At 69.9% G+C, this 44,605-nt stretch carries 45 protein-coding genes and 1 pseudogene (1 of these 46 running past the window's edge); 29 read left to right on the forward strand and 17 right to left on the reverse strand.

Annotated elements, in window-relative coordinates; genetic code table 11:
* The 3 genes from OC490_RS39170 to OC490_RS39180 all read left to right on the forward strand — a co-directional run.
* On the forward strand, positions 1–63 hold the 3' end of the coding sequence (locus OC490_RS39170) for an FUSC family protein (RefSeq protein WP_262062809.1). It extends 1,626 nt beyond the left edge of the window; only the last 63 of its 1,689 coding nucleotides appear in the window; its start codon lies beyond the left edge, outside the window; the stop codon is at positions 61–63.
* Entirely contained in the window at positions 60–647 is a 588-nt protein-coding gene (locus tag OC490_RS39175) for a MarR family winged helix-turn-helix transcriptional regulator (RefSeq protein ID WP_262062810.1), read from the forward strand. Before OC490_RS39170 ends, OC490_RS39175 begins: the two co-directional genes overlap by 4 nt.
* A 118-nt stretch (positions 648–765) precedes the next feature.
* On the forward strand, positions 766–3,351 hold the full coding sequence (locus OC490_RS39180) for a cellulosome protein (protein ID WP_262062811.1): 2,586 nt from the start codon (positions 766–768) through the stop codon (positions 3,349–3,351).
* A 30-nt stretch (positions 3,352–3,381) separates the two neighbouring features.
* On the opposite strand, the gene OC490_RS39185 is transcribed toward OC490_RS39180, so the two are convergent.
* Together OC490_RS39185 and OC490_RS39190 are read right to left on the reverse strand one after the other, a co-directional pair.
* The gene (locus tag OC490_RS39185) at positions 3,382–4,146 is read right to left on the reverse strand and encodes a VOC family protein (RefSeq protein ID WP_262062812.1); all 765 of its coding nucleotides are present in this window, start codon (positions 4,144–4,146) and stop codon (positions 3,382–3,384) included.
* Between the two features lie 96 nt (positions 4,147–4,242).
* A complete protein-coding gene (locus tag OC490_RS39190) occupies positions 4,243–4,635 on the reverse strand; it encodes a VOC family protein (RefSeq protein WP_262062813.1) in 393 nt (130 codons plus the stop codon).
* A 77-nt stretch (positions 4,636–4,712) separates the two neighbouring features.
* Between OC490_RS39190 and OC490_RS39195 the strand changes: the two genes are divergently transcribed.
* Positions 4,713–5,252: a GNAT family N-acetyltransferase gene (locus OC490_RS39195; RefSeq protein WP_262062814.1), complete on the forward strand. Its 540-nt coding sequence runs from the start codon at positions 4,713–4,715 to the stop codon at positions 5,250–5,252.
* A 3-nt stretch (positions 5,253–5,255) separates the two neighbouring features.
* On the opposite strand, the gene OC490_RS39200 is transcribed toward OC490_RS39195, so the two are convergent.
* Complete coding sequence (locus OC490_RS39200; RefSeq protein WP_262062815.1) at positions 5,256–5,939, reverse strand: glycerophosphodiester phosphodiesterase; 684 nt, start codon at positions 5,937–5,939, stop codon at positions 5,256–5,258.
* 402 nt (positions 5,940–6,341) lie between these two features.
* On the opposite strand from OC490_RS39200, the gene OC490_RS39205 reads away from it, so the two are divergent.
* The 5 genes from OC490_RS39205 (at position 6,342) to OC490_RS39225 (ending at position 10,951) form a co-directional block, all read left to right on the forward strand.
* Positions 6,342–7,739, forward strand: coding sequence for a DUF6421 family protein (locus OC490_RS39205; protein ID WP_262062816.1), 1,398 nt, complete (start codon positions 6,342–6,344; stop codon positions 7,737–7,739).
* A 38-nt stretch (positions 7,740–7,777) separates the two neighbouring features.
* Complete coding sequence (locus OC490_RS39210; RefSeq protein ID WP_262062858.1) at positions 7,778–8,524, forward strand: SDR family NAD(P)-dependent oxidoreductase; 747 nt, start codon at positions 7,778–7,780, stop codon at positions 8,522–8,524.
* The gene (locus OC490_RS39215) at positions 8,521–9,591 is read left to right on the forward strand and encodes a threonine aldolase family protein (protein WP_262062817.1); all 1,071 of its coding nucleotides are present in this window, start codon (positions 8,521–8,523) and stop codon (positions 9,589–9,591) included. Before OC490_RS39210 ends, OC490_RS39215 begins: the two co-directional genes overlap by 4 nt.
* An 86-nt stretch (positions 9,592–9,677) precedes the next feature.
* On the forward strand, positions 9,678–10,250 hold the full coding sequence (locus tag OC490_RS39220; protein ID WP_262062818.1) for a transglutaminase domain-containing protein: 573 nt from the start codon (positions 9,678–9,680) through the stop codon (positions 10,248–10,250).
* 8 nt (positions 10,251–10,258) lie between these two features.
* Positions 10,259–10,951 (forward strand): B3/4 domain-containing protein, encoded by a 693-nt coding sequence (locus tag OC490_RS39225; RefSeq protein ID WP_262062819.1) that lies wholly within the window; start codon positions 10,259–10,261, stop codon positions 10,949–10,951.
* A 4-nt stretch (positions 10,952–10,955) separates the two neighbouring features.
* Here the strand turns inward: OC490_RS39225 and OC490_RS39230 are convergent, their stop codons facing one another.
* A complete protein-coding gene (locus OC490_RS39230; RefSeq protein WP_262062820.1) occupies positions 10,956–11,684 on the reverse strand; it encodes a lysophospholipid acyltransferase family protein in 729 nt (242 codons plus the stop codon).
* A gap of 186 nt (positions 11,685–11,870) precedes the next feature.
* Entirely contained in the window at positions 11,871–12,287 is a 417-nt protein-coding gene (locus OC490_RS39235; protein ID WP_200711505.1) for a DUF4395 domain-containing protein, read from the reverse strand.
* Between the two features lie 75 nt (positions 12,288–12,362).
* On the opposite strand from OC490_RS39235, the gene OC490_RS39240 reads away from it, so the two are divergent.
* The 4 genes from OC490_RS39240 to OC490_RS39255 all read left to right on the forward strand — a co-directional run bounded on the left by OC490_RS39240 (position 12,363) and on the right by OC490_RS39255 (position 15,598).
* Positions 12,363–12,776: a TlpA family protein disulfide reductase gene (locus OC490_RS39240; RefSeq protein ID WP_262062821.1), complete on the forward strand. Its 414-nt coding sequence runs from the start codon at positions 12,363–12,365 to the stop codon at positions 12,774–12,776.
* A gap of 208 nt (positions 12,777–12,984) precedes the next feature.
* Positions 12,985–13,494 carry a flavin reductase family protein gene (locus OC490_RS39245; RefSeq protein WP_262062822.1) on the forward strand — a complete coding sequence of 170 codons (510 nt, stop codon included), beginning with the start codon at positions 12,985–12,987 and terminating at the stop codon, positions 13,492–13,494.
* A 244-nt stretch (positions 13,495–13,738) separates the two neighbouring features.
* Positions 13,739–14,527, forward strand: coding sequence for an electron transfer flavoprotein subunit beta/FixA family protein (locus OC490_RS39250; RefSeq protein ID WP_262062823.1), 789 nt, complete (start codon positions 13,739–13,741; stop codon positions 14,525–14,527).
* 108 nt (positions 14,528–14,635) lie between these two features.
* Positions 14,636–15,598 carry an electron transfer flavoprotein subunit alpha/FixB family protein gene (locus tag OC490_RS39255; RefSeq protein ID WP_262062824.1) on the forward strand — a complete coding sequence of 321 codons (963 nt, stop codon included), beginning with the start codon at positions 14,636–14,638 and terminating at the stop codon, positions 15,596–15,598.
* A 68-nt stretch (positions 15,599–15,666) separates the two neighbouring features.
* Here OC490_RS39255 and OC490_RS39260 read toward each other — a convergent pair whose 3' ends face one another.
* On the reverse strand, positions 15,667–16,560 hold the full coding sequence (locus tag OC490_RS39260; RefSeq protein ID WP_262062825.1) for an endonuclease/exonuclease/phosphatase family protein: 894 nt from the start codon (positions 16,558–16,560) through the stop codon (positions 15,667–15,669).
* A 184-nt stretch (positions 16,561–16,744) separates the two neighbouring features.
* On the opposite strand from OC490_RS39260, the gene OC490_RS39265 reads away from it, so the two are divergent.
* Complete coding sequence (locus OC490_RS39265) at positions 16,745–18,049, forward strand: HpcH/HpaI aldolase/citrate lyase family protein (protein ID WP_262062826.1); 1,305 nt, start codon at positions 16,745–16,747, stop codon at positions 18,047–18,049.
* Positions 18,050–18,120: 71 nt separating this feature from the next.
* A complete protein-coding gene (locus tag OC490_RS39270) occupies positions 18,121–20,013 on the forward strand; it encodes a protein kinase domain-containing protein (protein WP_410099232.1) in 1,893 nt (630 codons plus the stop codon).
* Here OC490_RS39270 and OC490_RS39275 read toward each other — a convergent pair.
* Positions 19,959–20,738 (reverse strand): hypothetical protein, encoded by a 780-nt coding sequence (locus tag OC490_RS39275; protein WP_262062828.1) that lies wholly within the window; start codon positions 20,736–20,738, stop codon positions 19,959–19,961. The genes OC490_RS39270 and OC490_RS39275 overlap by 55 nt on opposite strands.
* A gap of 8 nt (positions 20,739–20,746) precedes the next feature.
* Positions 20,747–21,784, reverse strand: a complete 1,038-nt coding sequence (locus OC490_RS39280; protein ID WP_262062829.1) for a LacI family DNA-binding transcriptional regulator — start codon at positions 21,782–21,784, stop codon at positions 20,747–20,749.
* A gap of 205 nt (positions 21,785–21,989) precedes the next feature.
* On the opposite strand from OC490_RS39280, the gene OC490_RS39285 reads away from it, so the two are divergent.
* A complete protein-coding gene (locus tag OC490_RS39285) occupies positions 21,990–22,946 on the forward strand; it encodes an ROK family protein (RefSeq protein WP_262062830.1) in 957 nt (318 codons plus the stop codon).
* A 45-nt stretch (positions 22,947–22,991) separates the two neighbouring features.
* On the opposite strand, the gene OC490_RS39290 is transcribed toward OC490_RS39285, so the two are convergent.
* Positions 22,992–25,013 (reverse strand): NPCBM/NEW2 domain-containing protein, encoded by a 2,022-nt coding sequence (locus OC490_RS39290; protein ID WP_262062831.1) that lies wholly within the window; start codon positions 25,011–25,013, stop codon positions 22,992–22,994.
* Between the two features lie 188 nt (positions 25,014–25,201).
* On the opposite strand from OC490_RS39290, the gene OC490_RS39295 reads away from it, so the two are divergent.
* The 8 genes from OC490_RS39295 (at position 25,202) to OC490_RS39330 (ending at position 33,852) form a co-directional block, all read left to right on the forward strand.
* Positions 25,202–26,173, forward strand: coding sequence for a TIGR01777 family oxidoreductase (locus OC490_RS39295; protein WP_262062832.1), 972 nt, complete (start codon positions 25,202–25,204; stop codon positions 26,171–26,173).
* A gap of 30 nt (positions 26,174–26,203) precedes the next feature.
* A complete protein-coding gene (locus tag OC490_RS39300) occupies positions 26,204–26,398 on the forward strand; it encodes a hypothetical protein (protein ID WP_262062833.1) in 195 nt (64 codons plus the stop codon).
* 143 nt (positions 26,399–26,541) lie between these two features.
* On the forward strand, positions 26,542–27,582 hold the full coding sequence (locus OC490_RS39305) for an NUDIX hydrolase (RefSeq protein ID WP_262062834.1): 1,041 nt from the start codon (positions 26,542–26,544) through the stop codon (positions 27,580–27,582).
* 250 nt (positions 27,583–27,832) lie between these two features.
* Positions 27,833–29,650 (forward strand): ABC transporter family substrate-binding protein, encoded by a 1,818-nt coding sequence (locus OC490_RS39310; RefSeq protein ID WP_262062835.1) that lies wholly within the window; start codon positions 27,833–27,835, stop codon positions 29,648–29,650.
* A gap of 120 nt (positions 29,651–29,770) precedes the next feature.
* Positions 29,771–30,757: an ABC transporter permease gene (locus OC490_RS39315; RefSeq protein ID WP_262062836.1), complete on the forward strand. Its 987-nt coding sequence runs from the start codon at positions 29,771–29,773 to the stop codon at positions 30,755–30,757.
* Positions 30,750–31,670 (forward strand): ABC transporter permease, encoded by a 921-nt coding sequence (locus tag OC490_RS39320; protein ID WP_262062837.1) that lies wholly within the window; start codon positions 30,750–30,752, stop codon positions 31,668–31,670. Before OC490_RS39315 ends, OC490_RS39320 begins: the two co-directional genes overlap by 8 nt.
* A gap of 17 nt (positions 31,671–31,687) precedes the next feature.
* The gene (locus OC490_RS39325) at positions 31,688–32,785 is read left to right on the forward strand and encodes an ABC transporter ATP-binding protein (RefSeq protein ID WP_410099236.1); all 1,098 of its coding nucleotides are present in this window, start codon (positions 31,688–31,690) and stop codon (positions 32,783–32,785) included.
* Positions 32,782–33,852 (forward strand): ABC transporter ATP-binding protein, encoded by a 1,071-nt coding sequence (locus tag OC490_RS39330; protein ID WP_262062839.1) that lies wholly within the window; start codon positions 32,782–32,784, stop codon positions 33,850–33,852. The genes OC490_RS39325 and OC490_RS39330 overlap by 4 nt, the downstream gene beginning before the upstream one ends.
* Here the strand turns inward: OC490_RS39330 and OC490_RS39335 are convergent.
* From OC490_RS39335 to OC490_RS39345, 3 genes are read right to left on the reverse strand one after another with little or no spacing between them, the layout of a single operon-like run.
* Positions 33,825–34,877, reverse strand: coding sequence for a protein kinase family protein (locus tag OC490_RS39335; protein ID WP_262062840.1), 1,053 nt, complete (start codon positions 34,875–34,877; stop codon positions 33,825–33,827). The two genes, OC490_RS39330 and OC490_RS39335, sit on opposite strands and share 28 nt — an antisense overlap.
* Before the next feature lie 14 nt (positions 34,878–34,891).
* Entirely contained in the window at positions 34,892–35,194 is a 303-nt protein-coding gene (locus OC490_RS39340; RefSeq protein ID WP_262062841.1) for a DUF1905 domain-containing protein, read from the reverse strand.
* A 38-nt stretch (positions 35,195–35,232) separates the two neighbouring features.
* Positions 35,233–36,588, reverse strand: coding sequence for a dipeptidase (locus OC490_RS39345; protein ID WP_262062842.1), 1,356 nt, complete (start codon positions 36,586–36,588; stop codon positions 35,233–35,235).
* Between the two features lie 132 nt (positions 36,589–36,720).
* Between OC490_RS39345 and OC490_RS39350 the strand changes: the two genes are divergently transcribed.
* Positions 36,721–37,989, forward strand: a complete 1,269-nt coding sequence (locus OC490_RS39350; RefSeq protein ID WP_262062843.1) for a geranylgeranyl reductase family protein — start codon at positions 36,721–36,723, stop codon at positions 37,987–37,989.
* Here OC490_RS39350 and OC490_RS39355 read toward each other — a convergent pair.
* Positions 37,979–38,428 (reverse strand): nitroreductase family deazaflavin-dependent oxidoreductase, encoded by a 450-nt coding sequence (locus OC490_RS39355; protein WP_262062844.1) that lies wholly within the window; start codon positions 38,426–38,428, stop codon positions 37,979–37,981. The two genes, OC490_RS39350 and OC490_RS39355, sit on opposite strands and share 11 nt — an antisense overlap.
* A 167-nt stretch (positions 38,429–38,595) precedes the next feature.
* Here OC490_RS39355 and OC490_RS39360 point away from each other — a divergent pair, with 167 nt between their 5' ends.
* The 3 genes from OC490_RS39360 to OC490_RS39370 all read left to right on the forward strand — a co-directional run bounded on the left by OC490_RS39360 (position 38,596) and on the right by OC490_RS39370 (position 41,362).
* Positions 38,596–39,288 carry a TetR/AcrR family transcriptional regulator gene (locus OC490_RS39360; protein WP_262062845.1) on the forward strand — a complete coding sequence of 231 codons (693 nt, stop codon included), beginning with the start codon at positions 38,596–38,598 and terminating at the stop codon, positions 39,286–39,288.
* A gap of 191 nt (positions 39,289–39,479) precedes the next feature.
* Positions 39,480–40,700 (forward strand): sensor histidine kinase, encoded by a 1,221-nt coding sequence (locus OC490_RS39365; RefSeq protein WP_262062846.1) that lies wholly within the window; start codon positions 39,480–39,482, stop codon positions 40,698–40,700.
* The gene (locus OC490_RS39370; protein ID WP_262062847.1) at positions 40,697–41,362 is read left to right on the forward strand and encodes a response regulator; all 666 of its coding nucleotides are present in this window, start codon (positions 40,697–40,699) and stop codon (positions 41,360–41,362) included. Before OC490_RS39365 ends, OC490_RS39370 begins: the two co-directional genes overlap by 4 nt.
* Here the strand turns inward: OC490_RS39370 and OC490_RS39375 are convergent.
* Together OC490_RS39375 and OC490_RS39380 are read right to left on the reverse strand one after the other, a co-directional pair.
* Positions 41,323–41,604, reverse strand: a complete 282-nt coding sequence (locus OC490_RS39375) for a DUF6332 family protein (protein ID WP_262062848.1) — start codon at positions 41,602–41,604, stop codon at positions 41,323–41,325. The genes OC490_RS39370 and OC490_RS39375 overlap by 40 nt on opposite strands.
* Positions 41,605–41,683: 79 nt before the next feature.
* Positions 41,684–43,174, reverse strand: a complete 1,491-nt coding sequence (locus OC490_RS39380; protein ID WP_262062849.1) for an MFS transporter — start codon at positions 43,172–43,174, stop codon at positions 41,684–41,686.
* Between the two features lie 87 nt (positions 43,175–43,261).
* Between OC490_RS39380 and OC490_RS39385 the strand changes: the two genes are divergently transcribed.
* The gene (locus OC490_RS39385) at positions 43,262–43,639 is read left to right on the forward strand and encodes a MarR family winged helix-turn-helix transcriptional regulator (RefSeq protein WP_262062850.1); all 378 of its coding nucleotides are present in this window, start codon (positions 43,262–43,264) and stop codon (positions 43,637–43,639) included.
* A 7-nt stretch (positions 43,640–43,646) separates the two neighbouring features.
* Here OC490_RS39385 and OC490_RS39390 read toward each other — a convergent pair whose 3' ends face one another.
* Together OC490_RS39390 and OC490_RS39395 are read right to left on the reverse strand one after the other, a co-directional pair.
* The gene (locus OC490_RS39390) at positions 43,647–44,387 is read right to left on the reverse strand and encodes a maleylpyruvate isomerase family mycothiol-dependent enzyme (protein WP_262062851.1); all 741 of its coding nucleotides are present in this window, start codon (positions 44,385–44,387) and stop codon (positions 43,647–43,649) included.
* Between the two features lie 84 nt (positions 44,388–44,471).
* Positions 44,472–44,605, reverse strand: a pseudogene (locus OC490_RS39395) (esterase); the annotation flags it as partial.

Genomic DNA, 44,605 nt, shown 5'->3' on the forward strand with positions numbered 1-44,605 from the left:
CCGCACTCCTGGCCGACCGCGGATCGGCGCACGGGCAGGAAGACGGAGGGCGTACGGGGATGACGTCAATGAACGGACGGCCGGCGGACGGAAACGGTGCCTCTCCGGATACGGCCCGGCACGACCACTCGCCGAGCGCGCCCCGCCACGACACCGTCGCCGCCGTAGTCGGGCAGTGGCAGGCCGTGCACCCCGATCTCGACACCGGACCGATGGAGATCATCGGCCGTATCAACCGGTGTGCCGCCCTGCTCCAGCAGGCCGAGGACGCGCCGCTGCGCCGGGCCGGGCTCAGCCGTCCTGAGTTCGACCTGCTCGGCGCGCTCCGCCGCACCGGGCACGAACTGACGCCGAGCGACCTGACCCGGGAGACCTTCTCCTCGGGTGCCGCCGTCACCAAGCGCCTCAAGCAGCTCACCGAACGCGGACTGGTCGAGCGCCGCGGCGACACCCGCGACCGCCGCGTCGCCCACGTCCGCCTCACGGACGCCGGCCGCGACCTCGTCGACGCGATCCTGCCCGAGCAGCTCGCCTACGAGACCACCGTGCTCGCCGGTCTCGACACCCCCGGACAGGGCGAACTCGCCACCCTGCTCGGTGAGTTGCTGGCCCAGCTGGAAGGCCGGCTGGGAGTGCTGCGCGTCTGAGCCGCCGTATGCGAGCGGTGACGGACCGTTGACGTGGGCCGGGTGATCTCCCTACGTTCGACCAGGTCGGTTCGGGACACCGGCTGTCGTACGACATGTCGAACAAGGGATTGATGCCGTGGCAGCCGAAGCCTCCGCCGCCCCCACCTCCGGGAAGCTCACCATCGACCTCGGCACCGACACGGGCCCCTTCCACGGAGGCGCGAGCGGCACGCTCTACGGCCTCTACGGCGACGGTGTCCCCAGCCGCAACGTCGTCGAGGGCATGTACGTCCGCACGGTCTCCACCAAGGCCCAGGACGGCACCCAGCACCCGGGCGCCGACGCCCTGGAGATGCTGCGCCCCTTCGTCGAGGCGGGTGGCAAGGACGTCTACGTCTACCTGACCGACATCTACCGCGGCTTCCCCTACGAATGGCCCGGCGCCACCGGCCCCGAGCGCCTCGCCGACTTCACGGCGCGCGTCCGCAGGCACGTCGAACAGGTACTGGCGCTCGGCGCGTACGGGTCCCATGTCGTGTACGTCCCGTTCAACGAACCCGAGGGCAACATGTTCGGCACGGGGGAGTGGAGCTACGACGGGACCTCCTGGCACACCGACCCACGCGCCTACTTCACCGCGTGGCGTGACATCTACCGCCTGATCAAGGACCTCGACCCCGACGCCCGCATCGCCGGCCCCAACACCTGCGAGCTGTACGACGAGGTCAAGGGCTTCCTGCAGTTCGCCGAGGCCGAGGGCGTACTGCCCGACATCGTCACCTGGCACGAACTGTCCTCGCCGGACGAGATCCGCACGAACGTCGCCAAGTACCGGGCTCTGGAACGGGAGTTGGGCATCGGCCCACTCCCCGTCAACATCAACGAGTACGCCCACAACTACCACTTGTCCGTCCCGGGGCAGATGATCCAGTGGATCGCCGCGATCGAGGAGTCCAAGGTCGACGCCGACATGGCGTACTGGAACATCGACGGCAACCTCAACGACTCGGCGGTCGAGGCCAACAAGGGCAACGGACAGTGGTGGCTGTTCAACGCCTACGGCCAGTTCACGGGCAACACCGTCCGGGTCACCGCACCCCACCCGAACGTGCAGTACACACTCCAGGGCGTCGCATCACTCGACCGGGACAAGCGGCAGGCGCGGGTGCTCTTCGGCGGCGCGGGCGGTTCGGCGGACGTCGTGTTCGAGCACGTCGACCCCGAGGTCTTCGGTACGACCGTTCACGCGCGGCTCCTGGAGATCCCCTGGACGGGACAAGTCGGCGCCTCCGCACCGCCGTTGCGGCTCGCCGACCGTGAACTCCCCGTCATGAACGGCAAAGTGACGCTCCGTCTGACGGACCTGGAGGAGATGTCGGCGTACCAGGTGATCCTGTCCCCGGGCGGCGAGGGGGCCGTAGCGCTGGCGCCCTCGGTCGGCTGGAGCCGGACGTATCAGGCCGAGGACGCGACCTACCTCGGTGGCGGCCGGTCCCTGAACGGGCCCGAGGGGTCCCCGTCCGACGTCGACAAGTTCGCCACGTCGACCGGCTACCACGTGGGCGGCCTCCGCACCGGCTCCGACGGCGTGCTCGCCTTCTCCGTCGAAGTCCCGCAGGACGGGACGTACGACGTGAGCGTCTTCGCCAACTCGTACAACCTGGCCGACGCGGTGCGCGAGCAGGGACCCACCAATGTCTTCCTCCGCGTCGACGGCCGCCAACCGCGCGAACTCCGGCTGCCGCTCGGCTACAAGTGGGCGGTGTGGGGCCACACCGACACTCGCGTCGAACTGACCGCCGGTGCGCACACGATCACCCTCGCCGCCAAGGACGCCGACCTCGGTGTCACGCGGGGCGACGCGGTCGTCGACAAGCTCGACCTCACCCTCCGCGACGACCAGGAGGCCGGGTTCGCGTTGTACGACGCCGAGTTCGCCGTTCTGGAGGGTGGTGCTCGTGTCGACTACACGATCCGAGGTGCCTCCGGCCCCGGTGTCGCCGTACTGCCGCGGGGTGGCACCGCGACCTTCTGGGTGCACGCGGCGGACTACGGGGAGGCGACGGTGACGGTCGACCGGATCGGGCCCGGGGAGGGCGAGTTGACGATCAACGGTGAGAACGTGGGGATTGTCGAACGATCCTCCGTGCCCCTCTTCCTCGCATCGGGCATCAACAAGATCACCATCACCGCCGCTTCCGACGACCTCGTCCTCGACCGCCTCCGGACAGCGCCGTCACGCGGCCTCCTGCCCACCTCGACCTACCCGGCCGAGGAGGGCATCACGACCGGCAGTGCCCGGGTCACCGGTGCCCACACGTTCGCCACCGGCGGCAAGGCGGTCGACGGCATCGGCGCCGGACCCGGGAACGCCCTCACCCTCACCGTGACGGCGGAGCGGGCCGGCCGGCACGCGCTCACGATCCGCTACTCCAACGGCGAGCAGGCGCCCGCCACCCACTACAACCCGGACCCGGTCTGCCGCCACGCGGACATCGGGGTCAACGGGGCCGCCCCACAGCGCGTCCTGTTCCCCACGACCTTCCACTTCAACAACTTCCACGACCTGACCGTCCCCGTCACCCTCGACGAGGGCGCCAACACCCTCACCTTCACCGCCGACGAACTCCCGGACCACGACGGCCGGTCGAGGAACCAGTACGGTCAGCGCTCCGCGTACGCCCCCGTGATCGACCAGGTGACGGTGACACCGCTGGCTTGACCGCGTGCGGCGGGCGGGCGAACGACGGGCTCAGCCCTCCGCGCCCGCCCCGTGCACCCCGAACACCGCCCCCTGCGGATCCCGCAGCACCGCGATCCGCCGTACGTCGGCGATGGAATGCGGCTCCATGAGGACCGTGCCGCCCGCCGCGGTCGTCGCGGCGGCGGTCGCGTGGACGTCGGCCACCGCGAAGTACGGCAGCCAGTGCGGAGGCACCTCAAGCGGGAACTTGTCGTCCATCGCCATCATGCCGCCGAAGTCGGCGCCGTCGATGCCCCACTGCGGGTAGTGCGCCGAGGGCCGGACGGTCCAGCCGAACACGTTCGTGTAGAAGGCCTCGGCCCGCTCGGGCGCCCGCGTCAGCAGCTCCACCCAGCCCAGCGCGCCGGGCGAGTTGAACAGCCCGGCGCCGGGGAAGGCCCGCGCCTGCCACATCTGGAACGCGGCCCCGCCCGGGTCCAGGGCGACCGCGAAGCGCCCGATGTCGAACACGTCGGCCGGCTCCGTCAACAGCGTCCCGCCCGCCGTACGCACCCGCTCCGCGGCCCTGTCGGCGTCCGCCACCGCGAACGACACGTTCCACGCCACCGGCTGCGACTCCTGGAACAGGGGCGCCAGACCGGCGACCGCCGCGTCCCCGATGTGCGCGACCGTGTAGCCGCCCGCCTCCTGCCGGGGATCGGTCTCCGGACGCCAGCCGAACACGTCCGCGTAGAACCGCTTGGCCGCATCGAGATCACTGGTCCCGAGCTCGACCCAGCAGGGCCCGCCGGTCACCGGCCTGTCGAGCTTCATGGCGTTCCTTCCGCAGGAAGTACCCCTCCCAGCACGCTAAGCCCGGGCCGCGACCCCGGCCAACCGGCACGGAAGGGCACCCTGCCCGCCGTAGGCCTAGATCCCCGGCCGGTACCGCAGCGGATGATCCGCCGGCACCTCCACCAGCACGATCCGCGTCCCGTCCGGATCCGCCACCCACATCTCCACCAGCCCCCAGGGCTCCTTCACCGGCGGCCGTACGATCTCGACCCCCTTCGCCCGCGACTCCTCGTACGCGGCCCCCGCGTCCGCGACCTGCAGCCACAGCTGTACGGCGGGCGAGGGCGGGGTGTCGGAGCGTCCGGAGACCTCCAGGAACCCGCCGCCGAGGAAGTAGACGGTCCCGCGCTCCACCCCCGTGCCGAACTCCCGGTAGACGGGCAGCCCCAACTGCTCGCCGTAGAAGGCGCGGGAGCGGTCGGGATCGGTCGGGCGCAGCAGGATACGGCTGCTCAGTACGTGCACCATGCGGCCGGAGCCTAGTCTTCGTGGCCGCGTTACTCTCGTCTCTGCCCGAGCCGCGCCCCTGATCGGAGTTGTGCACCATGGACACCGCCGCCACCGGACTGACCTTCCGCGACGCCACCGACGCCGATGTGGACGCCCTCGTCGTGCTGATCGAGTCGGCCTACCGGGGTGACGACAGCCGGGCCGGGTGGACCACCGAGGCGGACATCCTCGAAGGGCAGCGGACCGACCCCGAAGGCGTGCTCGCGGTCGTCAAGTCGCCCGACAGCCGACTGCTGGTGGTCGAACGGGACGGTCAGGTCGTCGCCTGCTGCCAGCTCGAACACCGCGGCGACCACGCCTACTTCGGGATGTTCGCGGTCAGCCCGCAGCTCCAGGGCGGCGGGCTCGGCAAGGTCATCATCGCGGAGGCGGAGCGCACGGCCAGGGAGACCTGGGGAGTGGGGGAGATGCACATGACCGTGATCTCCGTACGGAACGACCTCATCGCCTGGTACGAGCGCCGCGGCTATCGCCGTACGGGCCGGATGACCCCGTTCCCGTACGGCGACGAGCGGTTCGGCATTCCGCAGCGCGACGACCTGCAGTTCGAGCTGCTGGTCAAGCCGTTGGTGTGAGGCTCACGCCGTGAAGCGGCCCGTGCGTTTGATCTCCGGGTAGTCGGTGGTCGCGCCGTCCAGGCCCAGGGCGCGTACGAGCCGCAGCTGGTCCTGGGTGTTCACCACCCAGCCGATGATCTTCAGGTCCGCCTTGCGGGCCGCCTCGACGACCTCCAGGGTCAGCCTGCGGATGTTGAGGCAGACCGTTTCGGCACCGGCCTCGGTGGCGCGCTCCACCACGTCGGGGCCGAAGCGGCTCGCGATCAGCGCGGTGCGCACGCCGGGCACCAGGCGGGCGATCTCGGTGATCGCCTCGTCGTGGAACGAGGACACCTCGACCCGTCCGACCAGGTCCCGTCGGTGCATGACCTCGGCCAGCGCCCGTGCCGCCGCCAGGTCCTTGATCTCTGCCTGGAGCGGTGACCGGACGGCGTCCAGCACCTCGTCGAAGGTGGGTACGTGCTCGCCGCGGCCCGCGTCCAGGGTGCGCAGCTCGTCGAGGGTCCGTTCGGCGATCGGACCGGTCCCGTCGGTCGTACGGTCCACGTCGGCGTCGTGCATGACGACGAGGGCGCCGTCCCTGCTCAGATGCAGATCGAGTTCGATGACATCGAGGCCGGCCTGCTCGGCGGCGACGAAGGAACGGAGAGTGTTCTCGGGTTCGAGACCCATGACTCCGCGGTGACCGATGGTGAGGAAGTTCAAGGTTCGACTCGCTTCCGTCGACGGCGGCTCGGCACGCGCGCGCGGCGCGGCCGGACATCGGCGTCCACGCGGCAGAGCCGCAGCCTAACGGCCGGGCCCGGCGATGGACCCGCACGTACACGGACGAACGGGGAGACAGGAGCGGCCGACCTGCGCGGCACCGGCAGGGACGGTCATCCCGGGGTGGGCGAGTCCCGGGGTGATTGACGGGTGGCCGGTTTCGACGCCCCGCTCCCTGGGTAGCCGCGCGATGTCTCTTCGGCGGCCTTCACGGTTTCCGGCAGGAAAAAGTTCGGTCACGAGCAGGGGTCGGCAGGATAATTTCCCGAAGATCCCCTTGCTGGGAGAAACCACATATGTATACGGTTTCCATACGCTGGGTTCTCCCGTGGAGGAAGTGACATGACGGAAATTCTTGTGCAGGTGGGTTCGGAGGAGCAGGTTCCTCCCGTGACCAGGGTGGTGGAGCATCCGGCATGGCCCGTGCTCAAGGATGCCGTGGAGCGGATCCGGCCATGGCAGGCCAAGGACGGGTCGATCGACTTCACGGCCGAGGGTGCCCCGGACCGCGCGGAGGTCGAGTACGCCGTACGCCGGGTGACGGGTGCCGTCGAGGAGCTCTCGTGGCTGCTCCCGCACGATGCCGCCTATCATGGCGCGCTGGTCAGGGACCTTGAACTGTGGGCCGAAGAGGGCTTCCACGTGCCCGACTTCCTCGACTCGCTGCTGGCCTTCCAGCCCGCCGCGAACCGCCGGGACGGACTCCAGCACCTGGTCGTCTTCCCGATGTACACGCAGAACGGCAACCCGGACCGCAACCTCGAAGCGGTCGTCCTGCGCATGGTCTGGCCCGACTGGCTGGCCGAGCTGGAGGCGACCCGCTACGACAACCCGCTGTTCTGCGGCATCACCTTCGAGGACTTCACGTCCGGCTACGACACCAACTCGGCCGTGCTCTTCCCGGAGACCATCGCCGTACGCCAGGCGCCGGAACGATTCTCCTGGGGCGGCATCTTCTGCGACCGCGAGGCCGCCCGCTTCCGCCGGGTCACCGACGCCGCCGTAGAGATCCTCGGCATGCGACTGCCCGAGGACATCGCCACGATGGTCGACGACCAGAAGCGCTGCGAGGAGGCCTTCGTCCTGTGGGACATGGTCCACGACCGCACCCACAGCCACGGCGACCTGCCCTTCGACCCGTTCATGATCAAGCAGCGCCAGCCCTTCTGGATGTACGGCCTGGAGGAGCTGCGCTGCGACCTCACCGCCTTCAAGGAGGCCGTGAAGCTGGAGGCCGACGGCGTCCCGCAGGCCCGTGACGTGCAGTACGCGGTCCTCTGCGACCGCATGTTCCGCTTCCCCGTCACCGGTGAGCGCGTGCGCAACTACGACGGACTCGGCGGCCAGCTCCTCTTCGCCTACCTCCACAAGCACGACGTCGTCCGCTGGACCGACAACAAGCTGCACATCGACTGGCAGCGCGCCCCAGAGGTCACCAACCAGCTGTGCGCCGAGATCGAGGACCTCTACCGCGCGGGCATCGACCGCCCCAAGCTCGTCCACTGGTTCAAGGCCTACGAGCTGGTCGCCACCTACCTCGCCCCGCACCCCGGCTCCAAGTGGGCCAAGGGTCCCGACGCCCTGGACCTGAGCCAGCCGCCGCGGAAACTCGTGGATGACGTGCTTCCGGACGAGTTTCCGCTGAGCATGTTCTATGAGGCCCTCTCCAAGAAGCTCAAGAACGTGATCGCCTCGACCCGGGGCATCACGGCGGAGAGTGCCGAGCGGATCGCCGCGTGAGCGACCGTACGACCGAAGTGGCTCAGGAGGCGAGGACCATGGGGAACGGGGCGCTCAACGGCGCGGTGATCGCGGTGGCCGGAGCGGGCGGGCCGGCCGGCCACGCCGTGCTGCTGCGGCTGGCGGAGGCGGGCGCGACCGTCGTCGGCTCGGACGCGCATCCCGAACGCCTGGCGGAGGCCGTGGACGCGGCCCGCTACGCGCACGGTGGCGCCACCGTCGTTGGAGACACCGTCGACCTGCTCGACCCGCAGGCCACCCGCGACTGGGCCGCGCACATCGAGAAGGACTTCGGCCGCGTCGACGGCCTCGTCCACCTCGTCGGCGGCTGGCGCGGCAGCGCCACCTTCGCCGAGACCGACCTCGCCGACTGGGACCTGCTGGAGAAGCTGCTCATCCGCACCGTGCAGCACACCTCCCTGGCCTTCTACGACGGCCTGGAGCGCAGCGACCGCGGCCGGTACCTGCTGATCAGCGCGGCCGGCGCCAGCAAGCCGACCGCGGGCAACGCCGCGTACTCCGCGTCGAAGGCCGCCGCCGAGGCCTGGACCCTCGCGATGGCCGACGGCTACCGCAAGGCGGGGGGCGCGGACGGGCCCACCTCCGCCGCCGCCATCATGGTGGTGAAGGCGCTGGTGCACGACGCGATGCGCGCCGAACGCCCCAACGCGAAGTTCGCGGGCTTCACCGACGTCAAGGACCTCGCCGAGGCCATCGCCGGCGTCTGGGACAAGCCCGCCGCCGAAGTGAACGGAAACCGTCTGTGGCTGACCGAGAAGCCGTGAACCCTCCGAAGACCGACGCACGGCGCCACCACGACCCGGAGATCCGCGGCTTCGCCAGCGACAACTACGCCGGCGCCCACCCCGAGGTACTTGCCGCCCTCGCCCTCGCCAACGGCGGCCACCAGGTCGCCTACGGAGAGGACGACTACACCGAACACCTCCAGGGCATCATCCGCAGCCACTTCGGCGCTACGGCCGAGGCCTTCCCGGTCTTCAACGGCACCGGCGCCAACGTCGTCGCGCTCCAGGCGGTCACCGACCGCTGGGGCGCGGTGATCTGCGCCGAGAGCGCCCACATCAACGTCGACGAGGGTGGCGCCCCCGAACGCATGGGCGGGCTGAAACTGCTCACGGTGCCCACCCCCGACGGCAAGCTCACGCCCGAGCTGATCGACCGCCAGGCGTACGGCTGGGACGACGAGCACCGTGCGATGCCGCAGGTCGTCTCGATCACCCAGAGCACCGAACTCGGCACCCTCTACACGCCCGACGAGATCCGCGCGATCTGCGACCACGCCCACGCGCGCGGCATGAAGGTCCACCTCGACGGCTCCCGGATAGCCAACGCGGCGGCCTCGTTGGACGTCCCCATGCGGACGTTCACCAACGCGGTCGGCGTCGACATCCTCTCCCTGGGCGGGACGAAGAACGGCGCGATCTTCGGCGAGGCGGTCGTGGTGATCAACCAGGACGCCGTCAGCCACATGAAGCACCTGCGCAAGCTGTCCATGCAGCTCGCCTCCAAGATGCGCTTCGTCTCTGTGCAGTTGGAGGCGCTGCTGGCCAAGGACCTGTGGCTGCGCAACGCCCGCCACGCCAACGAGATGGCCCAGCGCCTCGCCGAGGGCGTGCGCGCGGTGCACGGTGTGGAGATCCTCTACCCGGTGCAGGCCAACGGTGTCTTCGCCCGCCTCCCGCACGACGTGAGCGAGCGTCTTCAGGAGCGTTTCCGGTTCTACTTCTGGGACGAGGCCGCCGGCGACGTCCGCTGGATGTGCGGCTTCGACACGACCGAGGACGACGTGGACGCGTTCGTGGCGGCGCTCAAGGAGGAGATGGCGCGGTAGCCGACCCCCTCGCATTGCTGCATAGGTATGCGGTCATCTGAAAAGTCATTGACTCTCGGGTGATCGCTTTCCTATGCTCTCCAGTCATGGAGCTGATCCAGAACACCCCCGATCTGTCCGCCTACTTGGCCGCTGACGAGGTCGTCGACCACGACCACCCCCTCGTCCGGGAGACGGCCGCGCGTCTCGCCAAGGGTGCTGCGGACTCGTATGGCTATGCACGGCTGGCCTTCGAGTTCGTGCGGGACAGGATTCCCCACTCGCAGGACTCCGGTGATCCGCGGGTCACCTGGCGGGCGTCCGACGTCCTGGAGCAGGGCACCGGCATCTGCTACGCCAAGGCGCATGCGCTGGCCGCGCTGTTGCGGGCCGAGGACATCCCTACGGCGCTGTGCTACCAGAAGTTCGACGTGGTGCACGGGCTGGTCGCCGTGCGGTTCAACGGGGCCTGGCACCGGCAGGATCCGCGCGGCAACAAGCCGGGCGTGGACGCGCAGTTCTCCCTCGACGGCGAGCGGCTGGCCTTCGTACCCGATCCGGAGTTCAATGAGCTGGACTATCCGGTCCTGTATGCTGAACCGCATCCGGTCGTCCTGAGCGCCCTGAAGGCCGCCCCCGACCGGCCGCACCTGTGGCAGACGCTCCCGACCGCACTCTGAGGCACCTCATGACGCTCACCCTGACCGTGACCGACGAAGTCCGCACCCTCGCACCCGGTTTCACGCATGTCGCGATCGAGGCGCACGGACTGGTCAACGGGCCCAGCACCGAAGCGAGTTCGGCGCTCCTCGACGACGCGGCCCGCCGACTGGCCGTACGGCTGGACGGTCGTGCCCCGCACGAGGACCCGCACATGCTGGCCTGGCGCGAGGTGTACACGGCGTTCGGGTCGAAGCCCTCGCGCACCCGCAACTCGGCCGAGGCGCTGGCCAAGAGGGCGCTCACGGACGCCGGACTGCCCCGGATCAATGTGCTGGTCGACCTCTACAACGCCATCAGCGTCGTGTACCTGATCCCCGTGGGCGGTGAGGACATCGACCGCATCCAGGGCGGCATGACCCTCCAACGGGCCACCGGGGACGAGGAGTTCGTGACCGTCGCGGGCGGCGAGGAGGTCGTCGAACACCCCGACGCGGGCGAGGTGGTGTGGCGGGACGCGGCCGGTGTCACCTGCCGCCGCTGGAACTGGCGACAGGGACCGCGCACCAGGCTCACGGAGCAGTCGACGTCCGCAGTCTTCCTGTTGGAGAGTCTGGCGCCGATGCCCGTCGCCGAGGTGGAACGCGCGGGTGCCGAACTCGCCGAACTGCTGGAGAAGTTCAGCCCCGGGGCGCAGATCACCGTCCACGCCCCGGTGTGACGATTCAGCGAGCCTCGGACGCCTTGACCTCTTCGGCGGTGGGTGCCGTGCCGCCGAGATGGGCCGGCATCCACCAGGTGTCGTCCGGGCCCTTGGGGCGGACCGGATAGGCGCGCTGGGCGGCCTCAAGGAGCTCCTGGACGCGCTCGCGCAGCCGACGGGTGATCGCGCCCGCGTACTGGTCCTGGGGGGCCTCCACCGGCTCGCCGACCCGGATGGTGATCGGGGTGTGGCTGCGCTTGAAGTTCTTCGGGTGGCCCTTGGTCCACAGCCGCTGGGTGCCCCACAGCGCCATCGGGATCAGCGGGACGCCGGCCTCCTGGGCCATGCGCGCGGCACCGGACTTGAAGCTCTTCAGGGTGAAGGACTGCGAGATCGTCGCCTCGGGGAAGACGCCGACGATCTCGCCGGACCGCAGCGACTCCAGCGCGTGCTGGTAGGCGGTCTCGCCCTGCTTGCGGTCCACCGGGATGTGCTTCATGCCGCGCATCAGCGGACCGGAGATCTTGTGCCGGAACACCGACTCCTTCGCCATGAAGCGCACCAGGCGCTTCTGCGGCAGGGCGGCCAGGCCGTCGAAGATGAAGTCCAGATAGCTGATGTGGTTGCTGACCAGCACGGCGCCGCCCGAGCGCGGAATGTTCTCCGTTCCCTTGCAGTCGATCTTGAGGTCCCAGGCCTTGAACAACGTTTGGGCGAGACCGACGACGGGACGGTAGACAAACTCAGCCATGGACGGGGTGGACCCTTCTCTCTGCCTGGAAGGGGTTCTCCGGGCGGGAAAGTTACGCAGCCGTAGGTTTACGGCATTGCGCAGATCGTGCCCCAAGAACGAACGACTGGCCAGTCCTCGTGCCGTAGAACGGCGAGATCCTCGTCACGTCCATCACTTGATCCACCTCGGACTTTTAAATTGCCTTTACTCTGCGCGAACCGTCACCCGGCGTACGAGCAGGTACATCTCGCATCCCAAGCAGTACCCGAACGCGGCATTGAGGAACGCGGCGGCGAGCGCGGCGCCGGTTGCCGCGAGCCCCAGCCAGGTGGGCCCCAGGCCGAAACCGACCAGACCAACCCCGGCGAAGACCAGCCCGACCGCCTGCGCGAACCGCGGCGGCTCCGGTGACTCGAACTCGGTCGGCGGCCCGATCCGGGGCCGTACGGCCTTCCGGAACAGCCAGCCGTACGGCGAACGGCCCACGCCGCCCGCCGCGCCCAGCGCGAACGCCAGGGTCTGCCAGGCCAGCAGCCAGAAGCTGCCGGTGACCAGCACGACCGCCAGCACCGCGGTCGTCAGGGCCGCCCCGAAGCGCGGTCCTCGTACGTCGATGTCCATGAATCAAGGATTCCGCAACGGAAAGGATTCTGAGTGCCGGGAATCTTTGCAGTCTCGTGAACGCTGGAAGGGTCGATGACCGGACTTGTGGTGTGCGTGGTGGTGCTCGCGGCGGCGAGCGCCTACGGAGTGCTTCATCGGCGGCGGAGCGGGAGGGTACGGGTGCGCGGGCGCGACGGCGGAAAACGGCTCGGCGCCGCCGAGTTGGGCGGCGACCTCGGGGAGAAGGCCACCCTGGTGCAGTTCTCCAGCGCCTTCTGCGCGCCCTGCCGGGCCACGCGCCGGGTGCTGGGCGAGGTGGCCGGCATGGTCCCCGGCGTGAGTCACATCGAGATCGACGCCGAGGACCATCTGGACCTCGTACGGGAACTCGACATCCTGAAGACCCCCACCGTGCTGGTGCTCGACGCGGACGGGCGGGTCGTGCGGCGCGCCACCGGCCTCCCCCGCAAGGCGGATGTCATCGCGGCCCTGGGGGAGGCGGTTTGACGATTCGGGCGGAAGCGGTGAGCCATCTCCCATATGCCGGAACGTACTTGACTGCGCACACCACCTATCGTCAGCCTGACCGTATGCCTTCGGAACTCCTTCTTTTCGGGCGGGTGCACGTCGACCTCGCACGCACCGCCAGCGCGTGCTGTCCGGGCTGTTGAGCAGCCACGGTCCCGCTCGTCGCCTCCCCAAGAAGGACAGCCCCATGACGGCCACGCCCGATCTCGGCACCTCTCAGCTCGCCTCTCCCGACCTGCTGCGTTCCGTCTTCCGGCAGCACGCGGCCGGTGTGGCGGTGATCACCGCGCGCGGTGAGACCGGTCCGGTCGGCTTCACCGCCACCTCCCTCAGTTCCGTCTCGGCCCAGCCCCCGATGCTGTCCTTCGGGATCAGCACCGGCGCGTCCAGCTGGCCGGCGATATCCGGGGTCGACCATGTCGGCGTGCACATACTCGGCGAGCACCAGGAGCGGTTGGCCGCCACCTTCGCCCGCAGCGGCGCCGACCGGTTCGGGGCGCCCACCGTCTGGCACGAGGCGCCCGAGGGTGTCCCGGTCCTCGACGGCGTGCTCGCCTGGCTGGTGTGCAGGGTCGTCGCGCGCGTACCCGCCGGGGACCACCGCATAGTGATCGCCGAGGTCGCCCTCGGTGAGCACGCCGACTCCGGCCGACCGCTCCTCTACCACCAGGGGCGCTTCAACGGACTGCGTGACTGAGACCACTCCCGGTGGGTGACGGGCCACCCTGCGGAAGCGTCGAGTTCCGATTACGCTGCGTTGCACAGGTCACAGTTCAAAGCGCTTGCTTAGCGGGCATCTGCTGAGGGAGCGTAGTGCTGCGTACTGGCGAGTAATATTTCGCTCGGAGCACCGGCCGCCCGCACCGGGAACGGCCGTTCAAGGCGCCTATGCTGCCTGGAAGTAGGCAGCCGAAAAATGACGATGCAGTAGGAGAGCCGGCGTGAGCTTGAGGATCGTTGTCACTGTGAAGTACGTGCCCGACGCCACTGGCGACCGGCACTTCGCCGATGACCTGACCGTCGACCGGGACGACGTGGACGGTCTGCTCTCCGAGCTCGACGAGTACGCGGTCGAGCAGGCGCTGCAGATCTCCGAGAACTCGGACGACGACGTGGAGATCACCGTCCTGACCGTGGGCCCGGAGGACGCCAAGGACGCCCTGCGCAAGGCGCTGTCCATGGGTGCCGACAAGGCGATCCACGTCGAGGACGACGATCTGCACGGCACCGACGTCATCGGCACCTCCCTGGTGCTGGCCAAGGCGATCGAGAAGGCCGGCTTCGACCTGGTCGTCTCCGGCATGGCCTCCACCGACGGCACCGCCGGTGTGATCCCCGCCCTGCTGGCCGAGCGCCTGGGCGTCCCCCAGGTCACGCTGCTCTCCGAGGTCTCCGTCGCGGACGGCGTCGTCAAGGGCCGCCGTGACGGCGACACCGCCTCCGAGCAGCTGGAGGCCTCCCTGCCGGCCGTTGTGTCCGTCACCGACCAGTCGGGCGAGGCGCGTTACCCCTCCTTCAAGGGCATCATGGCCGCCAAGAAGAAGCCTGTTCAGGCCTGGGACCTCTCCGACCTGGAGATCGACACCGACGAGGTCGGCCTCGAAGGCGCCTGGACCGCCGTCGACTCCGCGGCCCAGCGCCCCGCGCGCACCGCCGGCACGATCGTCAAGGACGAGGGCGAGGGCGGCAAGCAGCTCGCCGAGTTCCTCGCGGGCCAGAAGTTCATCTGAGCGGCACCGGGGGAGTGCAGGCACGCCCCCACGCCGCTCGCCCCAGGGCTCAAGACCCGACTCGCTTACCGCCCCTCAGACTTCGCACGCACGCAGGAGACCATTCCCATGGCTGAAGTTCTCGTCTACGTCGACCACGTGGACGGTGCCGTCCGCAAGCCCACCCTGGAGCTGCTGACGCTGGCCCGCCGTATCGGCGAGCCCGTCGCGGTCGCCCTCGGCCCCGGTGCCGAGAACACCGCCGCCGCGCTCGCCGAGCACGGCGCGGTGAAGGTGCTCACGCACGACGCCGCCGAGTACGCCGACTACCTCGTCGTACCGAAGGTGGACGCCCTCCAGGCCGCCTACGACGCCGTCTCCCCGGCCGCCGTCCTGGTGCCGTCCTCCGCCGAGGGCAAGGAGATCGCCGCCCGCCTGGCCGTGCGCATCGGCTCCGGCATCATCACCGACGCCACCGACCTGGAGGCCGGTGCCGAGGGCCCGGTCGCCACGCAGTCGGTGTTCGCCGCCTCCTTCACCACCAAGACCCGTGTCTCCAAGGGCACCCCGGTCATCACCGTGAAGCCCAACTCGGCTGCCGTGGAGGCCGCTCCGGCCGCCGGCGCCGTCGAGGCCCTCGCGGTCACCTTCTCGGACAAGGCCACCGGCACCAAGGTCACCGCGCGCACCCCGCGCGAGTCGACCGGCCGCCCGGAGCTGACCGAGGCCGCGATCGTCGTCTCCGGCGGTCGTGGTGTGAACGGCTCGGAGAACTTCGCGATCATCGAGGCCCTCGCCGACTCCCTCGGCGCGGCCGTCGGCGCCTCGCGTGCCGCCGTCGACGCCGGCTGGTACCCGCACTCCAACCAGGTCGGCCAGACCGGCAAGAGCGTGTCCCCGCAGCTCTACATCGCCAACGGCATCTCCGGCGCGATCCAGCACCGTGCGGGCATGCAGACCTCGAAGACGATCGTGGCCGTCAACAAGGACGCCGAGGCCCCGATCTTCGACCTCGTCGACTACGGCGTGGTCGGCGACCTCTTCGACGTCGTCCCGCAGCTCACCGAGGAGATCAACACCCGCAAGGGCTGATCTCCGGAAGCGTCACGTGGCCCCTGCGACCCGCGCGGTCGTGGGGGCCTCGGCGCATCCCGGGCCGCTCATCCCAGGCTGATCGTGGACTGCACGGGCAGATGGTCGCTCGGGAACTGGCTGTTCTCGGAGAACGTGTCGATGGCCGTACGGCGCACGGCGACTCCCTGGGTGACCAGGATCCAGTCGATGCGGTTCCCGCTCGGGACGAGCGCGCGATAGCCGTGGAAGGTGCCGTACAGCGGCCCGCGCCCGGCCGCCGCGTCCCAGGTGTCCCTGAGACCGGCGCCCAGCATCGTGTCGTAGACCGAGGTGGTGTAGGCGGCGGTGTTGAAGTCGCCGGTGACCACGATCGGCAGGGAGCGGTCGAGACGGGCGAGGCGTTGGGCGATGAGCGTGGCGGCACGCTCGCGTGCGTACTGACTCGCGTTGTCCAGATGGGTGTTGAGGACGTAGAACTGCCGTCCGCCGTCCCCGAGGTCGCGGAAGCGGATCCAGGTGGCGATGCGTGGGTGGTCGCCGCCCCAGGTGTTCGAGCCGATCACCGAGGGCGTGTCGGAGAGCCAGAACTGGTCGTACTCGACGGGGGCGAGTCGGCGGGTGTCGTAGAAGATCGCCGTCTCCTCGTCGAAGCTGCCGCCCTTACGGCCGCCGCCGATCCAGTCGTAGTGCGGTGCGAGGTCGTGCTTGATGTCCTGGAGCTGCGCGTAGAGGCCTTCCTGGGTGCCGATGATGTCGGGGGCCGCGCGGAGCAGCAGGTCGCGCATCACCGGGCGGCGGACCTTCCAGCTGTTGGGCTCCTCGCTGCTCGCGTAGCGCAGGTTGAAGGTCATCACGTCCAGCAGGCGGGTCTCCTTCCGGGCGGTTCCGGAGCGCGTGGTTCCGATGAGTGGCAGGGCGACGGCGGCCGCCACCAGTGTGGTGAGCCCGGCGCGCCGCGTCACCGTCCTGACAGTCGACATGTGCATCCCCTCCCCTTGGGAGTCAGGATGAAGGGGCGGAGAGCCGGGCGGAAGAGGGCCTCGGGGCGGGAGTGAACGGTGTGGGTTCACGCCGTGGACAGGGTGTTGACCGGCGGGAAGATCCACGGATAACTTCGTTCTACGGATTGTTGATTCCGTACAGCGGAAAACTGGAGGCTGTGGAATGGGTCAGGGCGAGCAGGAGAAGGTGGCGACGAGCCTCGCGGGCGCGGTCGGCGAGGAGATCAGCGCCTCCCTGGCACCGGTCGACGCCGAACTGGAGCGCCGCTACCCCGGCGACCCCGGCACCCGCCAACCCGTCCACACGGTCTACGTCCCCGGTGACGTCTTCGCCGCCGACACGATCCGCACCTGGGGCGACCGCGCCCTCGCCGCCCTCGACGAGCACGCCCCCGACGCCGCCTCCTTCGCCGCCGTCCTCGGCCTCTCCGACGAGCTCGCCGAACCCGTCCACGCGCGCGTGCGGGCCAAGTTGGAGCACGAGCCCGTCGAGGACCTGCGTGTCGACTTCGAGGACGGCTACGGCCCCCGCCCCGACGCCGAGGAGGACGAGGCCGCCGCCCGCGCGGCCCGGCTCATCGCCGAGGCGTACCAGAAGGGCACGGCGGCGCCCTACATGGGCATCCGGATGAAGTGCATGGAAGCGCCGGTGCGCGACCGGGGCATCCGCACCCTCGACATCTTCCTGACCGGACTGATGGCGGCCGACGGACTGCCCGAGGGGCTGGTCCTGACCCTGCCCAAGGTCACCTACGCCGAACAGGTCACCGCGATGGTGCGCCTCCTGGACGCCTTCGAGAAGGCGCACGGTCTCGCCGCCGGCCGGATCGGCTTCGAGATCCAGATCGAGACCAGCCAGTCCATCCTGGCCACCGACGGGACCGCCACGGTGGCCCGCATGATCCAGGCCGCCGAGGGCCGCGCCACCGGCCTGCACTACGGCACCTTCGACTACAGCGCCTGCCTCGGCATCTCCGCCGCCTACCAGGCCAGCGACCACCCCGCCGCCGACCACGCGAAGGCCGTCATGCAGGTCGCGGCGGCCGGCACGGGAGTACGCGTCTCGGACGGCTCCACCAATGTGCTCCCGGTCGGTCCGACGGCCAAGGTCCACGACGCCTGGCGACTGCACTACGGCCTCACCCGGCGGGCGCTGTCCCGCGCGTACTACCAGGGCTGGGACATGCACCCCGGCCACATCCCCACCCGCTACGCGGCCGTCTTCGCCTTCTACCGCGAGGGCTTCCAACAGGCCGCCGCCCGCCTCGCCCGCTACGCCAACCGGGCCGGCGGCGACGTCATGGACGAGCCTGCGACCGCCAAGGCCCTCAGCGGCTATCTGCTGCGGGGCCTGGACTGCGGCGCGCTCGACATCGCCGAGGTGGCCGACGCGACCGGGCTGACCCGGACGGACCTGGAGGGCTTCGCGACGCCCCGCCGGGGCGACCTGACGGCGTCCGCCACGTAGCGGACATGTCACAGCTGTCGCCGCCCCCTCCTGTTGTCACTGCCGCCCCGTAGGCTGTACGGCGTTCATGGATGTGCCACAGAAACGGAGCGGCAGTGTCTTCGGGGGAGAGCGGACGCGTGGACGGAGTCGGCCGACTGCTGGCCGGGCGCTATCGCGTCGTGGCCAGGCTCGGGCGCGGCGGTATGGGCGTGGTCTGGCGCGCCGTCGACGAGGTCCTGGGCCGTGAGGTCGCGGTCAAGGAACTGCGCACGTTCACCGACGACTACGCGCCCGAACTCGCCGATCTGCGGCTGCGGATGCAGCGCGAGGCACGGGCCGCGGCGCGGGTCCGCCACCCCGGTGTCGTCGCCGTGCACGACATCGCGGAGGTCGACGGACGCCCGCTGATCGTCATGGAGTTGATCGACGGTCCCTCCCTGGACGACGTGCTGGGGGAGCGCGGCCCCGTCGACCCGCGCGAGGCGGCCGGGATCGGTGCGAAGGTGATGGAGGCACTGGCCGCCGCCCACGCCGTCGGTGTGCTGCACCGCGATGTGAAGCCCGGGAACATCCTGCTGGAGCGCTCGGGCCGGGTCGTCCTCACGGACTTCGGCATAGCGACCATGGACGACCCGGGCGACGGATCCGCCACGCACCTCACGCGCAGCGGCGAACTCATCGGCTCCCTGGACTACTTGGCTCCCGAACGCGCGCAGGGCGCCGACCCCGGCCCGGCCTCCGACGTCTGGGCCCTGGGCGCCACGCTGTACGCGGCCGTCGAGGGCGCCTCACCGTTCCGCCGCACCTCGACGTACTCCACCCTCACGGCGATCGTCGACGAACCCCTGCCGGAACCCCACCGCGCCGGTCCGCTCACCCCCGTCCTGCGCCAACTGCTCGACAAACGCCCCGAGTCCCGCCCCGACGCCGACCAGGCGCGCACACTGCTGGAAGCGGTGGCACAGGCGCCCGAGACGGACTCGCCCACGACTCTGCTGCGGGGGACCGGGGGAGGGCTTGCCGCGGTGCCCGTGGGCTCGGGGGCGGGAGACCGGGTTCAGGAACCGCAGGAGTCAACGGAGGCTCGGACCACGGGACTTGGGGGTGAGGAACAGGAGACCCCGGTTGGAGCTGAAGAGCAGGTCCCCGGTTCTTCGGTGCGGCCGGCTGGAGCGGATGCCCCTCCGCCCGATCCCACGCCACTTTCCGCACCCGCACCCACGCCCGCTCCCACCTCCGTCCCCCAAGGCTTCGGCCCGCCCCTCGCCCCGGTACCCCACCCGTCCCCGCCGACCGGCCCCATCGCGCGCCCGGCCCGCCCCCGCGGCAAGGCACGTGTTCTGATCGCCGCCGCTGCCGTAGCGGTCGTCCTCGCCGGAGCCGGGGTGGCCGTCGCCCACTTCGTCGACTCCGGTGGCACGTCGGACACTTCGCAGGGCGGCTCACCCCCGGTCCAGGACGTCGGCGCCTCCTCGCCCACCGCACGCGCGGACGCCCGGCGCTCGGACTCCGCCAGGCCCACCGGACAGGGCGCCGACGGGACTGAGGCACCGACGCAGCAGCACACCGGCAAGGGTGAGGACACGACGGCTGGGCAATCCCCCACCGCCTCGCCGACCAGGTCCGCTTCCTCCGGCGGCACAACCACAGGCGGCAACAGCACCCCCACGGGCGGAACCAGCCCCAGCGCCAGTCCCACCCCGGCCTGCCAGTCCATCGGCGGCGGCAAGTACAACTGCCAGGTGTGGCGCAGCGCCAAGTCCTACACCGCGTCCGGCACCGAGGCAGGTGTGCTCGGCGCGGGCACCAACTACTTCTATTGCCAGGTGAATCTGGGCCGCCGCGAGACATACGGCCAGTGGACCAACGTCTGGTGGGCGAAGACGGACGACGACAGCGGCAACACGAACGTCTATGTCAGCGACGTCTACATCAAGGGCGGGGGCAACGACGAACCGGTCCCGGGACTACCGGTCTGCTGAGGCTGCACGAAGCGCTCCAGACCGGACGCCGTCACCAACCCCTCCTCCCGGAACAGCCGCGTACCCCGCTCGCACAACTCCCGGTCTCCGCGCGCCCGTACACAGAACTCCTCCGGTGTCCGCCCGAACAGCTTCCTCAACTCCGGCGAGGCAGCCAGAAGTTCGGTGAGCAGCGCGCGCTCACCCGGATGCCGGCGCGGCCCACCCGTGCCGTCACGCAGCACCCCGTGCCGGTTGACGTAGACGTACGCGCCCCGCGGCGACTCCCCGGAGTCCGCCGCGAAACGGAACTCGGACCCGGTCAACCACGCCCGGTCGTACGCCCCTTCACTCGCGTCCACCACGGCGAGCTGCCGCGCGTCGAACCACGTCACGAACAACTCCCGTACGACACCCGGTGAGGTGACCGGCGACGCGGACACGTAGCCCACGCGGCTCACATGCGCGGAGACACCGACGTCGACACCGGTGACCCGTACCTTCACCATCGGGACGGGGGAGTCGATCCCGAACTCAGCCATCTTGTGCCGCAGTTGACCGGGACAGGCGTTGGAACCGACGGCGAGAACCGGAGTGCGGTCCTCATACGCAAAGCGGTCGTCGAGGGGCAGCAGCCGGTCCCCGACGAGGAGTCCGGAGGCGGCGGGCCAAGCACCCGGGTAGTCGAGCGGGAACTCCCGCGGCGCCCGGGCCAGCCCCAGAGCCTCCAGCGTACGGTCGTTCACGGGTCGGCTCAGTCCGTCGGCGGCAGCTCGCCCGAGCCCCGGGTGATCAGCCGGGTCGGCAGCTCGATGCGTTCCGGGGCGATGAGCGTGCCGTCCAACTGGCGGAAGAGACGATCGGCCGCGGTACGGCCGAGGGCCGCCGCGTCCTGGGCGACGACGGTCACGCCGGGCTGGAGCAGGTCGGCGAGTTCGAAGTCGTCGAAGCCCACGAGGGCGATCCGCCGGGCCTGTTCGGCGAGGACGCGGACGACGGTGACCGTCACGCGGTTGTTGCCGGCGAAGATCGCGGTGACGGGGGAGGGGCCGGACAGCATGTCCTCGGCGGCCCGGCGCACCCGGACGGGGTCGGTCACACCGAGGGACATCCAGGCGTCCTCGACCGCTATACCGGCGTCCTCCATGGCGGCCCGGTAGCCGCGCAGGCGCTCGGCGGCCGTGTGGATGCGGGGCATGTCGCCGATGAAACCGATGCGCCGGTGGCCGTGGGAGATGAGGTGGGTGACCCCCTCGTGCGCGCCGCCGTAGCTGTCGGACAGGACGACATCGGCGTCGATCTGCCCGGCCGGGCGGTCCACGAACACGGTCGCGACGCCCGCCTTGATCTCCGGCTCCAGATAACGGTGGTCGTCCCCGGCCGGGATCACGACCAGACCGTCCACCCGCCGGGCGCACAGCGCGAGCACCAACTCCTGCTCACGGTCCGGGTCTTCGGCGCTGGAGCCGTTGATCAGGAGGGCGCCGTGGGCGCGGGCCACCTCCTCGACCGCGCGGCTGAGGGGGCCGTAGAACGGGTCGGCGAGGTCCTCCAGGACGAGGCCGATGCTTGCCGTGCTGCCTTTGCGCAGGACGCGCGCGCTGTCGTTGCGGCGGAAGCCGAGGGCGTCGATGGCCTCCTGGACGCGACGCTCGGTGTCGGGGGTGACGCCCGGTTCGCCGTTGACCACCCGCGACACCGTTTTCAGGCCGACACCGGCGCGCGCGGCCACGTCCTTCATGGTCGGACGGTTGCCGTAGCGGTTCTCGGGGCGGCGGGCGGTCTCTGGCACGATGCGCTGTCCTGTCCTGTCGTCCACGGGGGATGCAAAGGTCCATGGGTTTGTATGAGGATGTGGCGTCGAGCATAGAGCCTGGACAACGTTGTCATGTGCGAGAGAGACTGTCCAACGATATCTCCGGCCTGCGCCCCCACCGCGAGACCGGTCCAATTCACCTACTGGTGGTTCTCATGTTTGACGGGGAGATCTGACACTGATGCACACCGACCTCGTGGCCGCGCTCGACATCGGCGGCACCAAGATCGCCGGGGCGCTGGTGGACGGCCACGGCAAGATCCTGGTGCGCGCGCAGCGCCCGACGCCCTCGCAGGACGACGGCGACACCGTGATGCGGGCCGTGGAGGAGGTGCTCGCGGAACTCACCGCATCGCCCTCGTGGTCCCGCGCGAGCGCCCTCGGCATCGGCAGCGCGGGTCCCGTGGACGCCTCCGCGGGCACCGTCAGCCCGGTCAACGTGCCCGGCTGGCGCGACTATCCGCTCGTCGAGCGGGTGCGTGCGGCGGCCGGGGACCTGCCCGTGGAGCTGATCGGCGACGGCGTGGCGATCACGGCCGCCGAGCACTGGCAGGGAGCGGCGCGCGGGCATGCCAACGCGCTGTGCATGGTGGTCTCCACCGGAGTCGGGGGCGGTCTCGTCCTCAACGGGCAGCTGCATCCCGGTCCGACCGGCAACGCGGGCCACATCGGGCACATCAGCGTGGACCTGGACGGCGACGCCTGTCCGTGCGGTTCGCGCGGCTGCGTGGAGCGGATCGCCAGCGGTCCCAACATCGCCCGGCGGGCGGTCGAGGGCGGCTGGCGGCCGGGTCCCGACGGCGACACCTCGGCCGCGGCCGTGGCCGCCGCCGCCCGTGCCGGTGACCCGATCGCCGTCGCCTCCTTCGAGCGGGCCGCGCAGGCCCTCGCGGCCGGTATCGCGGCCACCGCGACCCTCGTCGAGATCGACATCGCCGTGATCGGCGGGGGTGTGGGCAAGGCGGGCGACGTGCTCTTCACGCCGCTCCGCAAGGCGTTGAGCGACTACGCGACGCTGTCCTTCGTACGGCGGCTGACGGTGACGCCGGCCCAGATGGGCACGGACGCCGGGCTCGTGGGAGCGGCCGCGGCCGCGCTCGCCGGGCAGGCGAGCAGTGCGACCGCGGCCGGTGTGTGAGACGCAGAACGGGTGAAACGTTCGTTCAGTGGCCTTCGACCCTGCTCAGCAAGTGAGTTGAGCGTCCGCCCAGTCCGCGTGGTCCGAGTCGATCCCGTCGCCGCCGTCGGTGACGACGAGTCGGACCACCTGGGCGCCGGTCACGTCCGCCGTGACCGGCTGGGCGGGCATCGCGTTGGTGAGGACGCCGGTCGAGGCGACCTTCGTGCCGTCCGCCCAGATCTCGAAGGCGACGGTTCCGTTGGCCCCCTTCTCGTCGTCCACACCGACGTCCGCGGTGACCTTCTCGCACGCCTTCCCGGTGTAGTACGCCACCTCGCTCTCGGCGTGTACGCCAAGTCCCTTTGCGTACACGACTCCGCCGAGAGTGATCGGACGACCGTCCCCCGCCGCGCTCTCCCCGTTGCTCGTGTTGCGCTCAACGGGCCCCCATCCATTGGCCGTTGACATCCACGGCAGGTCACCGAGGTACGAGGTGCCCGCAGGGGGAGCGACCACCACGGACGCGGTGAACGGCAGGGTGTCGGTGACGCGCGTACCGCTCGGTGAGCGGTAACTCGCCTTCAGCGCAAGGTCGTACGACCCCGTGGGCGTCCCCGAGGGAGCGGTGACCGTCCACCTGGTGCGCAGCGACCTGCCGGTCGGCACGGCCTTCACGGTCGTCGACGACTTGGGCCGGATCTTCCAGCCGGCGGGCCCGGTCAGGGTCACGGAGACGTGCTCGGCGGTCGTACGGCCGAGGTCGGTCACCGTCGTCGTGAGCGGGGTCGCGGTCGCCGCCTGGACCAACGGGGCGCTGTCCAGACCGAGTTCGACGGCGGGCGGGTTCTTGACCGACTGCCGGTCGGCGAAGACCCGTACGAGGACCGTGCCGTGGGCCGGGACGGTCGCGGAGACGGTGCCCGCGGTGTTGTAGCTCTTGTGCTGCCAGAGGTCGCGCAGGGTGTACGCGCGGGCGTTCGGGAGGCCGACGGCCGTCGCGGTGGTGGCGATGCGCTGGGCGCTGCCGGACTCGTTGAAGAGCGCTACCGTACGGCTCCCGTCCTTCATCTCCTTGGCGACTACCCAGCGTCCGCCCTCGGACGTGACAACGTTGCCCTGCTTGCCCAACGGGTCCTGGTCGACCGCGATGACCTCCTTGTTGTCGAGGATGTCGAAGGTCGCGTCGGTCGCCTTGCGCAGGTCCGAGCCGATGAGGAGCGGTGCGGCCATGATCGACCACATGGAGAAGTGCGAGCGGTACTCGGTGTCCGTCATGCCGCCGTTGCCGACCTCCAGCATGTCGGGGTCGTTCCAGTGCCCGGGGCCCGCGTACGGCGCGAGCGGCAGGTTCTGCTTGAGGATCGACAGCATCGAGCCCCAGTTGTCGCTGATGTCACCGGTGGTGCGCCACAGGTGTCCGACGTCCGCGGCCCACTCCCAGGGCTTGTTCTCGCCCCACTCGCAGATGCTGAAGACGATGGGCCGGCCGGTCGCCTTCAGGGCGTCGCGCATGGTGGTGTAGCGCAACTTGGCGTCCACGCCCTGGTTGTTGCAGTTGTCGTACTTGAGATAGTCCACGCCCCAGTCGGCGAACTGCTGCGCGTCGCTGTACTCGTGGCCCAGGCCGCCCGGGAATCCGGCGGCGTTGCACGTCTTCGTGCCCGCGCTGGTGTAGATGCCGAGCTTGAGCCCCTTGGCGTGCACGTAGTCCGCGACGGCCTTGATGCCGTGCGGGAAGCGGACCGGATCGGGGACGAGCTCGCCGTCGGCGTCACGGGTCGGCAGGGCCCAGCAGTCGTCGAGGTTGACGTACTGGTAGCCGGCCGCCTTGAGGCCCTTGGCGACGAAGAGGTCCGCGATCCCCTCGACCATCGACTCGTTGAACTCGGCACGACAGTTGGTGGAGTTCCAGTTGTTGAAACCCATCGGAGGTGTGAGCGCCTGACCGTCGGCCAGGGTGGGGGAGACGGGGTCCTGTACGGGGGTGGCGACCGCGGGCACGGCGAGACCCGCCGTGCACAGCAGTCCTGCTGCGAGCACTCCTACCACTCTTCGGCGGGTCGTGCGGGTGTGGGGGTGACGCATGGTGACGTTCCTCCGGACTCGCGAGAGATGGGATCACTTCCTGTGCATGTCATGTGCGCGATTACGGTAGGACGTGTCGAACTCTGTTGGAAGAGTTGCGTATTTATTGTTCGACTTTCCATCGCGCATGTTTTGAACACGTTCAACTTTCTGCGCTAGGCTCACTCCAGAACAGAAGGGGGAGCCCTGTGAAGATCGTCATTCCCGGTGGTACGGGACAGGTGGGCGCGATCCTCGACCGCGCCCTGACCGAGGTCGGCCACGAGGTCGTCGTCCTGACCCGGCGGCCGACGCGCGACCGCGAGGTGTGGTGGGACGGTGAGACCCTGGGCTCCTGGGCCCGGGAGATCGACGGCAGTGACGTCGTGATCAACCTGGCGGGCCGCAGCGTCAGTTGCCGCTACACCCCCGCCAACCTGAAGGCCATGATGGACTCCCGCGTGCGCTCCACCCGGGCCGTCGGCGAGGCGATCGCAGCCGCCGCGCACCCGCCGGGCGTCTGGCTGCAGATGAGCACCGCCACCGTCTACACCCATCGCTACGACGCCCCCAACGACGAGGCCACAGGCCTGATCGGCGGCGCCGAACCGGACGTGCCCGGCTACTGGTCGTACAGCGTGGAGATCGCCAAGAACTGGGAACGCGAGCAGGAACGGGCCGACACCCCGCACACCCGCAAGGTGGCCCTGCGTGCCGCCATGGTGATGAGCCCCGACCGGGGCGGTGTCTTCGACGTGCTGCTCGGGCTGGCCCGGCTCGGGCTCGGGGGTGCGGTCGCGGGCGGCGCCCAGTACGTCTCCTGGATCCACGACCAGGACTTCGTCCGCGCGGTGGAGTTCCTCGTCGCTCGGGAGGACATCACGGGGCCGGTCAACCTCGCCGCCCCGGGGCCGCTCCCGCAACGCGCCTTCATGCGCGTCCTGCGCGCCGCCCGGGGCATCCCCGTGGGCCTGCCCGCCACCAGGTGGATGGCCGAACTGGGCGCCTTCGCGCTGCGCTCGGACACCGAACTCCTCCTGAAGAGCCGGCGGGTCGTCCCGGGGCGGCTGCTGGCGGAGGGCTTCACCTTCGACCATCCGCAGTGGCCCGAGGCGGCCGTGGATCTCGTACGACGGTCGCGCGGCGGAGCGGTTTCCACCCGGCGGCCGGTCCGGGCGTGACCCCGGCGCGCTTCGTCAGTTGAACGGGGCATGAAGAAGCGCAGCATGCTCGCCATCGCCTCCCTCGCCACCGGGTTCGTCGTCGCCGCGATCACTCCGTCGCACTCCCACGACCACGACGTACTCGGCGATCTGAACGTCAAGGACACCGTGGGCTCCATGGATCACCTCGTCAGCGACGGCAGCCTCGCCGTCGACGAGAACTCCCTGGGACAGAACAGCTGATACCGGCCGGAAGAGCTCGGCGCCGGTGCCCCGTCGGAGGGGGCACCGGCGCCGTCGTTTGTACGCCCTCAACTGCGGCTGGTTTCCGTGGCAGGGTGGAACGGGCAAGCCTCAGGGGGCCAATAGAAGAGGGGGAACTGTCCGTGATCGTCTGGATCAACGGTGCGTTCGGTGCAGGCAAGACCACCACCGCACGGGAACTGATCGACCTGATCCCGAACAGCACGTTCTTCGACCCCGAGATCATCGGCGGGGCACTCCCGAACCTGCTCCCGCCCAAGCACCTCGCGGAGGTCGGCGACTTCCAGGACCTGCAGATCTGGCGACGGCTCGTGATCGACACGGCCGCCGCCATGCTCGCCGAGCTCGGCGGGACCCTCGTCGTCCCGATGACCCTGCTGCGCCAGGAGTACCGCGACGAGATCTTCGGCGGCCTCGCGGCCCGCCGGGTCGCGGTCCGGCATGTTCTCCTGGCACCGGCGGAAACGATCCTGCGCGAGCGAATAGCCGGCCGGGAGATCCCGCCGGACCTCCCCGACGGCGAGCTCCGGGTGCAGCAGTGGGCGTACGACCACATCGAGCCGTACCGCGCCGCACTCGCCTCCTGGCTCACCGCCGACGCTCATCTCGTCGACACCAGTGCCCTCACCCCGTACGAGGCGGCCTGCCGGATCGCCGACGCGGTCGGCAGCGGTACCGTCCCGGTCTGCGACATCGTGCAGACCCCGGAGCCCACCTCCGAGACCATCGCGGCCGGCGTGCTCCTCTTCGACGAACAGGACCGGGTCCTGCTCGTCGACCCCACCTACAAGGCCGGCTGGGAGTTCCCCGGCGGCGTCGTCGAACCCGGCGAGGCACCCGCCCGGGCAGGCATGCGCGAGGTCACCGAGGAGACCGGCATCGTCCTCGACGACGTACCCCGGCTGCTCGTCGTCGACTGGGAACCACCCGCACCACCCGGCTACGGCGGCCTGCGCCTCCTCTTCGACGGCGGTCGGCTGGGCGCCGCCGAGGCGGACCGACTGCTGCTGCCCGGACCGGAGTTGCGCGGCTGGTGCTTCGCCAGCGAGCAGGAGGCCGCCGACCTGTTGCCGCCGGTCCGCTACGAGCGCCTGCGGTGGGCGCTGCGAGCCCGGGAGCGCGGGGCCGCGCTCTATCTGGAGGCGGGCGTGCCGGTTGGCTGACGGCCCGTCAACTTTCGGTCGGATCAACGATGTTGAACGGGACTTTGCCTTTTCGGGGGCGCCACCAGGGCATTTTGCGGGGCATGGGTCATTCCGATAACAAAGCGAGGGCGAATTGTCGCCGTCCCGGTATGAACAAGAACGTGAAGAAGGTACATCGGAGCTCTAACGTCTTTGCGCAGCTCAGTTCTCTCGCGGCCGCCGGCCGCCTCGACGGGACCGGACATTTCGCCGGTCGAAGGAGAGGAACATGCGCGCGCCATCCTCGGCCCTCACCCGGGCCCTCACTCTCGCCGCCGGGCTCACCCTGGTGCTCACCGCCTGCAGCAGCGGCGGTGGGGGCGGTGGCCCCAGCAAGGGCACTTCGGCCGGACTCACGTCCTGCAACACCGTGGGTCAGGCCAACACCTGCAACTCGGCCGCCACCAAGTCCGGCGGAACGTACACCTATGTGCTGGAGAAGAACATCCAGCAGTGGAACGTCCAGGACGTCAACGGCAACACCTTCGAGAACGCCGAGGCCGTGGAGGTCGTCCTGCCTCAGGTGTTCGTGCCCCAGCCGGACTTCACCGTCGCTCTGAACACCGATCTGGTGACCTCGGCGACGCAGACCAGCACCAGCCCGCAGACCATCGTCTACAAGATCAACCCGAAGGCGGCGTGGAACGACGGCACGCCCATCACCGCCGACGACTTCACCTACTACTGGCGCACCAACAACGGCAAGGACTGCCCGCCCCCGCCCGCCAGCGACTCCAGTCAGACCCATGGCTGTCTGCCGCAGAGCACCGCGGGCTACGACCGGATCAAGTCGCTCACGCCTTCGGACAACGGCAAGACCTTCACCATGGTGATGTCCAAGTCGTACTCGGACTGGAAGTCGCTGTTCGGCGGGGGCTATCCGCTCTACCCGGCCCATACCGCCGAGAAGCTCTCCGGCGCCAAGGTCGGAGACGCCGCCGCCATGACGGCCGCGCAGATGGCGCAGGCCTGGCAGTACTTCCTGAAGACACCGCCCACCAAGTACCCGACCGCGGGCGCCTACAAGATGCAGCAGTGGGTCGACAACGATCACGCCACCTACGTACCCGACCCCAAGTGGTACGGCGCGAAGAAGGCGACCCTGCAGCGGCTGATCTTCAAGGTCATCTCGGATGCCACCCAAGAGCCAACGGCCTTGAAGAACAACGAGGTTCAGGGCATCTACCCGCAGCCCGAGGTGGACCTGGTCAATCAGGTCAAGGACATCCCCGGCATCACCTACAACATCGGCAACGGGCTGACCTGGGAGCACTTCGACCTCAACCTGCACAACCCGGTGCTCGGCAAGTATCTGGCGCTGCGTCAGGCGATGTTCACGGCGATCAGCATCAAGGACATCATCGCCAAGACGGTCGGCCAGTTCGACCCGGCCGTGAAGCCGCTCGGCAGCCACAACTTCGTTCCCGGGCAGGCCGGTTACAAGGACCTGGTCAGTGCCACCGGCCAGGGATCCGGTGATCTGACGAAGGCGAAGAAGTACCTCACGGACGCCAAGTTCACCGGTGTGGGCACGGCGTTGAAGACTCCGGACGGCAAGGCCGTCGGACCCTTCAACTGCCGTTACACCACCGGCAACCAGATCCGGCAGAGCGAGTGCCAGATCCTGCAGAGCAACCTGGCGAGCCTCGGCATCAAGATCACCATCAAGCCGATCGGCGCCGCCGACCTCGGCACGGTCCTCGCCGGGCACCAGTACGACATCATCGTGTTCGCCTGGGTCGCGGCGCCGTTCCCGACCAGCAACGCCCAGCAGAACTGGTTCACCGGCGGTGGCGGCAACTTCGGTGGCTACAGCAACAAGACGGCCGACTCCATGATCTCCCAGGCCGTGGGTGAGACGGACGCGACAAAGGCCGCGGCCCTGCTCAACCAGGCCGACCAGCTCATGGTGAACGACGCCTACGTCCTGCCGCTCTACCAGAAGCCCACGTTCTTCGCCTCGCAGACGCGGTTCGTGAATATGCGGAACAACTCCACCAACGTGGGACCGGCCTACAACACCGGCACATGGGGCCTGAAGAAATAGTCCACCGCCCGAGGGAACAGCTCCACCGGCACGCCTGTCGAGCCCGGCCCCGGCGACACCGGGGTCGGGCCCCGACCACGGACGGCATCCCCGACCCGCCGGCCTCCGAGAGAAGACCGCATGCTCGCCTACACCGTGCGCCGCATCCTCGTCTCCATACCCGTCCTCATCGTCTCGACGTTCATCGTGTTCCTCGTCGTCATCAACTCCGGTGACCCGGTGGCCAATTTCGCCACCTCACGGCAACCCGCGCCCAGCAAAGCGGCGGTGGCCGCCTTCGCCCGGCACATCCACGCCAACCAGCCGGTGATGGAACGCTATTGGAACTGGATCACCGGCGTCCTGCACGGCGACTTCGGCCCGTCCGTGCAGGCCAACCTGAACATCGGACACGACCTGTTCACCCGCTTCAAGGTGACCATCACCCTGGTCGCCGCGGCGATGATCCTCGCACTGATCATGGCCGTCGTCTTCGGCGTGTTCAGCGCCATCCGCCAGTACTCCGCGGCCGACTACACCATCACCTTCTTCGGCTTCCTGTTCCTCGCCATGCCGGTGTTCTGGTTCGCGGTCCTCCTCAAGCAGGCCGGAATCTGGTTCAACGAGAAGACCGGCAGCCAGTTCCTCGGCACCATCGGCGAGAAGTCCCCGTACCTCGAAGTCGACACCACCTGGAACCAGTTCACCGATCACGTCGGCCACCTCATCCTGCCCACCATCACCCTCGCCCTGGTCTCCTTCGCGTCCTGGACCCGCTACACCCGCGCCTCCATGCTGGAGGTCCTCAACAGCGACTACGTACGGCTCGCCCGCGCCAAGGGGCTCCGGCGCGGCAGGGTGATGACCCGGCACGCGCTGCGCACCGCCCTCATCCCGCTCGCCACCGTCACCGCCCTCGACATCGCGATCATCCTGGGCGGCGCGGTGATCACGGAGACGATCTTCCAGTGGCACGGCATGGGCGAGATGCTGGTGCAGGCGGCGACCACGCTCGACGTCTACCGCACCATGGCCTGGCTGTTGCTCTCCGCCGTCGTCGTCATCGGGTTCAACCTCATCGCCGATCTCCTCTACGCCGTACTCGACCCGAGGATCCGCTATGACTGACATCGAGGCACCGGGGTCCGCGGGCACGCAACTGCCGCGTCAGGACCACGAGTTCAACGTTCGGCAGCGCAGCCAGACCCAGTTGGTGCTGCGCCGCTTCGTGCGTCACCGGGCCGCGATGGTCAGCCTGGTCGTGTTCGTGCTGATCATCCTGTGGGCGTTCATCGGCCCGCACCTGTGGCACTACTCGTACGAGAAGTACACCGAGGACAACTCCAAGCCGCCGTCCTGGAAGCACCCGTTCGGCACCAACTCCTCGGGATACGACGCCTATGCCCAGGTGATGCGCGGCACCCAGACCTCACTCAAGATCGCCATCATGATCGCGCTCGGCTCCACCCTGGTGGGCGCGATCTGGGGAGCCATCGCCGGCTTCTACCGGGGTGTCGTCGACGCGATCATGATGCGTATCGCCGATCTGGTGCTGACGCTGCCCTTGTTCGCCATCGCCCTGGTCATCTCCTCCCGCACCGGCGGCTCCTGGTACTGGATCGCGATCGTGATCGCCGGACTGACCTGGGCGTACGTGGCCCGGGTCGTGCGCTCCGCGGTGCTGTCGTTGCGCGAGAAGGAGTTCATCGAGGCGGCGCGGGCGCTGGGGGCCTCGGACGCGCGGATCATCTTCCGGCACCTGCTGCCCAACGCCCTCGGCCCGATCATCGTCAACGCGACGATCCTGGTGGCGACCGGCATCCTCACCGAGACCGCGCTGTCCTTCCTCGGCTTCGGCGTCCAACCGCCCGACACCTCCCTGGGGTTGCTGGTCTCCCAGGCGCAGACGGCGGTCGACACCCGGCCCTGGCTCTTCTACATCCCCGGCGCGTTCATCATCGCCATCGCGCTGACCATCAACTTCATCGGCGACGGACTGCGCGACGCCTTCGACCCCCGGCAGCAAAGGGTGCGACAGTGACGACCACGAGTCATGGAGTGCGCGAGGTCCCCGTGACCTCCGCCGTGCTCGAAGTCGAGGACCTCAGTGTGGAGTTCGGCACGGAGGACGGGACGGTACGGGCCGTACGCGGCGTCGGCTACCGGCTCGACCGCGGCGAATCGCTCGGTATCGTCGGCGAGTCCGGGTCCGGGAAGTCGGTGACCGCCCTCGCCGTGATGGGGCTGCTGCCGACCGGCGCCAAGGTGCGCGGCTCGGTCCGCTTCGAGGGCACCGAACTCCTCGGCCTGTCCGACGCGCGCCTGTCCGACCTGCGCGGCAGCGGCATCGCGATGATCTTCCAGGACCCGATGACCTCCCTCAACCCCGTCTACAACGTGGGCTACCAGATCAGCGAGACCCTGCTCCGCCACAACCCCGAGATGAAACACCGGGACGCCCGCAAACGCGCCGTCGAACTGCTCGGCACCGTCGGCATCCCCAGCCCCGAACGGCGCGTCGACAGCTACCCGCACGAGATGTCCGGCGGGATGCGCCAGCGTGTCGTCATCGCGATCGCGATGGCCAACGACCCGGACGTGATCATCGCCGACGAGCCGACCACCGCCCTCGACGTCACCGTGCAGGCACAGATCCTCGAAGCCCTGGAGACCGCCCGCGCCGAGACCGGCGCGGCGCTCGTCCTCATCACCCACGACCTCGGTGTGGTGGCCGGCCACACCGACCGGGTCGCGGTCATGTACGCCGGCCGGATAGTGGAGACCGGCTCCGTCGAGGACATCTTCTACACCCCGCGCATGCCCTACACCCTGGGCCTGCTCGGCTCCCTGCCCCGCCTCGACCGTGAGGAGTCGCGCCTCACCCCCATCACCGGCTCACCGCCGAGCCTGCTCAACCTGCCGCCCGGCTGCCCCTTCTCACCGCGCTGCCCCATGAGCCGGGACGTGTGCGACACGGACGAACCCGCCCTCCGCAGGGCGGGCGGAGACCTGCATCTCAGCGCCTGTCACTTCGCCGACGAACTCGTCGACACCGGCGCCGACCAGGTCTTCGACGCGGTCGGCGCGGACACCGAGGCCCTGGCCCGCTTCGCCGACGCGGCCCCCGCCACGAACCCCGAGGAGGACCCCGTATGACCGCGCCCGCGCAGGCCGCCACTCCGCTGCCGCCGCTGCCCGGCCACGGCGGCACCGGCGAACCGGTCCTCCAGGTACGGGACTTGGTCAAGCACTTCCCGGTCATGTCCAAGGGCGTCATCCGCCGCCGCGTGGGCGATGTGCACGCCGTCTGCGGAGTCTCCTTCGACCTGCACGAGAACGAAACCCTGGGCCTGGTGGGGGAGTCGGGCTCGGGCAAGACCACGATCTCCCGCACCGTCCTCGGCCTGGAACGGGCCACCTCGGGCCAGGTCCGCTACCGGGAACACGAGCTGACCCAGCTGAGCAGACGTCAGATGCGGCCCCTGCGCCGCGAGTTGCAGATCGTCTTCCAGGACCCGTACGCCTCGCTCGACCCGCGGATGACCGTCCATGAGATCGTCGCCGAACCGCTGCGCATCCACGGGCGGTACGGATCCGGTGCGGGCGCCGAGGTGAGCGAACTCCTGCGACTGGTCGGTCTCAACCCCGAGCACGGCAACCGTTTCGCCCACGAGTTCTCCGGCGGACAACGCCAACGCATCGGCATCGCAAGGGCGTTGGCGCTGCGCCCGAAAGTCGTCATCCTCGACGAACCGGTGTCGGCCCTCGATGTGTCGATCCAGGCGGGCGTCCTCAATCTGCTGATGGACCTGCAGAGCGAACTCGGCCTGTCCTTCCTGTTCGTGGCCCACGACCTGTCGGTGATGCGGCATGTGGCCGGCCGGGTCGCCGTCATGTACCTGGGCCGCCTGGTCGAGATCGCCCCCGCCCGACAGCTCTTCGCCCGCCCGGCACATCCGTACACGCAGGCCTTGGTCTCCGCCATCCCGCTGCCCGACCCGCGCAAGGAGCGCGCCCGGAAGCGGATCACCATCCAGGGCGACGTCCCGAGCCCGGTCCGCCCGCCCAGCGGCTGCCGCTTCCGCACGCGGTGCCCCAAGTTCGCCAACCAGCTGACCGAGAGCGAGCGCGCGTCCTGCGTGGAGGAGGTGCCGGCGCTGGTCGACCGGGGTGGGGGGAACCCGGTCGCCTGTCACTACGCGGAGAGCGTGGAGCTGTTGTAGGCGCGGCTCAGTTCGTCGCCCGGGTACGGGGTGAGTCGACTCTCGTTCTGCACACGGCGGTTGAAGTCGGCCAGCACAGCGGTGAGTGGCGCGTACCGGGTGATGATCGAGGCGGCGGCTTCGGGGATTCTGTCGGGCCGCTCGCCGTCGGCACAGGCGCGCACGAAGGCCTCGCGCTCCGGCAGGTCGTACCCGTACAGGGCGACGACGAGCCAGTTCACCAGCCGCGCGGTGGCGTAGAAGCGGTCGTAGTGCTGGTGCCGGTCGAAGAACTCCCGTTCCTCTGGGGCGAGTCGGAAGCGAGCTGAGACCGCGAGGCCGTAGTCGGCGAGATAGAGCTGTCGGCCGTCGGTGAGGATGTTCTCGAAGTGGGCGTCGAAATGCAGCAGTCGGTGCTCGTGGAGGAACTCGGTGGTGGTCTTGAGCTGCTGCTCCACGAGGGTGCAGGCGGCGTCCGGATCGCCGGTGCGGAGCTGGTCGTCGAACCAGTCGTGGAGCGTGTGCGGGAAGTGCTCGACGAACAGGGTCAGACTCGCGCTCGCCGTGCGCCGCGCCTCGATGTACTCACCCACCTGTCGGCTGCCGCCCCAGTAGGCCACGACCTTTTCCACATCCGCCAGTTCCTCGTGCAGCGGCTGGGGTGTGTCGGGGAGTACCCGCCAGTGGTGCATCAGTGGAAAGCCCGGGGACCGGTCCGCCAGCACCCAGTTCGTGGTCATCGTGTGCACGGCCAACTCCCGCCAGACACCGAAGCCAGGACTGCCGAGGCCGTAGTGGCAGTAGGCGGGCATTCCGAACACATTGGCCGTCGACCGGACGTTCTCCGCCCGCCGCTCCACATCGGTCAGCGGCATCCGCTTCACGAACACCTTTCTGCCGTCCACCTCGATCAACGCCGAGCGCCCGCCGATACCGGTCCCCAACGGCGTCCCCGCGTCGACCAGTTCGGCGAGTTCGTGGTCGGAGAGGAGGGCGAGGGTGGTGGCGATGTCGCTGTGGGCGGCGAGGCGCGAGGTGCGGGACATGCCCCCATCTTCGTTCAGGCGGCGCCGAGTTGGAGGCGGACCGTCACTTCCACGGTCACCTCGTCGTCCGCCCCGAGACCGTGCGGCTTCCGCACGGCGCTCTTGATCGGCAGCAGATAGCCGCCGTCCTTGGGGAAGAGCGACGTGGTGAACACGACCTCGCCGATCCGCGCCTCGACGGGGATCACACCCCAGCCGTACGAGGCCATGCCGGCGACCTCACGGATGTCCGCCGACTCCTCGTCCGGCACGGGGACGAAGTAGTACGGCGAAGGGCCGCGCCACTCGATCACCCGGCCGGTGAAGACGAACCGCATGGTTTCGGTGCCCTTCCTCAAGGAGGCCCAGGACGCGCTCAGTTGCCCGCGTAGTTCTGCAGGAACAGCGCCTCCGCCACCGACAGCCGCTTCAACTCCTCCGGGGACACGCTCTCGTTGACCGCGTGGATCCGCGCCTCCGGCTCGCTGAGGCCGATGAGGAGGATCTCGGCCTGCGGGTAGAGGGCGGCGAGGGTGTTGCACAGCGGGATGGAGCCGCCCTGGCCGGCGTACTGCATCTCCTCGCCCGGGTAGGCGACCGCCATCGCGTCGGCCATCGCCGTGTACGCAGGGCTGGTCGTGTCGGCGCTGAAGGGCTGACCCTGGCCGGTCTGTTCGGTGCGGACGCGGGCGCCCCACGGGGTGTGGGCCTCCAGGTGGGCCTGGAGCAGCTTGGTCGCGTCGGCCGCGTCGACGCCCGGCGGGACGCGGAGGCTGACCAGCGCGCGGGCGCCGGCCTGCACGGACGGGGTGGCGCCGACGACCGGCGGGCAGTCGATGCCGAGGACCGTGACGGCCGGGCGTGCCCAGATGCGGTCGGCGACCGTGTCGGAACCGATCAGTTCGACGCCGTCCAGCACCTTGGCGTCCTCGCGGAACTGCTCCTCGTCGTACGACAGTCCGTCCCAGGTCGCGTGGGCGGCGAGCCCGTCGACGGTCGTCGAACCGTCCTTGGCGCGCAGTGAGTCCAGTACGCGGATCAGCGCGGCCAGCGCGTCGGGTGCGGCGCCGCCGAACTGGCCCGAGTGCAGGTTGCCTTCGAGGGTGTCGATCTGGACCCGCACCAAGGTCATGCCGCGCAGGGTCGAGGTCACGGTGGGCAGGCCGACGCGGAAGTTTCCTGTGTCGCCGATCACGATCGTGTCGGCCGCGAGGAGTTCGGGGTGTTCCTCGGCGTACCGCTCCAGGCCGCCGGTGCCCTGCTCCTCCGAGCCCTCGGCGATCACCTTGACGTGCACCGGGACACCGCCGTTGGCCCTGAGGGCACGCAGCGCGAGCAGGTGCATGATCACGCCGCCCTTGCAGTCGGCGGCACCGCGCCCGTACCAGCGGCCGTCGCGCTCGGTCAGTTCGAACGGCGGGGTCGTCCAGGCCGACTCGTCGAGCGGCGGCTGCACGTCGTAGTGGGCGTACAGGAGCACGGTCTTCGCGCCCTCCGGGCCGGGCAGGTAGCCGTACACCGACTGTGTGCCGTCCGGGGTGTCGAGCAGGGCCACGTCCTGGAAACCGTCGGCGCGCAGCGCGTCGGCGACCCAGTTCGCGGCGCCCTCGCTCTCGCTCTTCGGGAACTGGTCGAAGTCCGCCACCGACTTGAAGGCCACCAGCTCGCCGAGCTCAGTTCTTGCCCTGGGCATCAGCGAGGCGACGGTCTCGGCGACCGGATTCGACGACATGGGCACGCTCCTTGTGGGTGCGACGTTGTACGAATGATGCCGTCGATCCTCCCACAACGGCCTGTGGCGATGTCCGCCGTAGGATGCGGGGGACAGGTGCGGCAGCGGCTTGATCGGGAGCAGTAGACCATCGTGAGCAGCGAGAACTCTTCGGCGGACGACGTGCAGCGGGTGTGGGACGTCGTCGTGGTGGGCGCGGGACCCGCGGGGGCCTCGGCCGCCTATGCGGCGGCCGTCGCGGGACGGCGTGTCCTGTTGCTGGAGAAAGCCGAGTTGCCGCGCTACAAGACGTGCGGCGGCGGCATCATCGGACCTTCGCGCGACTCCTTGCCACCCGGCTTCGAGCTGCCGTTGAAGGACCGGGTGCACGCCATAACGTTCTCGAACAACGGACGTTTCACGCGTACCCGCCGGTCCCGGCAGATGCTGTTCGGGCTGATCAACCGGCCCGAGTTCGACCAGCAGCTCGTCGAGCACGCGCAGAAGGCGGGCGCCGAGCTGCGCACCGGCGTCACAGTGACACGAGTCGAGCAGCACGGCTCCGCGGTGCCGGACCGCCGTACGGTCGCCGTGGTGCTGAGCGGGGGCGAGACGGTCCTCGCGCGGGCCGTCGTCGGCGCCGACGGCAGCGCCAGCCGCATAGGAGCACACGTCGGGGTCAAGACCGACCAGGTGGACCTGGGCCTGGAGGCGGAGATCCCGGTACCGGACACCGTCGCCGAGGACTGGAAGGGGCGGGTGCTCATCGACTGGGGCCCGATGCCCGGCAGTTACGGCTGGGTCTTCCCCAAGGGCGACACACTCACGGTCGGCGTGATCTCCGCGCGCGGTGAGGGCGCCGCCACCAAGCGGTACTTGGAGGACTTCATCGCCCGGCTCGGCCTCGCCGGCTTCGAACCGAGCATCTCCTCAGGGCACTTGACCCGGTGCCGGGCCGACGACTCGCCGCTCTCGCGCGGGCGGGTGCTGGTGTGCGGGGACGCGGCGGGACTCCTGGAGCCGTGGACCCGGGAGGGCATCTCGTTCGCGCTGCGCTCGGGACGGCTCGCGGGGGAGTGGGCGGTGCGGATCGCCGAGGCGCACGACGCCGTGGACACCCGCCGCCAGGCCCTGAACTACGCGTTCGCGATCAAGGCGGGGCTCGGCGTGGAGATGAGCGTCGGCAAGACCATGCTGGCGGTCTTCGAGCGGCGCCCCGGACTCTTCCACGCGGCCCTCACCGGCTTCCGGCCGGCGTGGAAGGCCTTCATGGACATCACCCGGGGTTCGACCACACTGGGCGAACTGGTGCGCAGCCACCCCATGGCGCAGCGCGCGCTGACCGCCTTCGACCGCAGGACCGCGGAACCCGTGGCGCCCGTGGACGCGGTGGAGTCCGAGGAGGGCGAGGTCAGCTCCTGACCGTGACGTGGAAGACGGGGTGGTCGTCCGCGATCGCCCGCAGTTCGTCGTCGGAGGAGTCGGGGCCGACTCCTCCGAAGAACACGCCGACCTCGGCCTTCCAGCGCTTGAGGTAGGCGCGCAGCAGCGGCACCTTGTCGTCGCCGGTCACCTCGGTCGCGGTGAACGTGTCCACCTTCTTGCCGAGCCGCAGCTCGCCGCCGCCCGCCGCCCGCATGTTGTGCGTCCACTGGACGTGGCCGCGCGGGGCGACGAGGTACTGCTGTCCCTCCACCGTCAGCAGGTTCACCGGGGTGGTCCGCCACTCGCCGCTCTTGCGGCCGCGGACCGCGAGCACCCGTGAACCCCAGACGCTGAGACCGCGGCGGGTGAACCAGGCGACGGCGCGGTTGAAGACGTTGACCGTGAACCAGCCGGGCTTCTGGACGTGCGTGCTCATGACGACTCCTGGGTTTTGGAGAGCGCGGCTCCCTTTTGTGAGCACTGCTCTCGCTCTCGGGAACAGTCTGCATCGGCTCGGCGATCGAATGCAAGAGCGCTGCTCTCTTTTTTATGCGCTGCTCTCGTTTGTGTGCACTGATCTGAATCCATGCCACACTTGCCCGTATGAGCACCACACAAGGCGCCCGCGCCCGAGCCAGGATCGAGGTCACCGCGGCCATCAAGGACGAGGCGCGCAGACAGCTCGCCGCCGAGGGTGCCGCGAAGCTCTCGCTGCGCGCCGTGGCCCGTGAACTGGGCATGGTGTCCTCCGCCCTGTACCGGTACTTCCCCAGCCGCGACGACCTGCTGACCGCTCTCATCATCGACGCGTACGACTCCGTCGGGGAGACCGCGGAGGTTGCCCACGCCAAGGTGGCCGACGCGGGCCCGCTGCGGCGCTGGACGAGCGTGTGCGAGGCGGTACGGGGCTGGGCGTTGGCGCATCCGCACGAGTACGCCCTGATCCACGGCTCGCCGGTCCCCGGATACGTCGCCCCTGAGACCACCGTCCCGTCTGCCGCCCGTGTCGCCCTCCTCCTCATTGGCATCGCGCGGGGCGCCCACCAGGCCGGCATGCTGACGGAGCCCTCGCTTCCGGCGGACCTCCACCCCGAGGCGGAGCGCATGGTCGAGGACTTCGCCGGTGGCCTTCCGCCTGCGGTGGCCGTGGCCCTGGTCGCCGCGTGGGCCGAGTTGTATGGGCTGATCAGCTTCGAGCTTTTCGGTCAGTTCCGCCGGGTGGTGGAGGACCGTGAGCTTTTCTTCCGTCATGCGGTACGGCGCCTTGCGCTCGGGGTGGGGCTCGCGGACGTGTGAGTGCTCTGCTGAATAGGCGGTTCGTTGACTGCGAGCCGGTGGGGGCTGGACGCGCAGTTCCCCGCGCCCCTTGCAGGGGCGCTGTAGTGGACGGGAGTTCACGGGTATCGCGTCGTACTCCCCGGGAAGTACACGTGATCACGCCGCCCGGCTGACGCCCCCGACCCCGCCCGGCGTCTAGCGTGACGTGCATGGACGAGCAGCGGGTACGCGGCGGGGGACCGCCCCAGTGGTGGCGCCATGGACCGCCGTGGGATGGGGCGACGGCCCCGACCCGGTGGCCGTGGCGCTCCACGCTGCTGGTCACCGTGTTCGTGCTGGTGGGCAGCGGCTTCGCCGGGCACAGCCAGCCCGACCGCGCCCCACTCGACCTCTACGCGCGCGTGCTGCTCGTCGCCGGATCGGCGCTGCTCCTGTGGCGCCACCGCCACCCGGTGGCGGTGGCCTTCGGCACCGTGCTCGCCGCCGTGCTCTACTTCGGCGCCGGATATCCCTACGGCCCCGTCTTCCTGCCCGTCGTGCTCGGCTGCTTCGGCGCGGTCGTCGCCGGGCGCCGCTGGGCGGCCTGGACCGCGCTCGGCGCGCTCTGGGCGGCGCACCTCCTGATCGCGCACTGGCTGTACCGGTGGCTGCCCCCGCAGCACGACCACGCGATGCCCTGGGGTCGTGAACTGGCCGTCGCCACCTGGTTGGTGGCCGTCGCCGCGATCTCCGAACTGGCCCGCACCCGCCGCGACCAGTGGGTCCGCGACCGCGCCGAGCGCGCCCAGGCGGCCCGCCGCCGCGCCGACGAGGAGCGGCTGCGGATGGCCCGCGAACTGCACGACGTCCTCGCGCACAGCATCTCCGTCATCAACGTCCAGGCGGGCGTCGGCCTCGCCCTCCTCGACTCCGACCCCGAGCAGGCCCGTACGGCACTTACCACCATCAAGGCCGCCAGCAAGGAAGCGCTCGGCGAGATCCGCCAGGTCCTCGACAGCCTGCGCGCCCCGGGCGACGCGCCACGCGCCCCGGCCCCCGGCCTCGACCGGCTGCCCGAACTGGTGCAGCAGGCGGCGAGCGCGGGCCTCACGGTCGAGGTCGAGGGAACCCCGCCCCGCCTCCCGCCCGGCACCGACCTCGCCGCCTTCCGCGTCGTCCAGGAGGCTCTGACCAATGTCGTACGGCACTCGGGTTCGCGGCACGCGCGCGTGCATGTCGGCCACGATTCCCGGGAGCTGCGGCTGCGTATCGACGACGACGGGCCCGCGACCGGCACGGACGCCGGGGGCAGCGGCAACGGACTGGCCGGGATGCGGGAGCGGGCCGCCGCGCTCGGTGGCACCATCGAGGCGGGCCCGCGCCCGGAGGGCGGCTTCCGGGTGCTCGCCGTACTGCCGTTGAAGGTCGCACCGAAGGAGGACGACCGGTGATCCGGGTACTGCTCGCCGACGACCAGTCGCTGGTCCGCGCCGGGTTCAAGGCGCTGCTGGACGCGCAGCCGGACATCGAGGTGGCGGGCGAGGCATCCGACGGCGAGGAGGCCGTGCGCAAGGTACGCGAACTGCGCCCGGATGTGGTCCTGATGGACATCCGCATGCCGCTGCTCGACGGCCTGGCGGCGACCCGCCGCATCACCGGGGACGGCGGCCTGGAAGAGGTGAGGGTCGTCATGCTGACCACCTTCGAACTCGACGAGTACGTCTTCGAGGCGATCCGCTCCGGCGCCTCCGGCTTCCTGGTCAAGGACACCGAACCGGACGAACTCCTGCGCGCCGTAAGGGCGGTGGTCGACGGCGACGCGCTGCTGTCTCCCGGAGTGACCCGCCGGCTGATCGCCGAGTTCGCGGCCCGCTCCAAGGAACCGGCGACAGCCGACGCCCTCACCCGACTCACCGAGCGGGAGCGGGAGGTGATGGCCCTGGTCGGTATCGGCCTGTCCAACGAGGAGATCGCCCGTCGCCTCGTCGTCAGCCCACTCACCGCGAAGACCCATGTCAGCCGCACGATGGTGAAGCTGGGCGCCCGGGACCGGGCCCAACTCGTCGTGCTGGCCTACGAGTCGGGGTTGGTCCGCCCCGGCTGGCTGGGCTGACCCGTCCCCTGCCGATATCGGTACAGCACGGTCACCACCCGGACGAGGAACACGACCGGCACGAGCACGAGCGCCCCGCGCACCAGCAACGTCTCGACGATGCCCGGCAGTTCGAACAGCAGCGCCGGTCCGGCGACGGCCCCGAAGAGCACCGCCGCGACGAACACCGCGCTGACCAGCGCGTACCCGATCTCGACGGTCATCGCGTCCCGCTCGGCCTGTGTGCGCCGTCCCCCGGTCATGCCTATTCCGCGAGTGTCACACGTGTGCGTCCGGCGGAGCAATCGGCTCCGCCGGACGCACACTCGGGGAGGCGGCCCCCTAGTCGCGCAGCGCCACGCGCTCCGCTTCCGCCTCCTTCACAGTGGACTTGGTGACCACGATGGACTGTTGGGCCCGACGGCCGCGCAGCCCCGGCAGGGTGATCAGCAGCCCGGCGACCGCGATGAACGTCACCACGACGAGCCCGGGCCGGTAACTGTCCAGCACCGCCTGCGGGGTGGCGTGCGCGGGGGCGTGGGCGGTCACCACGGCCGTGACGACGGCCAGGAAGATCGCGCCGCCCACCTGTACCGAGGTGTTCAACAGCCCCGAGACCATGCCCTGTTCGTGGTCCTCGACCCCGTTGGTGGCCTGGATGTTCAGCGAGGGGAAGACCAGCGCGCAGGCCGCGCCGATCAGCACCATCGACGGCAGGATCACCGCCGCGTACCCCGGATCGAGGCTGACCCGCAGGAACAGCGCGTACCCGACGACCATCAGCGCGAAGCCCGTCGCGATCAGCCGCTGTGTGCCGAACCGGTCGACGATCGAGCCGACCTTCGTCGAGGACACGGCGACCACCGCCCCGGCCGGCAGGAAGGCGAGCGCCGTGTGGAGCGCGGACCAGCCGAGCAGTGACTGCATGTACAGCGTGACGAGGAACTGGAAGCCGACGTACGACCCGAAGAACGCCATCGCGCCGAGCTGGGCGCGGATCTGGTTGCCGGAGCGCAGCACCCCGAGCCGGATCAACGGCCCGGCGGAGCGCCGCTCGACGTACACGAAGACGGTCAGCAGGACGGCAACGGCCAGGAAGGACAGCAGAGTTCGGGCCGAAGCCCAACCGGCCTCGGGCGCCTGTGCGACGGTGAAGACCAGCAGCAGCATCGACGCGGTGCCGAGGACGGCGCCGGGGATGTCGTAGCCGTCGTGGTCCTTCTCGCGTTCGCTGCGCGGCAGCAGCTTCAGGCCGGCGAGCAGGGCGATCAGCGCGATGGGCGCGGGAAGCAGCATGGTGAGCCGCCAACTGGCCTCCGTGAGCAGGCCGGAGAGCACCAGGCCCATCGAGAAGCCGGTGGCCGCGCAGGTGGTGTAGATGGACAGGGCGCGGTTGCGCAGCGGGCCCTCGGCGAAGGTCGTCGTGATGATCGACAGACCGGCCGGTGCGGTGAAGGCGGCGCTGAGGCCCTTGATGAAGCGGCTGGCGATCAGCAGCGGACCCGAGTCGACGAGCCCGCCGAGCAGTGAGGCCACCGCGAAGACTCCCAGGGCGACCAGGAAGACCTGGCGTCGGCCGAGCAGGTCGGCGGTCCGGCCGCCGAGGAGGAGGAGCCCGCCGTATCCCAGGATGTAGCCGCTGACGATCCATTGGAGCGTCGAGGTCGAGAGGTCCAGTTCGGAGCCGATGGAGGGCAGGGCGACGCCGACCATCGACACGTCCAGCGCGTCCAGGAACATCGCGGCGCAGAGCACCAGCAGGGTGCCCCACAGCCGGGGGGTCCAGCGAACCGCCGACGACGGGGCCGCGGGAGGGGAGAGCGGAGAGGTCATGCCGCAGAGACTACATGCGCGTGCATCGAATGCAAACGCATTTAATTACGATGCAATAAACCCGCTTCTCTGCTACGGTGCCCTGTCATGGCGGCGAAGAAGGCCGAGCAGGCGCTCGTGGACCAATGGCGGGAGATGCTGGCGCTGCACGCCCGCACGCAGTGCGAACTCGACCGCACCCTCCATCAACACGGCCTGTGCGGCAGTGACTTCGAGGTGCTGGACGTGCTGGCCGGTGATGCGTGCGCCTATCGCGTCCAGGAGATCTCCGAGCGCGTCCACCTCAGTCAGAGCGCCCTGTCCCGGCTGATCGCCCGGCTGGAGAAGGACGGTCTCGTCGAGCGCGGTATGTGCGCGGAGGACCGTCGGGGCGTGCGCGTGACCCTCACGGACAAGGGCCGCGGTCTGCACGGCGAGGTACTCCCGCTGCAGCGCGCGGTGCTGACGAGAATGCTGTCGGGCTGACGGGTCGTCAACTCCAGGTGATCGCCGACTTCTCCCGCCACAGCGCGGCGAGCGACGCGTCCCCCGAGACGGCCGGGAACAGCATCCGGTTCCACAGGGCGAGGTACAACTGCCCAGCAGGACCGGCCAGTTCGCAGTCGGCGTCTCCGGAGCCGCCCCGCTCGGCCGCGGGTGGCTCCTGAGACAGTCGTACGGTCCACACGGCGTCGTCCGTGTCCGTCGCCCGTACCCGCAGCACCCGGGGCTCCGCGCTGCGCACCCTGCTGCGGCTGCGAGCGTGGAAGCCGCGGAGCAACTCGTCGATGCCGTCGGCCGCGAAGTCCGGGGTGATCGCGGTGGGTTCGCCGCCGCGTGCCGACTCCGCGTCCAGCCGGTGCACGGTCGTCTCGTGGGCCTGCCGTCTGGCCCAGAACGCGAGCGGCGACGGAGCCGGCAGGAAGGACCAGCACGCCACGTCGGGCGGGGCGGCGGCGAGGGTGTCCACGAGGAGACGGTGCCCCTGCCGGAACCAGGCCACCAACTCGGCGCCGTCCAGGTCCGGCAGACCCGCGTCGGGGTGGTACGCGGTGTGTCCCTCGGCGACGAACGCGGTCGCCCAGCGGTGCACCATCCCCGTGTGCCGCAGCAGATCCCGCCCCCGCCACTCCGGGCAGGTCGGCACCTCGGCGTCGACCCCCGCAGCCTCGGCGGCCGAGGCCAGCAGTCCGCCCTCCCGGTCGAGGGTCCCCACGAACGCATCGGTCTCCATGCGGCCGAGTGTGCCGTATGAAGCGCGGTCAAAGGCGAGGACCGCCCGTGTCGGGGCGATGGGAGGGCGGCTCGGCGGGTCGCGTCAGTCGGTGCCGAGCGCCGCGCGCAGAGTCGTGACGGCCATGGTGATGGCGGCTTGGGCGGCGTGCGTCCCGCGCAGCGCGTTGAGCATGACGAAGTCGTGGATGATGCCCTGGAAGCGGACGGCGGTGACGG

It is taken from the genome of Streptomyces sp. STR69 (assembly GCF_024519455.1).
In the GTDB taxonomy this organism is placed as follows: Bacteria; Actinomycetota; Actinomycetes; order Streptomycetales; family Streptomycetaceae; genus Streptomyces.

What these genes read in the sequence shown, in the direction of transcription:
- OC490_RS39385 (WP_262062850.1), top strand. Translation starts at nt 43,262, where the DNA reads ATGGCGGCGAAGAAGGCCGAGCAGGCGCTCGTGGACCAATGGCGGGAG.
- OC490_RS39375 (WP_262062848.1), bottom strand. Translation starts at nt 41,604, where the DNA reads ATGACCGGGGGACGGCGCACACAGGCCGAGCGGGACGCGATGACCGTC.
- OC490_RS39190 (WP_262062813.1), bottom strand. Translation starts at nt 4,635, where the DNA reads ATGGTGCACGTACTGAGCAGCCGTATCCTGCTGCGCCCGACCGATCCC.
- OC490_RS39380 (WP_262062849.1), bottom strand. Translation starts at nt 43,174, where the DNA reads ATGACCTCTCCGCTCTCCCCTCCCGCGGCCCCGTCGTCGGCGGTTCGC.
- OC490_RS39240 (WP_262062821.1), top strand. Translation starts at nt 12,363, where the DNA reads ATGACCGGACTTGTGGTGTGCGTGGTGGTGCTCGCGGCGGCGAGCGCC.
- OC490_RS39360 (WP_262062845.1), top strand. Translation starts at nt 38,596, where the DNA reads ATGAGCACCACACAAGGCGCCCGCGCCCGAGCCAGGATCGAGGTCACC.
- OC490_RS39270 (WP_410099232.1), top strand. Translation starts at nt 18,121, where the DNA reads ATGTGCCACAGAAACGGAGCGGCAGTGTCTTCGGGGGAGAGCGGACGC.
- OC490_RS39315 (WP_262062836.1), top strand. Translation starts at nt 29,771, where the DNA reads ATGCTCGCCTACACCGTGCGCCGCATCCTCGTCTCCATACCCGTCCTC.
- OC490_RS39365 (WP_262062846.1), top strand. Translation starts at nt 39,480, where the DNA reads ATGGACGAGCAGCGGGTACGCGGCGGGGGACCGCCCCAGTGGTGGCGC.
- OC490_RS39235 (WP_200711505.1), bottom strand. Translation starts at nt 12,287, where the DNA reads ATGGACATCGACGTACGAGGACCGCGCTTCGGGGCGGCCCTGACGACC.
- OC490_RS39260 (WP_262062825.1), bottom strand. Translation starts at nt 16,560, where the DNA reads ATGTCGACTGTCAGGACGGTGACGCGGCGCGCCGGGCTCACCACACTG.
- OC490_RS39390 (WP_262062851.1), bottom strand. Translation starts at nt 44,387, where the DNA reads ATGGAGACCGATGCGTTCGTGGGGACCCTCGACCGGGAGGGCGGACTG.
- OC490_RS39300 (WP_262062833.1), top strand. Translation starts at nt 26,204, where the DNA reads ATGAAGAAGCGCAGCATGCTCGCCATCGCCTCCCTCGCCACCGGGTTC.
- OC490_RS39255 (WP_262062824.1), top strand. Translation starts at nt 14,636, where the DNA reads ATGGCTGAAGTTCTCGTCTACGTCGACCACGTGGACGGTGCCGTCCGC.
- OC490_RS39330 (WP_262062839.1), top strand. Translation starts at nt 32,782, where the DNA reads ATGACCGCGCCCGCGCAGGCCGCCACTCCGCTGCCGCCGCTGCCCGGC.
- OC490_RS39345 (WP_262062842.1), bottom strand. Translation starts at nt 36,588, where the DNA reads ATGTCGTCGAATCCGGTCGCCGAGACCGTCGCCTCGCTGATGCCCAGG.
- OC490_RS39340 (WP_262062841.1), bottom strand. Translation starts at nt 35,194, where the DNA reads ATGCGGTTCGTCTTCACCGGCCGGGTGATCGAGTGGCGCGGCCCTTCG.
- OC490_RS39265 (WP_262062826.1), top strand. Translation starts at nt 16,745, where the DNA reads ATGGGTCAGGGCGAGCAGGAGAAGGTGGCGACGAGCCTCGCGGGCGCG.
- OC490_RS39285 (WP_262062830.1), top strand. Translation starts at nt 21,990, where the DNA reads ATGCACACCGACCTCGTGGCCGCGCTCGACATCGGCGGCACCAAGATC.
- OC490_RS39210 (WP_262062858.1), top strand. Translation starts at nt 7,778, where the DNA reads ATGGGGAACGGGGCGCTCAACGGCGCGGTGATCGCGGTGGCCGGAGCG.
- OC490_RS39335 (WP_262062840.1), bottom strand. Translation starts at nt 34,877, where the DNA reads ATGTCCCGCACCTCGCGCCTCGCCGCCCACAGCGACATCGCCACCACC.
- OC490_RS39310 (WP_262062835.1), top strand. Translation starts at nt 27,833, where the DNA reads ATGCGCGCGCCATCCTCGGCCCTCACCCGGGCCCTCACTCTCGCCGCC.
- OC490_RS39220 (WP_262062818.1), top strand. Translation starts at nt 9,678, where the DNA reads ATGGAGCTGATCCAGAACACCCCCGATCTGTCCGCCTACTTGGCCGCT.
- OC490_RS39225 (WP_262062819.1), top strand. Translation starts at nt 10,259, where the DNA reads ATGACGCTCACCCTGACCGTGACCGACGAAGTCCGCACCCTCGCACCC.
- OC490_RS39175 (WP_262062810.1), top strand. Translation starts at nt 60, where the DNA reads ATGACGTCAATGAACGGACGGCCGGCGGACGGAAACGGTGCCTCTCCG.
- OC490_RS39320 (WP_262062837.1), top strand. Translation starts at nt 30,750, where the DNA reads ATGACTGACATCGAGGCACCGGGGTCCGCGGGCACGCAACTGCCGCGT.
- OC490_RS39245 (WP_262062822.1), top strand. Translation starts at nt 12,985, where the DNA reads ATGACGGCCACGCCCGATCTCGGCACCTCTCAGCTCGCCTCTCCCGAC.
- OC490_RS39195 (WP_262062814.1), top strand. Translation starts at nt 4,713, where the DNA reads ATGGACACCGCCGCCACCGGACTGACCTTCCGCGACGCCACCGACGCC.
- OC490_RS39205 (WP_262062816.1), top strand. Translation starts at nt 6,342, where the DNA reads ATGACGGAAATTCTTGTGCAGGTGGGTTCGGAGGAGCAGGTTCCTCCC.
- OC490_RS39355 (WP_262062844.1), bottom strand. Translation starts at nt 38,428, where the DNA reads ATGAGCACGCACGTCCAGAAGCCCGGCTGGTTCACGGTCAACGTCTTC.
- OC490_RS39290 (WP_262062831.1), bottom strand. Translation starts at nt 25,013, where the DNA reads ATGCGTCACCCCCACACCCGCACGACCCGCCGAAGAGTGGTAGGAGTG.
- OC490_RS39230 (WP_262062820.1), bottom strand. Translation starts at nt 11,684, where the DNA reads ATGGCTGAGTTTGTCTACCGTCCCGTCGTCGGTCTCGCCCAAACGTTG.
- OC490_RS39185 (WP_262062812.1), bottom strand. Translation starts at nt 4,146, where the DNA reads ATGAAGCTCGACAGGCCGGTGACCGGCGGGCCCTGCTGGGTCGAGCTC.